The sequence below is a fragment of the Bradyrhizobium sp. WU425 genome (assembly GCF_021052305.1).
Classification (GTDB): Bacteria; Pseudomonadota; Alphaproteobacteria; order Rhizobiales; family Xanthobacteraceae; genus Bradyrhizobium; species Bradyrhizobium canariense_D.
Genome location: NZ_CP088089.1, coordinates 6458769 through 6514749, shown reverse-complemented (window position 1 = coordinate 6514749; position 55981 = coordinate 6458769). Strand labels below are relative to the sequence as shown.

The 55981-nt window shown below is 63.4% G+C and carries 51 protein-coding genes, 1 tRNA gene and 1 pseudogene (2 of these 53 only partly in view); 26 read left to right on the top strand and 27 right to left on the bottom strand.

What is annotated here, in order from left to right:
• A protein-coding gene (locus BcanWU425_RS31410; RefSeq protein ID WP_204513709.1) for an NAD(P)/FAD-dependent oxidoreductase crosses the window boundary here: on the top strand, positions 1-1132 show its 3' portion. The gene continues 155 nt to the left of window position 1, outside the view; 1132 of the gene's 1287 nt are visible here — the last part of the coding sequence; its start codon lies beyond the left edge, outside the window; the stop codon is at positions 1130-1132.
• Between the two features lie 2 nt (positions 1133-1134).
• Here the strand turns inward: BcanWU425_RS31410 and BcanWU425_RS31405 are convergent, their stop codons facing one another.
• The 3 genes from BcanWU425_RS31405 to BcanWU425_RS31395 all read right to left on the bottom strand — a co-directional run bounded on the left by BcanWU425_RS31405 (position 1135) and on the right by BcanWU425_RS31395 (position 3371).
• Entirely contained in the window at positions 1135-2724 is a 1590-nt protein-coding gene (locus tag BcanWU425_RS31405) for a gamma-glutamyltransferase (RefSeq protein ID WP_204513710.1), read from the bottom strand.
• 227 nt (positions 2725-2951) lie between these two features.
• A complete protein-coding gene (locus tag BcanWU425_RS31400) occupies positions 2952-3128 on the bottom strand; it encodes a hypothetical protein (RefSeq protein ID WP_162847226.1) in 177 nt (58 codons plus the stop codon).
• A gap of 9 nt (positions 3129-3137) precedes the next feature.
• The gene (locus tag BcanWU425_RS31395; protein ID WP_007606355.1) at positions 3138-3371 is read right to left on the bottom strand and encodes a DUF6894 family protein; all 234 of its coding nucleotides are present in this window, start codon (positions 3369-3371) and stop codon (positions 3138-3140) included.
• A 206-nt stretch (positions 3372-3577) separates the two neighbouring features.
• Here BcanWU425_RS31395 and BcanWU425_RS31390 point away from each other — a divergent pair, with 206 nt between their 5' ends.
• The 3 genes from BcanWU425_RS31390 to BcanWU425_RS31380 all read left to right on the top strand — a co-directional run bounded on the left by BcanWU425_RS31390 (position 3578) and on the right by BcanWU425_RS31380 (position 7700).
• The gene (locus BcanWU425_RS31390) at positions 3578-5650 is read left to right on the top strand and encodes a PQQ-dependent sugar dehydrogenase (protein ID WP_204513711.1); all 2073 of its coding nucleotides are present in this window, start codon (positions 3578-3580) and stop codon (positions 5648-5650) included.
• On the top strand, positions 5607-6548 hold the full coding sequence (locus BcanWU425_RS31385; RefSeq protein ID WP_204513712.1) for an SMP-30/gluconolactonase/LRE family protein: 942 nt from the start codon (positions 5607-5609) through the stop codon (positions 6546-6548). The genes BcanWU425_RS31390 and BcanWU425_RS31385 overlap by 44 nt, the downstream gene beginning before the upstream one ends.
• 126 nt (positions 6549-6674) lie before the next feature.
• Positions 6675-7700 carry a histone deacetylase family protein gene (locus tag BcanWU425_RS31380; protein ID WP_018455686.1) on the top strand — a complete coding sequence of 342 codons (1026 nt, stop codon included), beginning with the start codon at positions 6675-6677 and terminating at the stop codon, positions 7698-7700.
• Positions 7701-7838: 138 nt separating this feature from the next.
• Here BcanWU425_RS31380 and BcanWU425_RS31375 read toward each other — a convergent pair whose 3' ends face one another.
• From BcanWU425_RS31375 to BcanWU425_RS31360, 4 genes are all read right to left on the bottom strand, one after another.
• Entirely contained in the window at positions 7839-8819 is a 981-nt protein-coding gene (locus BcanWU425_RS31375; RefSeq protein WP_204513713.1) for an LLM class flavin-dependent oxidoreductase, read from the bottom strand.
• Positions 8816-9547, bottom strand: a complete 732-nt coding sequence (locus BcanWU425_RS31370) for a 4'-phosphopantetheinyl transferase family protein (protein ID WP_018455684.1) — start codon at positions 9545-9547, stop codon at positions 8816-8818. Before BcanWU425_RS31370 ends, BcanWU425_RS31375 begins: the two co-directional genes overlap by 4 nt.
• Positions 9548-9792: 245 nt before the next feature.
• Positions 9793-9966 (bottom strand): hypothetical protein, encoded by a 174-nt coding sequence (locus BcanWU425_RS31365; RefSeq protein WP_007600599.1) that lies wholly within the window; start codon positions 9964-9966, stop codon positions 9793-9795.
• 141 nt (positions 9967-10107) lie between these two features.
• Positions 10108-16560: a non-ribosomal peptide synthetase gene (locus BcanWU425_RS31360; protein WP_204513714.1), complete on the bottom strand. Its 6453-nt coding sequence runs from the start codon at positions 16558-16560 to the stop codon at positions 10108-10110.
• A 142-nt stretch (positions 16561-16702) separates the two neighbouring features.
• Here BcanWU425_RS31360 and BcanWU425_RS31355 point away from each other — a divergent pair, with 142 nt between their 5' ends.
• From BcanWU425_RS31355 to BcanWU425_RS31345, 3 genes are all read left to right on the top strand, one after another.
• The gene (locus BcanWU425_RS31355) at positions 16703-20173 is read left to right on the top strand and encodes an ATP-binding protein (RefSeq protein WP_204513715.1); all 3471 of its coding nucleotides are present in this window, start codon (positions 16703-16705) and stop codon (positions 20171-20173) included.
• Positions 20170-20964 carry a protein-L-isoaspartate O-methyltransferase family protein gene (locus tag BcanWU425_RS31350; RefSeq protein ID WP_204513716.1) on the top strand — a complete coding sequence of 265 codons (795 nt, stop codon included), beginning with the start codon at positions 20170-20172 and terminating at the stop codon, positions 20962-20964. Before BcanWU425_RS31355 ends, BcanWU425_RS31350 begins: the two co-directional genes overlap by 4 nt.
• 95 nt (positions 20965-21059) lie before the next feature.
• Complete coding sequence (locus BcanWU425_RS31345; protein WP_204513717.1) at positions 21060-22010, top strand: DUF6492 family protein; 951 nt, start codon at positions 21060-21062, stop codon at positions 22008-22010.
• A gap of 3 nt (positions 22011-22013) precedes the next feature.
• Here BcanWU425_RS31345 and BcanWU425_RS31340 read toward each other — a convergent pair whose 3' ends face one another.
• Entirely contained in the window at positions 22014-23081 is a 1068-nt protein-coding gene (locus tag BcanWU425_RS31340; protein ID WP_204513718.1) for an endo-1,4-beta-xylanase, read from the bottom strand.
• A gap of 305 nt (positions 23082-23386) precedes the next feature.
• Here BcanWU425_RS31340 and BcanWU425_RS31335 point away from each other — a divergent pair, with 305 nt between their 5' ends.
• From BcanWU425_RS31335 to BcanWU425_RS31325, 3 genes are all read left to right on the top strand, one after another.
• The gene (locus BcanWU425_RS31335) at positions 23387-24823 is read left to right on the top strand and encodes a lipopolysaccharide biosynthesis protein (RefSeq protein WP_204513719.1); all 1437 of its coding nucleotides are present in this window, start codon (positions 23387-23389) and stop codon (positions 24821-24823) included.
• A 181-nt stretch (positions 24824-25004) separates the two neighbouring features.
• The gene (locus BcanWU425_RS31330) at positions 25005-26054 is read left to right on the top strand and encodes a fatty acid desaturase (RefSeq protein ID WP_018455677.1); all 1050 of its coding nucleotides are present in this window, start codon (positions 25005-25007) and stop codon (positions 26052-26054) included.
• A 329-nt stretch (positions 26055-26383) separates the two neighbouring features.
• Positions 26384-27940, top strand: coding sequence for a L,D-transpeptidase (locus tag BcanWU425_RS31325; RefSeq protein ID WP_026233000.1), 1557 nt, complete (start codon positions 26384-26386; stop codon positions 27938-27940).
• 24 nt (positions 27941-27964) lie between these two features.
• Here the strand turns inward: BcanWU425_RS31325 and BcanWU425_RS31320 are convergent, their stop codons facing one another.
• From BcanWU425_RS31320 to BcanWU425_RS31310, 3 genes are all read right to left on the bottom strand, one after another.
• Positions 27965-28777 (bottom strand): class I SAM-dependent methyltransferase, encoded by an 813-nt coding sequence (locus BcanWU425_RS31320; RefSeq protein WP_204513720.1) that lies wholly within the window; start codon positions 28775-28777, stop codon positions 27965-27967.
• Positions 28778-28878: 101 nt separating this feature from the next.
• Positions 28879-29415 carry a VOC family protein gene (locus BcanWU425_RS31315; RefSeq protein WP_231188862.1) on the bottom strand — a complete coding sequence of 179 codons (537 nt, stop codon included), beginning with the start codon at positions 29413-29415 and terminating at the stop codon, positions 28879-28881.
• Between the two features lie 25 nt (positions 29416-29440).
• On the bottom strand, positions 29441-30430 hold the full coding sequence (locus BcanWU425_RS31310) for a Bug family tripartite tricarboxylate transporter substrate binding protein (RefSeq protein ID WP_231188860.1): 990 nt from the start codon (positions 30428-30430) through the stop codon (positions 29441-29443).
• A gap of 118 nt (positions 30431-30548) precedes the next feature.
• Between BcanWU425_RS31310 and BcanWU425_RS31305 the strand changes: the two genes are divergently transcribed.
• The 6 genes and pseudogenes from BcanWU425_RS31305 (at position 30549) to BcanWU425_RS31280 (ending at position 35556) form a co-directional block, all read left to right on the top strand.
• On the top strand, positions 30549-31250 hold the full coding sequence (locus BcanWU425_RS31305) for a TetR/AcrR family transcriptional regulator (protein ID WP_085350338.1): 702 nt from the start codon (positions 30549-30551) through the stop codon (positions 31248-31250).
• Positions 31228-31779, top strand: coding sequence for a carboxymuconolactone decarboxylase family protein (locus BcanWU425_RS31300; protein WP_085384392.1), 552 nt, complete (start codon positions 31228-31230; stop codon positions 31777-31779). Before BcanWU425_RS31305 ends, BcanWU425_RS31300 begins: the two co-directional genes overlap by 23 nt.
• A gap of 9 nt (positions 31780-31788) precedes the next feature.
• Complete coding sequence (locus BcanWU425_RS31295; RefSeq protein ID WP_085350339.1) at positions 31789-32637, top strand: SDR family NAD(P)-dependent oxidoreductase; 849 nt, start codon at positions 31789-31791, stop codon at positions 32635-32637.
• A 73-nt stretch (positions 32638-32710) separates the two neighbouring features.
• Entirely contained in the window at positions 32711-33292 is a 582-nt protein-coding gene (locus BcanWU425_RS31290) for a HutD/Ves family protein (protein WP_204513722.1), read from the top strand.
• 149 nt (positions 33293-33441) lie between these two features.
• Entirely contained in the window at positions 33442-34626 is a 1185-nt protein-coding gene (locus tag BcanWU425_RS31285) for an adenylate/guanylate cyclase domain-containing protein (protein ID WP_231188858.1), read from the top strand.
• Positions 34627-34759: 133 nt separating this feature from the next.
• Positions 34760-35556 (top strand): annotated as a pseudogene (locus tag BcanWU425_RS31280) (adenylate/guanylate cyclase domain-containing protein).
• Positions 35557-35571: 15 nt separating this feature from the next.
• Here the strand turns inward: BcanWU425_RS31280 and BcanWU425_RS31275 are convergent.
• The 3 genes from BcanWU425_RS31275 to BcanWU425_RS31265 form a co-directional block, all read right to left on the bottom strand.
• Positions 35572-36315 (bottom strand): enoyl-CoA hydratase-related protein, encoded by a 744-nt coding sequence (locus tag BcanWU425_RS31275; RefSeq protein WP_231188857.1) that lies wholly within the window; start codon positions 36313-36315, stop codon positions 35572-35574.
• A gap of 302 nt (positions 36316-36617) precedes the next feature.
• Positions 36618-37619, bottom strand: coding sequence for an NADP-dependent oxidoreductase (locus BcanWU425_RS31270; RefSeq protein ID WP_204513724.1), 1002 nt, complete (start codon positions 37617-37619; stop codon positions 36618-36620).
• Positions 37620-37666: 47 nt separating this feature from the next.
• The gene (locus BcanWU425_RS31265; RefSeq protein WP_204513725.1) at positions 37667-38524 is read right to left on the bottom strand and encodes an oxidoreductase; all 858 of its coding nucleotides are present in this window, start codon (positions 38522-38524) and stop codon (positions 37667-37669) included.
• Between the two features lie 115 nt (positions 38525-38639).
• Here BcanWU425_RS31265 and BcanWU425_RS31260 point away from each other — a divergent pair, with 115 nt between their 5' ends.
• From BcanWU425_RS31260 to BcanWU425_RS31240, 5 genes are all read left to right on the top strand, one after another.
• Positions 38640-39191 (top strand): TetR/AcrR family transcriptional regulator, encoded by a 552-nt coding sequence (locus BcanWU425_RS31260; RefSeq protein ID WP_204513726.1) that lies wholly within the window; start codon positions 38640-38642, stop codon positions 39189-39191.
• A 119-nt stretch (positions 39192-39310) separates the two neighbouring features.
• Positions 39311-39493 carry a hypothetical protein gene (locus tag BcanWU425_RS31255; RefSeq protein ID WP_018455661.1) on the top strand — a complete coding sequence of 61 codons (183 nt, stop codon included), beginning with the start codon at positions 39311-39313 and terminating at the stop codon, positions 39491-39493.
• A 25-nt stretch (positions 39494-39518) separates the two neighbouring features.
• Positions 39519-40391: an RNA polymerase sigma factor RpoH gene (gene rpoH, locus BcanWU425_RS31250; RefSeq protein WP_204513727.1), complete on the top strand. Its 873-nt coding sequence runs from the start codon at positions 39519-39521 to the stop codon at positions 40389-40391.
• Positions 40392-40756: 365 nt separating this feature from the next.
• On the top strand, positions 40757-41248 hold the full coding sequence (locus tag BcanWU425_RS31245) for an Hsp20/alpha crystallin family protein (protein ID WP_018455659.1): 492 nt from the start codon (positions 40757-40759) through the stop codon (positions 41246-41248).
• A 167-nt stretch (positions 41249-41415) separates the two neighbouring features.
• The gene (locus tag BcanWU425_RS31240) at positions 41416-41706 is read left to right on the top strand and encodes a hypothetical protein (protein ID WP_018455658.1); all 291 of its coding nucleotides are present in this window, start codon (positions 41416-41418) and stop codon (positions 41704-41706) included.
• Positions 41707-41778: 72 nt separating this feature from the next.
• Here the strand turns inward: BcanWU425_RS31240 and BcanWU425_RS31235 are convergent, their stop codons facing one another.
• The 5 genes from BcanWU425_RS31235 to BcanWU425_RS37475 all read right to left on the bottom strand — a co-directional run bounded on the left by BcanWU425_RS31235 (position 41779) and on the right by BcanWU425_RS37475 (position 43431).
• Complete coding sequence (locus BcanWU425_RS31235; RefSeq protein WP_026232997.1) at positions 41779-42075, bottom strand: hypothetical protein; 297 nt, start codon at positions 42073-42075, stop codon at positions 41779-41781.
• Positions 42076-42179: 104 nt separating this feature from the next.
• Positions 42180-42413, bottom strand: coding sequence for a hypothetical protein (locus BcanWU425_RS31230; RefSeq protein WP_204513728.1), 234 nt, complete (start codon positions 42411-42413; stop codon positions 42180-42182).
• A gap of 240 nt (positions 42414-42653) precedes the next feature.
• A complete protein-coding gene (locus tag BcanWU425_RS31225; protein ID WP_018455655.1) occupies positions 42654-42833 on the bottom strand; it encodes a hypothetical protein in 180 nt (59 codons plus the stop codon).
• 120 nt (positions 42834-42953) lie between these two features.
• A complete protein-coding gene (locus BcanWU425_RS31220) occupies positions 42954-43163 on the bottom strand; it encodes a hypothetical protein (protein WP_018455654.1) in 210 nt (69 codons plus the stop codon).
• A gap of 139 nt (positions 43164-43302) precedes the next feature.
• Positions 43303-43431, bottom strand: a complete 129-nt coding sequence (locus BcanWU425_RS37475; protein ID WP_018455653.1) for a hypothetical protein — start codon at positions 43429-43431, stop codon at positions 43303-43305.
• A gap of 261 nt (positions 43432-43692) precedes the next feature.
• Here BcanWU425_RS37475 and BcanWU425_RS31215 point away from each other — a divergent pair, with 261 nt between their 5' ends.
• The 4 genes from BcanWU425_RS31215 to BcanWU425_RS31200 all read left to right on the top strand — a co-directional run bounded on the left by BcanWU425_RS31215 (position 43693) and on the right by BcanWU425_RS31200 (position 46423).
• Entirely contained in the window at positions 43693-44568 is an 876-nt protein-coding gene (locus BcanWU425_RS31215) for an alpha/beta fold hydrolase (RefSeq protein ID WP_231188856.1), read from the top strand.
• 63 nt (positions 44569-44631) lie between these two features.
• Positions 44632-44958, top strand: a complete 327-nt coding sequence (locus tag BcanWU425_RS31210) for an antibiotic biosynthesis monooxygenase family protein (protein WP_085359688.1) — start codon at positions 44632-44634, stop codon at positions 44956-44958.
• Positions 44959-44966: 8 nt separating this feature from the next.
• On the top strand, positions 44967-45854 hold the full coding sequence (locus BcanWU425_RS31205) for a DMT family transporter (protein ID WP_085350351.1): 888 nt from the start codon (positions 44967-44969) through the stop codon (positions 45852-45854).
• Positions 45851-46423, top strand: a complete 573-nt coding sequence (locus tag BcanWU425_RS31200; protein WP_204513730.1) for a CGNR zinc finger domain-containing protein — start codon at positions 45851-45853, stop codon at positions 46421-46423. Before BcanWU425_RS31205 ends, BcanWU425_RS31200 begins: the two co-directional genes overlap by 4 nt.
• Before the next feature lie 34 nt (positions 46424-46457).
• Here the strand turns inward: BcanWU425_RS31200 and BcanWU425_RS31195 are convergent, their stop codons facing one another.
• The 8 genes from BcanWU425_RS31195 to BcanWU425_RS31165 all read right to left on the bottom strand — a co-directional run bounded on the left by BcanWU425_RS31195 (position 46458) and on the right by BcanWU425_RS31165 (position 55632).
• On the bottom strand, positions 46458-48107 hold the full coding sequence (locus BcanWU425_RS31195; RefSeq protein WP_204513731.1) for an amidohydrolase: 1650 nt from the start codon (positions 48105-48107) through the stop codon (positions 46458-46460).
• A 405-nt stretch (positions 48108-48512) separates the two neighbouring features.
• Complete coding sequence (locus tag BcanWU425_RS31190) at positions 48513-51074, bottom strand: DEAD/DEAH box helicase (protein ID WP_204513732.1); 2562 nt, start codon at positions 51072-51074, stop codon at positions 48513-48515.
• Positions 51071-51979, bottom strand: a complete 909-nt coding sequence (locus BcanWU425_RS31185; protein WP_204513733.1) for a HamA C-terminal domain-containing protein — start codon at positions 51977-51979, stop codon at positions 51071-51073. Before BcanWU425_RS31185 ends, BcanWU425_RS31190 begins: the two co-directional genes overlap by 4 nt.
• 108 nt (positions 51980-52087) lie before the next feature.
• The gene (locus tag BcanWU425_RS37760; protein WP_204513734.1) at positions 52088-52405 is read right to left on the bottom strand and encodes a DCL family protein; all 318 of its coding nucleotides are present in this window, start codon (positions 52403-52405) and stop codon (positions 52088-52090) included.
• 320 nt (positions 52406-52725) lie between these two features.
• On the bottom strand, positions 52726-53001 hold the full coding sequence (locus BcanWU425_RS31180) for an HNH endonuclease (protein WP_204513735.1): 276 nt from the start codon (positions 52999-53001) through the stop codon (positions 52726-52728).
• A gap of 194 nt (positions 53002-53195) precedes the next feature.
• Entirely contained in the window at positions 53196-54152 is a 957-nt protein-coding gene (locus BcanWU425_RS31175; protein WP_204513736.1) for a hypothetical protein, read from the bottom strand.
• Between the two features lie 47 nt (positions 54153-54199).
• A tRNA-Ile gene (locus BcanWU425_RS31170) sits at positions 54200-54275 on the bottom strand.
• A gap of 382 nt (positions 54276-54657) precedes the next feature.
• On the bottom strand, positions 54658-55632 hold the full coding sequence (locus BcanWU425_RS31165) for a Bug family tripartite tricarboxylate transporter substrate binding protein (RefSeq protein WP_204513737.1): 975 nt from the start codon (positions 55630-55632) through the stop codon (positions 54658-54660).
• Positions 55633-55738: 106 nt separating this feature from the next.
• On the opposite strand from BcanWU425_RS31165, the gene BcanWU425_RS31160 reads away from it, so the two are divergent.
• Positions 55739-55981: the 5' end (the start) of a TAXI family TRAP transporter solute-binding subunit gene (locus BcanWU425_RS31160; protein ID WP_204513738.1), read on the top strand. It continues 735 nt past the right edge of the window; only the first 243 of its 978 coding nucleotides appear in the window; its start codon is at positions 55739-55741; its stop codon lies beyond the right edge, outside the window.

Here is a 55981-nt window from a genome sequence, read left to right as displayed (position 1 = left end):
GGGTGTCGAGGCACTGGTGCTGGAGGCGCAGGAGCCGGGCTGGGGCGCATCCGGCAATAATGGCGGCCACACCAATCCGGGACTGAAGCACGACCCCGATCAGATCGAGGCCGATTTCGGCGCTGAGCTCGGCCGCCGCATGATCGACTTCTCCTACGGCACCACGAATTTTACGCATGATCTGATCCGCCGTTACCAGATCCCGTGCGAAGCGCGGCAGAACGGTACGTTGCGCGCGGCCTATAACGAGGCCAGCGCGGCCGCCATCGAGAAAACCGCACAACAGTGTATCGCCCGCGGAATGCCGGTGTCGTATCTCAATCGCGAGCAATTGCGCGGGATGACCGGCACGGATCGCTATATCGGCGCCATGCTGGATGCGCGCGGCGGCGATCTGCATCCGCTCAGCTACGCCCGTGGTCTCGCGCGTGCTGCAATCTCGGCAGGCGCGAAGGTGCACGGCGAAACACCCGCACTATCACTCCGTCGCGAGGGCAGCCGCTGGCGCATCGAGATGCCGCGCGCGGTGGTGCATGCCGACAAGGTGCTGCTCGCGACCAACGGTTTTACCGACGATCTCTGGCCGGCGCTTCGCCGCACCATCGTGCCGGTGTTTTCCTCGATCGCGGCCACGGCCCCGCTCTCTGACGACGTGGCCCGTTCGATCATGCCGACGCGTCCCGTCCTTTACGAGAGCGGCCACATCACCGTCTATTACCGCATCGATCAGCAGAACCGCCTCTTGATGGGGGGCCGCGGCCCGATGCGCTGGATCAGTTCGCCGCGCGACGTCGCCTATCTCATGCGATACGCCGAACGGCTATGGCCGCAGCTCAAGGGCGTGGCCTGGACCCATGGCTGGAACAGCCGGCTCGCCATCACCGCGGATCATTACCCGCACGTGCACGAGCCCGCGGACAACATCCTGATCTCGCTCGGCTGCAACGGTCGCGGCGTCGCGCTCTCGACCGCGATGGGCGCGCAGCTCGCGCGGCGTCTGATCGGCGGCGCCAAGGCCGAGCTCGACATGCCCGTCACCGGCATCAAGCCGATCCCGATGCATGCCTTCTGGCCGGTCGGCGTGACGACGGCAGTGATCGCTGGTCGCCTGCGCGACCGGCTGGGGATCTAGGCTCAGCCCTCCGCCACCGCGTCGGCCCAGGGCTGGAAGATCTCGACCGCGCCGGAATTGGTGTCGCCGTCGCGCATCACGACGCTCGGGCAGGCGAACTTCTGCGGCAAGGACTGCACCCGCGCTTCCTCATAGTCGAATCGCGCCGCGAGCGTCTCGCGTGTGTCCGCCGGCAACCTGGTATCGCCGATCACGATCGCGCCTTCGCTGGCGTCGATGCGCGGTTGATGGATTGCGGCATCGAGATCCATGCCAAAATCCATCGCAAACGACACGATCTGCATCACCGACGGGAGGATGCGGCGACCGCCGGAGGCACCGACCGCGAGCCGTCTGCCGTCCTTGGCCTCGGCGATGACGGGCGTGTAGTTGGTGAGACAGCGCTTGCCAGAGGCGAGCGAGTTGGTGGTGCCTGGCTTCGGGTCGAACCACATGATGCCGTTGTTCATGGCGATGCCGGTGTGCGGCGTGACGTATTTCGAGCCGAAGGACGACAGCAGCGTCTGCGTCACCGCCGCGATGTTGCCGTGGCGGTCGACCACGGAGAAGTGCGTGGTGCAGGCGGGCGCCAGATAGTCCGCGCCGAGCGAGCGCTTGCCGTCGGCATCGCCCATATCCTTGAGCCGCTCGCGATAGGCCGATTGCAGCGCGGCGGCATATTCGGCATAGGCGCCCGCATCGGGCGCGCTTCCCGGCTTCAGGTTCTGCTGCAACAGGCGCAGCGCATGCGCCATGGTCGGTCCGGCCGTCAGCTCCGGTGTCGCAAACACCTTGCCGCCGCGATAGGGGATCGCCAGCGGATCGCGCAGATGGGCTCGGAACGCGGCGAGGTCCTCCACCGATAGCGCGCCGCCGTCAGCCTTGATGTCGGACGCGATGCTCCTGGCGAGGTCGCCCTGGTAGAAATCGCGCGGACCGGCGTCGGCGAGGTGCGCCAGTGTCGCCTTCAGCGTGTCCAGCGGCAGCCGCGTCTCGGACTTGATGCCCCACGGCGCGCTCGGCGGGAGGCCGTCCTTCAGGAACGTTGTCGCGCTCGCGGGATAGCGCCGAAGATCGGACGCCGATGCCGCGATCGTCAGCGTGGTCCACCAATCGACCAGCAGGCCTTCGCCGGCGAGGGCGACGGCCGGCGCGACCAGATCGTTCCACGGCAGCCTGGCGTGACGGCGATGCGCCTCCTCCATGCCGGCGACGACGCCGGGCACGGCGATCGAGCCGGGGCCGTGGATGTTGCGGTCGTCCTTCACCCGCTGCCAGGGAAACAGGTCGGAAGCCGCGCCTTCGCCGCTGAGCGGATAGTCGGCGGCGCGCAGGCTTTGCGGCGCGCACATGCCGTAGTCGATCACCTCGTAGAGATTTTCCGCGGCACGGTAGAGCACCATCCCGCCGCCGCCGCCCATGCCGCTGTTCCAGGGCTCCAGCACGTTAAGCGCGAAGGTGGTGGCGACGATCGCGTCCACACAGTCGCCGCCCGCCGCCAGCACTTGCGCCCCCACTTCGGCCGCCCGCCGCGATTGCGCGGCGACGATGCCGCCTTTGGATGTGACGGCGGGCTTGCGGACGGTTTGGGTGTGGCTGAACTGGTGCGGCATGATGATGTCTGTGTGCTGTCTTCGGTTTGGCTTCGTTGCGCTGAGCTCCGCGAAGAATGGCACATCGCCCCCATCGAGAACATCGAAAGGGCGACGCGGCATGGCTGGTGTGTAACAGCGGGGGTGGCGCAGTCGGCAAGACGTAGATGCCAAGACGAGAAAGCCCGGGACAGGCCCGGGCATGACGAGTTATGAGACCGATCAGTGGGAAGCGGAAGCCGCAGGGCTCAGCGCGCGCGATCCAGCCGGCTGGCCTGATACCTGGCGTGCCATTTCGGGCCAGGCCCGCGCATGTAGTGGAGCTCGGGGCGGTAGGGATTTCCCGCGATCCGGATCAGCGTCAGCCATTTGCTGGCGATGAAGTTCAGGGGCTGGCGGAACAGGGTCAGTGACGCGAGCAACATGGCATCACCTCAGTGCGGCTTGCCGAGCATGGCAGTGAAGGGGAGGTCGAAGATCTCCTCGCCGTCGGAGCCGCTGACATGGATTACCCAGTCGCGCCAATCCTCAGCGCCGGGCGTCAGGATCATCGCGTTCATGATCTGGGCGGCACGGTCGCGCGCCTCGGTCAGGTTGGTCACGGCTGTGCCGCTGCGATCGATCAGCGTGCCGTCCAAGTTGGAGCAGTGAAAATAGACCTGGACCATATGCGTCTCCTATTGGGAGCGATTGGGACGGCAAACCGATACCATTCCAAGCCTTCGCGAAACATTCGGGTCGAGCCCGGTAAGGGAATCTACGGAGATTGGTCGGCGCCAAGCCCCCTGCTGGTTTGATCACAAGGGGGTGTTGATCAACTGGACGGCGTTCCCGCGGCATGGAACAACCCTGGACGGAACGTCCGGGAGGCGCCGTGAACCACCTCACATTTTGGCGTGAAAGCCGAAGCCTGCGCGCATGCACGGGCGCCTTGGTGGTCCTCCTGACCCTCGCCTCGGTAGGCTCATCAGAACCGGTCCGCAAGAGCGGCTATGCGATCGGCACGGAGACCTGCGGCAGCGCCGATCTCGCCTTTCCCAGAATCCAGATCGACATGAAGGCGGGATTTTGCGCTGGCCTCGTCGCCAGCGAGGAGGATCGGCTGAAATTCCCGCGCTCGATCATCCAGGTGCCCGGTCGTGACCTGTTCGTGGTCGCCGACATGGCGGGCTGGGGCCATACCGATGGCCGGCTGCTGTTGCTCGACCCGCGGGCACCCCAGGGACAGCGGTTCAAGGAGTTGCTGACTGCAATCGAATATCCGTTCGGCCTCGCGATCGGCCCGGACAAGAAGCTCTATGCCTCGAGCGCGGAGACGATCTTCCGGTTCGATCCGCTCGCCGACAATCCGCGCGACACGGTCGAGACCGTCGTCCGTCACATGCCCGGCCGCCGGATCACATTGCCCGACGGCAAAAAGCTCGACGAGAGCGCGCATCCATTCAAGCAGTTTGTCTTTGATAAGAACGGCCGGCTGTTCGTCAATGTCGGCTCGCACAGCGACGACTGCATCACGCCGGCGCCGATCACGAGACCTTGCGCGGCGGCGGAGGGCGTTTCCGCAATGGCGTCGATCTGGCTGTTCACGCCGCCCCCGGGCGGTATCTTCCCGGCGTTGAAGCCTGGCGAACCCGACCCGCCGCACGGTGTCTATGCGCGCGGCCTGCGCAACTCGATGGCGCTGGCGCTGCATCCGAACTTCCCTGATGCGGGCTATGCCTTCCTGCAAGGCGAGAACGGCCGCGACCTGCCTGACATTTTCAAGCCGAACGAGGAGATCAACGCGATCGAGCAGGGCAGGCATTACGGCTGGCCCTATTGCTACGATTTGTCGACGCCGAGTCTCGAATTCAGGATCGTATTGCGGTCGGGGGTCTTCAAATCGCTGTGCACCGCCAACGCTCTCTACAAGGCGCCGTTCTCGCTGCTGCCGCCGCACGGCGCGCCGCTCGCGATGCTCTATTATCGCGGCGCGAAATTTCCGGAGCTCGAGGGCAAGCTGCTGGTCGGCCTGCATGGCTATCGCCCGACCGGCAGCCGCGTCATCGTCTATGACGTCGACGATCACGGCTTCCCGAAGCCCGCCCCGGCGCCGGTACGCTATCATGTCAGTTGCGCGGCCGATCCGACCCACAGCTTTCAGACCGAGGCCGGCGCCGTCGCCGCCGCGCCGTTCGAGGAGCTGATCGCAGGCTGGCACCGCGTCAACGGCGCGCGGCCGCAAGGTGCGCCGGTCGGCATGACGGTCGCGGAGGACGGCGCAATCTGGCTGGTCGAGGACAAGAACCAGACCGTGATCCGGATCGACCGCGCCGCGGGCGATGCGCCGTCGCCGCTGCCCTGCGACGTGCGTAGCCAGGCGCTGATCGAGCAACTGGCGGTCTTCGTGGCCAGGGACGCGCAGAACAGCGTCCGGCTCACCAATTTGCGCAAGGGCCTCGTCGAAAAGCACTGCGTCGGCTGTCACTCGGATTTCGGCCTGAAGCCGGGCCTATCGGACGCTCAGAAGGACGCGACGGTGCTTCGCTTCATGCTGTCGCAGGATGGCTGGATCTATCCTGGTGATCCCGATTCCGGAAAGTTGCGCACGCGGCTTCGTGGGTTGGGCGCGGAGAAACTGATGCCGCCGGGTGGCGACGGCCTGCCGAAGGCCGAACCCGGTTACACGCGCCTGCTCGACACGGCGGATCTGCTGGTGTCAAGAATGGTTCCAGGCATCCGGATGCGGATCAAGTCCGGCCCGCCGCAGCGCAAGTTCTTTGGCAAAACGAACAAGGAATGCGGCGAAATACCGGCTGCCAAGGTCGTCGTCGTGACACAAAGGAACGCTGTAGACAAACCCGGTTTCAGCCGCTTCTTCCGACCGGCCGATGCCTATCTGAATGGCGAGTGCAGCGACGGCGATGGCTATTACATCCGGCAGGAATTTCTGGTGCCTGTGCAGTAGCGTTGTTCTCGTCCTTGCGACGGCACCGGCCCGAGCGGAAACGAAACTGTTCGAAAGCGTGCAGGTGACGCCATCAGGCGAATACACGTTCGGCATCGAAGGGCCGGCCGCCGATCTCGACGGCAATCTCTTCGTCGTCAATTTCGGCAAGCCCGGCACCATCGGCAAGCTGCCCGTCGGCGGCACGGCGTCCGAGCCGTTCACGGCGCTGCCCGAGGGCAGCGTCGGCAATGCCATCCGCTTCGCGCGCGACGGCACCATGTTCATCGCCGACTACAAGAAGCACAACATCTTCGCGATCCCGAAGGGATCGACCGAGCCCGCCATCTGGTTTCACTCCGACGAGATGAACCAGCCCAACGACATCACCATCGCCCGCGACGGCACGATCTACGCGAGCGATCCGAACTGGAAAGGTCGCGAAGGCCACATCTGGCGCATCGCGAAGGGAGCCGACGGAACGGTGCAGGGACAGCTGATGTCGGCGCCGCGCGCGATGGGCACGACCAACGGCATAGATCTCAGCCCTGATGACAAGACGCTCTATGTCGGGGAATCCAGCAGCGGTCAGATCTGGTCCTATACGGTCGCCGGCAACGAGCTCACCAGTCCAAGACTCGTCAAGGCATTTCAGCCCGACACTGTCGACGGCCTGCGCACCGACATCGCTGGCCGCCTATATGTTGCGCGCATCCTCAAGGGCACGATCACGTTGATGAAGGCCAATGGCGCGGTGGAGCGGGAGATCACGCTGAGAGCCAAGGAGCCGACCAACCTCGCCTTCGGAGGCCACGACGGCAAGACGATCTTCGTCACTCAGCGTCAGGGCGGCTTCCTCGAGTCCTTCCGCACCGACCAGCAGGGCCGCGAGCACTGCCTTCAGCGCGGGCGCTGCTGAGCTTCACGAGGGATCTGCTTCCGGCGCAGGGCGGTGCGACAGGGGCGGCATTCTTCTTGCTTGCATCTCGCCGCCGCGGGGATTTAGACATCTGTGGCACCCTCAAAGCGACCACGGAGTGTTCGAGTGAAAGCCGTCCATACCGAGCTGCATCGCAGCCACGATCCGCAATTCTTCCTGGTTCGCGGTGTGGTCAAGCGCACCACCGAGCAGCCCGAACGTGCCGACCGCCTGCTCAAAGGGCTCAAGGACGGCAAGCATCAACTGGTCGAGCCGACCACATTCGGGCAGGGACCGCGTGCGCGCATCCACAGTCCGGAATATCTGTCGTTCCTGAGCGAGGCCTGGGAGGCCTGGACCGCGCTCGGCGATTCCGGCCCGGAGATGATCGGCAATATCCATCCGGTGCGCCATGCCGCGACTTATCCCACCCATATCACCGGCAAGCTCGGCTGGCACACCGCCGACACCGCGGCGCCGATCGGCCCGGGCACCTGGGCTGCGGCCTGCGCTGCGACCGACGTCGCGGTCACCGCGGCACAGATGGTGATGGACGGCGAGGATGCGACCTATGCGCTCTGCCGGCCGCCCGGCCATCACGCCTATCGCGACATGGCCGGCGGCTTCTGCTTCCTCAACAACAGCGGGATCGCGGCGGCGCATCTGCGGCAGAGGCACGAGCGTGTCGTGATCCTCGACGTCGACGTCCATCACGGCAACGGCACGCAAGGAATCTTCTACGCGCGGCCGGATGTCTACACGGTCTCGATCCATGCCGATCCCGTCGCGTATTATCCTTACGTGTGGGGCTATGCGCATGAGCGCGGCGAAGGTCCCGGCCTTGGCACAAATCTCAACATTCCCCTGGCGATCGGCACCGGCGATGACGGCTACATCCAGGCGATGGACGTCGCGCGCAAGGCGATCGAGTCCTTTGCGCCCGGCGCCCTCGTCATCGCGCTCGGCCTCGACGCCTCCGAGCACGATCCACTCAAGGGTCTCGCCGTCACCACGCCGGGCTTCCGCCGCATCGGACAGGCCATCGCGAAGATGGGCCTGCCGACCGTGTTCGTGCAGGAGGGCGGCTACCTCTCGGACATCCTCGGCGCGAACCTGACCTCGGTGCTGGCCGGCTTCGAAGAGGCGCGCTGATTCTCGCTGAGTAGCCCATCATTCTCCGTCATTGCGAGGGTAGCGAAGCAATCCAGAATCTTTCCGCGGAGGGACTCTGGATTGCTTCGCTACGCTCGCAATGACGATGTGGATGGTTAGGTCGACTTCATCCACAACTCAAAACATCCCGCTTGCCGCGAGCGCCTTGCAGACGTGCTGCATCTCGGTCTCGTCCGCGACCATGTCGAGCATGATCGTGGTCAGCCCCTTCGCGGCAAACTCCTTCAGCTTCGCGCCGATCTCCGCGTAGCTGCCGACGAGGTAGGGGCAGTCGGCCTGGAAGGTCAGGAACGGCAGCAGCCAATAGCCATTTTCCGCGAGCTCGCCGCTCTGGCTCTCGTAGAGGCGCCGTTTCCACACGGAATCGCTGTTCTCCACGGTGAGCGCGAGCAGCTCGCGATCGTCGGCATTATCGCGGAAACGCGCCTTTGCCGCTTGCCGCGCCTCGTCGCGTCCCTCGCGGGCGAAAATTCCAAAATTCATGCCCGGCGCATCGAGGCCGCGGTCGAGATCCGGCGGCAACATCTGCATCTTGATGCAGCCGGTCTCCTTTGCGACGCGCTGTGCCGGCTCGGACTGGCCTGCGACCAGAAATTCCGGCATCAGCTCCGGCGGCAGGCGCGGCCGAAGTTGCAGGTTGCTGGCGCGGTAGAACCGGCCCTCGAAAGTCGTCGGACGCGGGCTTGCCAGCAGCTGGCGCATCAGCGCAACGAATTCGCCGAGCCGGACATAGCGATCGGCGTGCGACTGCTCGTCGCCGAGCCCCTGCAGATCGCTGACCGCCGTCCCCGTGATCATGTTGAGATAGACCTTGCGGCCGTGGAGCTGCGCAAAGGACGAGACGAATTTTGCCGCCGTGAACGGGTGCATGTAGACCGGATTGACCGCGATCAGCGGCGAGGATCGGGTCGTCTCGCCGATGATGTGCTGGGCCATCGCCCAGGGCTCGACGAACACGTCGTTGCCTTCGAATAGCAGGATGCCTTCGAAGCCGTTGCGATCGGCGAACTGCGCCACCCGCATCAGCTCGTCGACATATTTCTTGGGGTCGCGGTTGCGCGAAATCGCGGGAAAGACGCGCAGCCGCCGCGGCGTCATTCAGCCGCCTCCTGTAGCGGCCATCCATTGCGGGTGATGGGAAGGCCGCCGGTGGCGCGGGAGCCGTCCGCGATCGCGAGACGATGCGAGGGCGACGGCGAGATCAGCTGGAATCGCCAGCCTTGCGGATCGTCGGGGATATCGGGCTTGAAGCTGATCTCGATGGCCTCGCGCGATACCTGCATCGCGAAGGCGTCGAGCGGCAAATTGAGGCCGAAACCCCTGGCCTTCAGATAGGCTTCTTTCAGCGTCCAGTAGTCGAAGAAGCGCTCGGTCGCGGCGGGCTCCGGCAGCCTGCGCAGCGTTTCGACCTCTTCCGGCGCGAAGAACCGAAGCGCGGTCGACAGCGGCGCCACCCGACGCGACACGGTCTCGACATCGACGCCGACGGTCTCATGCCCCGACACGACGCAGGCGACGCAGCCGTCGGCGTGCGACAGGCTGAAATGCAGCGTGCTCGATGTCCTGGGTGATGCGACAAACGGCCGCCCGTAACGCCCGGCCGCAAATGACCAGTCGGTCGGTGCGACCTCAGGTGCGACGTGCGAGAGCGCAAGGCGCAACATCGCGTGCGCGAAAATATACTGTCGCTGGTGCCGCTCGAACACGAAGTGGTCGGCTCGTACCCGTTCGTCGACCGAGAGCAGGCGCCGGCACGTATCGATCGCACCTGGCGTGTCAAAATTCTCGATCAATCCGACAAACAGTTCAATTCTGTCGTCTGCCATCAATTGGGCCCATGGCGCCAGGCCGGGGCCAAATCCCCTGCCATGACGGAAGAATCAACTGAGCAAGAATCAACTAAGCGGACCGCTTCTAGCGGTCCACTCGGGCGAATCCTTGTCGATTGCTGGCCGGTTTACGGGCGCAAGCTTGTGCGAGACCCCAACTCGACACGCGAGCGGCCAAATGTGAAAAATGAAGCCCGAAAACTGAAGCCTGAAGATTCGTGCGGCGTCCCGGCCGACGAGTCTTACGTCTTCTTCTTCTTCTTGGACTTCTTGGAGCCGCCCAACATCGAAATGCTGGCGTCGACGTCCTTCAGCGCGGACTGCAGCTTCTTCTTCTCGGCGCCGAGCAACTTCTGCAGGGCCTTGCGGTCCTTGTCGCTCAACGAGGTGCCCTTGGTAAATTTGATGAAACCCATAACGAACTCCCCGGTTGAAAATACTCGTCCAAATCAAAACGCGAGAATAATCTTGCGCGATGGCGCCAAATAATCAAGATGCAACTTGGTCATTCACAGCTTTGACGAGTGACCCCGTATTCGTCCGTGATGTACGGCCGGTCATGCCGCCCTGCGATTGAGCAATCGGCCGAGCGGTGTGTTGGGTTGGGCGAGGGCGGCCGCGAGCAGCGCGAGGAGATCCTCCATCCACTGGCCGACCGTAGCGCCGTCGAGCAGCTCGCTCTTGTAATTGCACGAACCGGTGATCCCCGTCGGCCGCTCCTTGAGCATCAGCGACAGCCATGTCTGGTCGATCGGCAGCACCGGCTGGCCTTCGCGGGCGATGTTGCCGATCGATCCTGTCGTGAGATCAGGCAGATCGAGCGGCTGGCGCAGCGGATTTTGCAGGGTGAAATAGACCTGGAGCAGCGAGGCTGGATTGACCCCCTCCTGCTCCAAATGATCGGCCAGGATGTTGAAAGGCAGCTCCTGGCGCGCATGCGCGTCAAGCACGCTCTGGCGGACCCGGACTACGGCCTGCGCGAACGACAGCTCCGGCGTGATTTTGGTACGAACAATCACCGTGTTCTCGAACGGACCGACGATCCGGTCGGTGTCCGGCTGGCCGCGATTGGCCATGGCGGTGGCGATAGAGATGTCGTCGCGGCCGGTCCGCGCCAGCAGCACGGCTTTCAAGCCGGCCAGCAGGCACATGAACAGCGTGCAATTGTGCTGGCCGGCGAAAGCCGCGAGCCGGCCGATCAGCTCACGCTTGAGACTGACCGGATGGTGCCCCCTGGACGGGCCCGGCCTTGATTCGCCCTCGAAGAGGGGAGGCGCCCCGCGCAAATTCTCGGTCCAGTCGGCCGCCTGACGGCGGGCGGCATCGGTGCCGCACCACCAGCGCTGCCAGCGCGCCACGTCCGCAAAGGCCGGCGGCGGTTTCGGCAGCGGCACCGACCGATAGCCGGCCAGCGCCGCATAACGGTTGGATAATTCCTCGAACATCACGCCGATCGACCAGCCATCGACGACGGCGTGATGCAGCGTCAGCAGCAACACGTGATCGCCATCGTGGAGCCGCAACAGCCGGGCGCGCAGCAGCGGCGCGCGCGTGGTGTCGATCGGGACATAGGTCTCCTGTTCGATCAGGAGATTGATCTTGCGGAGTTCCAGCGCCTTGCGCCGCTTGTTATTGTGGGGCTGACCGTCGCCGATCGTCTCGACGCTCAGGACACGGCCGAGGGCGCCGGGCGCGGCGATGCGGCTGACGGGCTCCCCGCCGCTCCAGCCGAAATGAGTCCGCAGCGATTCGTGCCGGCGCACGATGTCGTCGATCGCCTGCGCCAGGGCGGCCGGATTCAGCGGCCCCTGGAGGCGGAAAGCGAAAGGCAGGTTGAACAGCGGCAGTCCGTGAAGATTCTGCTCGATCCGCAGCATCTGGTCCTGCGCGATCGAGAGCGTGGGTGGGCTGCCTTCGGCCAGGCTCGCGCCAGCCAGCCTTGCAAAACTTGCAGCCGGCTTGCGCGGCTTTGCCGCCACGACCTCGTCGACCCGCCGGGCAAGCTCGTCGATCGTCGGTGCCTCGAAGATGGTCTTGATCGGCAGCGACGCGCCGAGCGCCCGAGCGACCCGCGCCATGACTTGGCCCGCCAGCAGCGAATGGCCGCCGAGGTCGAAAAAATTGTCGGTGACGCCGAGGCTCTCGACCTTCAGCAGGTCGATCCAGATGTCGGACAGCACCTTTTCGGTGAAGCGCCGCGCCGGCACGGCCGCATCCGGTTCGAACGTTTCCTGCTGCGCCGGCGCCAGCAGCGCGGTCCGATCGATTTTGCCATGGGCATTGAGCGGCACCTGATCCAGGAACAAGAACGCGGACGGGATGGCATGGTCCGGCAGCCGGCTCTTCAGGAAATCGCGCAGCTCGCTGGCGCTGCTCCGGCTGCCGGATCTTGCGACGATATGGGCAATCAGCCTGACATCGCCGCTCGCTTCGCGACGCGGCTCGACGATGCCGGCGCGCACACTGGGATGGTCGGCAAGCGCGTTCTCGATCTCCTTGAGCTCGATACGGTAGCCGCGGACCTTGACTTGATGGTCGGCGCGACCGAGGCATTCGATCGTGCCGTCGGCACGGCGGCGGGCGAGGTCGCCGGTCCGGTACAGCCGGCTGCTTGCTTTGCGCGAGAACGGATCGGGCAGGAAGCGCTGCCGGTTCTGCGCGGGATCGTTGACATAGCCGCGGCCCACACCGGCGCCGCCGATGCAGAGCTCGCCGGTCACGCCGACCGGCTGCGGCTGCAGGTTTGCGTCGAGCACGTAGAGCTGCATGTTCGGCAGCGGCGCGCCGACCGGGACATGGCCTATGTCGGTCGCCGGCGCCTTGGTCAGGCGATGCAGCGAGACGTCGTCGGAACATTCCGACGCACCATAGGCGTTGATCAGCGGCACTTTCGGACAGCGGGCGAACCAGGCCTTGCAGAGATCGACGGGCAGCGGTTCGCCCGTCGAGATCAGAAGGCGCAGCCTCGCAAAGGCGCGTCGGATTTGTGCCTCGTCCATGCGATCGAGGATCACGCGCAGCAGCGACGGGACGATCTCGAGCACCGTGATGCCCTCGCGCTCGATCTCGCGCGCGAGCAAAATCGGGTCCTGCACGATCGCGGTCCCGCAGATGTGGACGCGCGCGCCGACCATGGGCCCCGCGAGGAACTGCCACACCGAGATGACAAAACTCTGTGGCGCGGTCTGCGCGATCACGTCCCGGGACGAGAGGTTCAGCTCGGAGATGAGCGACGCCAGATGGTTTGACAGCCCGCGCTGCTCGATCATGACGCCCTTGGGCGCGCCGGAGGACCCGGAGGTGTAGATGAGATAGGCAAGGCTCGACGCCGCGCGCCGCTTTGCGGGGGCCGGCTTGGCCGACGCTGGCGCGATCGCGTCCTCGAGCTCGGCCATTTGGATGCGCTCGACCAGCGGTTCGAGCAGCGCCTCCGCCATGGATGACTGCGCCCGTTCGATCAGCAGCATGCGGGCCCCGCTCGATCCGAGGATGGTTGCGAGCCGTTCCCGCGGCTGGTCGGGATCGAGATTGAGGAAGGCGGCGCCCACGCGTTGTACGGCGATCATCGCGGCGAGCAGGTCGGGCCCGCGATCTGCAAGCAAGGCGACCACGGCCTCGGCGCCGACGCCTTCGAGAGTGAGCCAGCGCGCAGCCGCTTGGCTGCGGCGCGCCAGCTCGCGGTAGCTCAGGGATGTGCGGCCGTCCGACACCGCGATCGCGTTCGGCGTCTTCTTGACCTGGCGATCGAAACCTTCGCTCAAATTGCCGCGCGCGACGAAATTGGCCGGCACGCCCCGGCCCTGCGCCAGCAGCTGCCGGCGTTCGGCCTCGGTCAGGAGTGCCAGGCGGGAGATGCGCTGCTCTGGATCGGCGATGACGGATTTGAGCAGGGTTTTGAACTGAGCGGCCATGCCCTCGATCGTCGCCGCGTCGAACAGATCGGTGGCGTATTCGAAGAAGCCGGTGAAACGGCCGTCGGCCTCGACCAGTTCGAGCGTGATGTCGAATCGCGCCACTTTTGGATCGATCTCGATCCGCCGCGTCGACAGACCGGAAAATCGTGCCGCCTCGATCGAGGCATTCTGGAGGATGAACATGATCCGGAACAGCGGATTGCCGTCCGTCCTTCGTGCGATCTGAAGCGAGCGCAGGACTTCCTCGATCGGGAGATCCTGATTGCGATAGGCATCGAGCGTGACCTGCCGTACCCGGCGCAACATGTCGCCGAAGCTCGGATCGCCGCCAAAATCATTGCGCAGGATCAGGGTGTTGGCGAACAGTCCGATCAGGCGCTCGCTCTCGATCTGATTGCGGTTGGCGATCAGCGATCCGGTCGCGACATCTTCGTGTCCGGTGTGACGGAACAGCAGGCACTGGAACACGGCGAGCAGGGTCATGAAGGGCGTGACGCCCTGGTTCTGGCTCAGCGCGCGCAGGTCGGCCGACAGGGTTTTGGAGAATTCGAGATAGTGACGGGCACCGTGGCCGCTCCAGACCTCCGGCCTTGGGCGGTCGGTTCGCAGCGGCAGCGTGGTGACGCCGTCCAGTTGCACCCGCCAGTAATCGAGCTGCTCCTTGGCCGCCGGCGTCTGCGCCCAGCTCTGCTGCCAGAGCGCAAACTCGCGGTACTGGAAGGCGGGCGAACGCAGTGCCGTCACGTCGTTCTTGCGCGCTGCCGAATAATGGGCGGCGAGTTCTTCCCAGAACAGCCGCTGCGACCAGCCGTCGGTGACGAGGTGGTGGACGTTGACCACCAGCACATGGCTGCTCTTGTCGAACGAGAGCAGCGTGACCTTCAGCGGTGCCTCGTTCGCAAGGTCGAACGGATGTTGCGCGAGCCGGAGCGCTTCGCGCCTGACAACAGCGACCCGCTTGTTCGCGGGGCAGGGCTTGAGCTTGATCCGCTCGAACCGCGGTGGCGATTGCAGCACAAGCTGCACCGGCTCGCCCTCGCGTTCGACGATGACCGACCGCAACGCCTCATGGCGCGCCGATACGGCGGTGAGGCTCGCAGAAAGTGCGGCGACGTCGAGCCCACCCTTGAGGAGCGCGACTTCGACGACGTTATAATTGTAGCGCGTGGGGTCGAGCCGCGAGAGCACGTACATCCGCTGCTGCTGGAACGACAGCGGCGCGTCTGCTTCCCCGGCCTGGCGCCAGGCCGGTAGCATCGTTTCGCGATGGATTGCGGCGGTCTCGATCCGGGCCGCAAGCGCGGCGGCCGTGGCGCAATCAAAAACGTCCTCGAACGAGAAATCGACATTGAAGCGTTCGCGCAGGCGCGAACGCATCTGCGTCACCGCGAGCGAGTCGGCACCGAGCGCAAAGACGTCCTGATCTCCCCCGACCTGCGGCAGCTCCAGCAGATCGGCCCAGATCCCGGCGAGCTCGGTCTCCAGCGCGTTGCGCGGCAGACGGGCCTCCTCCTCGCCGCCGCCCGTTGTTGCGATCAGCTCGGCGAGCGCATTGCGCTTGACCTTGCCGCTCGCGCCTTTCGGCAGGGTTGCGACGCTGCGGATCAGGCTCGGCACTTTGTAGGCCGCGAGCCGTTTCCGGGCGAACTGGCGCAACTGGTCGGAGGTCGCCTCGGAATTCGGCCGCAGCACCACGATTGCGGCGACGTTCTCGCCGAGCTTCGGGTGCGGGACGGCAAACACGCCGGCTTCCAGCACCGCCGGATGGCTGAGCAGAACCTCTTCCACCTCCAGAGGCGAGATCTTCTGCCCGCCGCGGTTGATGACGTCCTTGATGCGACCGACGATGAAGAGATAGCCGTCGGCATCGAGATAGCCGAGATCGCCGGTCCGGAACCAGCCGTTGCGGAAGGCAGCCTGCGTCGCCGCTTCGTCATTATAGTAGCCGCGGCTCATGTTGGGTCCGCGCAGCATGATCTCGCCGTGCTGGCCGCTGGCGAGCGCGCGGCCCGTCTCGTCCATGATTGTGATCTCGGGGCCCGCGGCGCGGCCAACCGATCCGACCTTGCGCAGCTCGAACGGGTTGGCCGCGATCTGCGAGGCCGCCTCCGTCATGCCGTAGGTTTCGAGCACGGGAACGCCGAACGTCGCCTCCAACCCGTCGAGGATCGCAGGCGCAAGCGAGGCCGAGGCGGAGCGGATCACGCGCAGCGACGACGATCGGGCAAGATCCGGGTTGGCTTCCGCCGCCGTCAGCAGCGCGCGATGGATGGTCGGCACTGCCGTGTACCAGGTCGGTCGCAGCTGCCGCATCCAGCCGAAGAAGGAGGCTGCGTCGAAACCCTCGGTACAGACTACGCTGGAGCCCGCGGCCAGCGCCGTCAGCAGGCCGGAAATCAGACCATGGGCGTGAAACAGCGGCAGGACGTTGAGCAGACGATCGTGGGACGCGAGCGAGAGCACGCGGCCGGCATTGTAGGCGGAGAGGCACACATTGCGATGCGTCAGCGGCACCATCTTCGGTCGCGCCGCCGTGCCCGAGGTCAGCAGGATGAACGCGTCGTCGTCGCCGCGCGAGGCGCCGCTGCTGCTCGCCGGTCCGACCGCCGGCCCGACCAACGCGCAGCCGCCGAGATCGTCTTGCGGCCCCGGCACGAAATCGATCACCGCAATATCGAGCGCCTTGGCGACATCGCGGGCCGCCGAGTTCGTGTCGGCCCGGGTGACGAGCGCCGTCAGCTTCAATTCGCTGAAATAGCGTTGCAGCTCGTCCGCCGTCAGATCGGGATTGACGGGAACGCAAGCGCAGCTCGAGGCTACCGCGATCAGGGCCAGTGCGCTGTCGGCACCGCGCGGCAACGCAACCGCGATGCGGTCGGTAGGAGCGATGCCGAGCCCGCGCAGCGTGCGGACGAGATCCTGCGTCCGCGCGCCAATCCCGCCGTAGTTGAGGACCGGCTGGCCGGTGGCGAGGAGGGCGGGGGCCACCGGCATCTTGCGTGCATGGAAATCGAGAAGACCGCCGATATCCTCGAATATCTTCGCTTCGGCCGTCGTGCTCGCTTCCCGCGGGGCTGGGCGTGTGGCGTCCGACAATTCCGTTCCCTTTTGATCCGATTGGGCTATTCTTCCAAGAAGTTAGGAAAGGCGTCCAGTCTGAGGTGAAGTTTTGGCCCCAAAATCTGTGGTTGCGGGGCCCTAAGCCCTTCGACGGAGTGATTGGTCGGGCGGAATCACCATGCTGGAGAATGAGCCGGGCACGGGAGCGGAAGGCGGGCTGAAGCGCTGGCTCGAGGGTATCGGTCTTAGCCACTATACCGATCTCTTCGCGCAGCACCGTCTCGATCTCGACGTCATGGCGGACCTGACCGAATCCGATCTGATCGAGCTCGGATTGCCGCTCGGCGATCGGAAGCGGCTCCAGCGCGCCATGACCGCGTTGTTCCGGGCCGAAACCGCGGAGAAGCCCGACGCGACGGCTCGCCCGCAAATCCGGACGGAGGTCGGCGCCGAGCGGCGTCAGCTCACCACCATGTTCTGCGACATGGTGGATTCCACCTCGCTCTCGGTGCAGTTCGATCCGGAAGACGTGCGCGACATGATCGCGAGCTTCCGCGAAACCTGTGTCCGCGTCGTGAAGCATTACGAAGGTTTTGCTGCCCGCTTCGTCGGAGACGGTATTTTGGTCTATTTCGGCTATCCGACCGCACATGAGGACGACGCCGAGCGCGCCGTGCGTGCGGGGCTGGAAATCGTCCGGGTGCTGTCGACCGCTCGCGCGATCGAGCCGCGTGGCGCGCTCAGCCACTCACCCGCCGTCCGCATCGGCATCGCAACCGGTCTCGTCGTGGTTGGCGACCTCGTCGGACAGGGCACCGAAGAGCGCGACTCCGCGGTCGGAGAAACCGTCAATCTCGCCGCGCGCCTGCAGGGCCTGGCGCCGCCCAACGGTGTGGTGATTTCCACGTCGACCCAGTCGCTGCTGAAGGGGAAGTTCGACTACCGCGATCTCGGCGTCCACGTGCTCAAGGGAATCTCGGAGAAAGCCCAGGCCTGGCACGTGATGCGCGCCTCGCGGGTGGAGACCCGCTTCGCCGCCGCCATGGGCACGCGGCTGACCCCGCTCGTCAACCGGGAGGAGGAGATTGCGCTGCTGATGGGGCGCTGGCAGCAGGCCAAGGAGGGCGAGGGCCAGGTCGTGGTCAAGTTCGGCGAGCCCGGCATCGGCAAGTCGCGCATCATCCAGGAGATCTTCGACCGGATCGCGGGCGATCGCCATGGACAGGTCTCGTTCCAGTGCTCGCCCTATTACACCTCCACGGCGTTCTATCCGTTCGCCGAGCAGCTCAAATTCTCTCTCGGTCTCGATCGCGAGGATGCGTCCGTTCAGTCGCTGGCGAGCCTGGAGACCGCGATCGCCGCCGCTCATGGCGACATCGAGCAGGTTGCGCCGCTGTTTGCCGTGCTGTTGTCCATTCCGACCGGCGACCGCTATCCGCCGCTCGAGCTGTCGCCGCAGCAGCAAAAGGATGCGACCGTCGCGGCGCTGGTCAATCATTTCCTCGGCCTTGCGCGCGAGCAGCCGCTGGTGATCGCATTCGAGGATCTGCACTGGATCGACCCGACGTCCCGTGAGGTGATCGATCTCCTGGTCGACCGGGCACAGAACCGGGCAATCCTGGTCATCATCACCGCGCGCACCGAATTCCAGCCGAGCTGGAACGCCCATTCGCATATCACGACCCTGGTGCTGAACCGGTTGAGCCGGCAGTTGCGCGCGACGCTGGTCGAGCGCGTGGCGGGACGCGAGCTTCCCAAGGAGGTCATCGAGGAGATCATCGTCAAGACCGACGGCGTGCCGCTGTTCCTGGAGGAGCTGACCAAGACGGTTCTCGAATCCAACCTCCTGACCGAACGGCACGGGCGCTACGTGCTGTCGGGTCCGTGGCGGCAGCTTGCGATCCCGGCGACGCTGACGGACTCGCTGATGGCGCGGCTGGACCGGATGGGGCCGTTCAAGCGGATCGCGCAAATCGGTGCCACCATCGGCCGCGAATTCTCCTACGAGACTCTGCACGCGGTCGCCAACACACCCGCCGAACAGATCGAGGCCGCGCTCAATCATTTGGAGGAGGCCGGACTGATCATGCGCCGCGGCCATCCGCCCGACGCGCTCTACTCCTTCAAGCACGTGATGATTCAGAACGCCGCGCATGCGAGCTTGCTGCACAGCGAGCGGCGCAAGCTGCATTCCCGGATCGCCCAGGTGCTGGCCGAGATGTATCCCGAGAAGACCGAGCGCGAACCGGAACTGCTCGCCCATCATATGACCGAATCCGGCCAGAGCGAGAGCGCCGCCAGCTTCTGGCTTAAGGCCGGTAAGCAGGCGGCCAAGAGTGGCGCCAATCTAGAGGCGATCGGGCATCTGGGCCGCGGCCTCGGCGTCGTGCAGGCCAATGCGCGCATGCAGGGCGCCGATGAGATGGAGCTCGAATTGCGCATCGCGCTCGGCAACGCGCTGATCGCCGCCAAGGGCTATGCCGTGCAGGAGGTCGAGGAGAACTACGTCCGCGCCCTCGAACTCGGCCAGCAGCTCGACGACGACGAAAAGGCCTTCGCCGCCACGCGCGGGCTCTGGGTCTGTCATTTCATCCGCGCCGATCTGACCCGCGCGCACGATCTCAGCGTCGAGCTGTTGAAGTTCGCCAAGCGCGAGCGGCTGAACGAGGGGACGCAACCGGCGCAGCAGACCGGCTATCTGATCGAGGCGCATCGCTCGATCGCGATGACTATGCTCTATCGCGGGCGCTTTGCCGCGTCCCAGCATCATCTGCACCGCTGCATCAACCTCTACAGCCCCGACCTGCACTCCGATCTGATGGAGCGGCACGGCACCGATCCCGGTGTCGTCTCGCTGTCCTATCTCGGCTACCTCCTGTGGTTCCTCGGCCGGCCCGACGCGGCGCGCCAGCACAGCGAACAGGCGATCGCGAACGCCGAGAATATCCGCCACCCATTCACGCTCGCCTTCGCGCTCGTGTTCGGCGCCTATCTCTGCCAGCATTTGCGCGATGTTGAGGGCACGCGCGACCATGCCAACCGCGCCATGATCATCGCCACGGAGCACAATTTCCTGCACTGGAAGCAGCAGGCGGCGATCCTGCGCGGCTGGGCGCTGGCGCAGCTCGGCGAGGCCGACGAAGGCCTCAGCCAGATGCGGTTCGGCCTCGACGAATACGAAGCGATGGATTCCTGGCTCGCCGGCTGCTGGTTCCGCTGCCTGCTCGCGGAGGCCTACGCCAAGGTCGGAATGCGCGATGCCGCCTTGCGCGCGCTGGACGGTGCGCTCGCGACCGCAAGACGGACCGGCGACCACTCCTACCTCGCCGAAGTCTACCGCCTGCAAGGCGAGATCACCCTGTCGGATGAGAATCCGGCCTCGGTGCAGGAGGCCGAGGACCTGTTCAACCTGTCGCTGGAGATCGCGCGTAAGCAGGGCGCTCTGTCCTGGGAGCTTCGCACCGCCGTCAGCCTCGCGCGCCTGTCGCACCAAGCCGGCAAGCGCGAGCACGCTCGTCTCCTGCTCGTACCGATTGTGGCCAAGTTCAGCGAGGGCTTTTCCACGCCGGACCTGAAACAGGCGATGCAACTGATCGACGAGCTCGGCGTGGACGCGCTTGTTCGTAAACAGGCCGATTCCGTGAGATGAGCGATCTTGCCGCCGCGCGTGCGCGTTACGTGGAGCTGATCTCAAAACGCGAGCGGATCTCTTCAACGCGCCTGCTCGAAGCCCTCGGCACTGTTCCGCGCGAAAACTTTCTGGCGAAGGGGCCGTGGCGCATCAAGACCGAGGCGGCGCGCAACTATCGGCTGACGCCGGATGCTGATCCCGTTCATCTCCAGGACAATGTGCTGGTCGCGATCGATGCGCGCCGCAAGCTTGATACCGGACTTCCGAGCCTGTGGGCGCATTTCATCGATTTGCTCGACGTCGGGGAAAAAGACCGTGTGGTCCAGATCGGCTGCGGGCTCGGCTATTTCTCAGCCGTGCTGTCGAAGATCGTGGGGCCCAAGGGCAGGGTGCAGGCAATCGAATGCGACGAGCGGCTTGCGGCGCGCGCCGCAACCTATCTTGGCGCCTATCGCAACGTCGCGGTCGTCCATGGCGACGGATGCGAGGACATCGGCGAACCCGCCGACGTGATCATCGTTCATGCCGGCTTCTCGCAGCCGCATCCGCTCTGGCTTCGGTCGCTTCGTCCGCGCGGCCGGCTTCTGGTGCCGCTGACCCAGCGGGACCGCGAAGGCGCCGCCCTCAAGATCACCCGCAAGGGCAGGGGGTTCGAAGCCGAGGCGGTGCAGCAGATCCGGATATTTCCCGGCCAAGGCCGCGGTCTGACCGCGCTCGACGACCGCGTCGCCGACTGGTGGCAGCGCGCCTCCGCGCTGGCGCCGCTGCGCTTTCGCGGCATCGCGCAGGGGTTGCCGTCGGATGGCTAATGCTTCGTTTCATTTTACCTTGATTGCGAATGTAAGTATCCAACGCGTCTCGGCGCCGCTATGACTGCGGCCTGATCGCCATACGAGCGCGCGCCATGCATTCCGTTGCCCTGCTGACCGCCAGCTACGCCAAGGATATCGAGCGCTTTTCGCTGCTCAGCGAGAGCATCGACACCTGGTTGACGGGCTACACACGGCATTATGTTCTCGTTAACGATGAGGATCTGCCGCTGTTCGCGCGGTTCGCTTCCGACAAACGCGTCATCGTTCCGGCCTCGCGCTATTTGCCGAAATGGCTGTGGGCGTTGCCGCCGGCTCTGCAGTTCATCAGCAAACGGCGCGTCTGGCTGTCGCTGCTGTCGTCACCTGTTCATGGCTGGCACATTCAGCAGATCCTCAAGATCGCCGGCGTCCTCAACGCGCCAGAGCAGCGCGTTTGCATCCTGGATTCGGACAATCTGTTCTTCCGCGAATTCGACGTCGGTGAGTATGCCGGCGCCGAGAAGACCCCGCTGTTCGTCACGCGCAACGGGATCGACGCCGCCCACCCCTTGCATGTCCTGTGGCTCCGCACCGTCGATCGGCTCCTTGGCATCAAGGACCGGTCCTTCCCCGCGGACGACTATGTCGGCAACGCGCTGGTCTGGGACAAGGACACCGCGCGCGCGATGACCGATTCGATCAAGTCGGCAACGGGATTGAACTGGGTTCTGGCACTGTGCCGGAAGAAGAAGTTCTCGGAATATCTCATGTACGGCCATTTCGTCGCGAACGCGCCCGCGCATCTGGCCACTCATCGGGTCACCGAGGACAGCATCGCGGTCTCGCATTGGGACGACACCCGCCTCGACCGTCCCGCCATCGAAGCGATGATGCGCGCCGCTTCGCCCGACCAGGTCGCGCTGTGCATCCAGTCCTATTCGTCGACCTCGATCGACGACATCCGCGACGTGTTCCGCCTCAGCTCGCGCGACCGTCGCGGTCCGAGTCTTTCGCCCGAGCACATGGGCGACGAGGCTCAGTTCGAAGTGCCGAAAGCTCGCTAGACCTTACACGTCTCTCGTGAACTTGCTGATCACGTTCATGAACGGCTTCGGCTTGAACTCGCCGTCGAGCGGCAAAGGACGGTTCGGCTGCTTGTCGGCGCGGGCAAAGGTGCCGTTGATCCAGCTGTAGCGGTCCGAGAGGCCCCAGGTCAGGATCGAGCGCACCGGTCCGCTGGTCGAGATCGCGGTCAAGAGATCATCGACGCGCTTGGCGACGATGGCATCGCGCTCCGCCGGCGTCCCCGTCAGCTTCTGGTCGTCGACATCGAGCTCGGTGACGAGCACCTCGAGGCCCCAGGCGCGCAGCTCGGTGACGAATTCGGCAAGCCCATGGGTGTCGATCTCGAGCTCGGCATGCAGATGCGCTTGCAGTCCCACGGCGTGCAACGGCACGCCCTGGTCGAGCAGCTCCATGATGAGATGGCGGTAGGCAGCGCGCTTCGCGACGAACGTGTCCTTGGCCGACTCGATGTCGTATTCGTTGATCGCGAGCTTGACGAAGGGATCGGCCGCGGCCGCCGTGCGGAACGCCAGCGGAATCCAGCGGTTGCCCAGATGCTGCGTCCAGAACGACTCGCGTCGGTCTTTCGGGCTGTGCGGATTGTCCGGGATCGGCTCGTTGACGACGTCCCACGACGTCAGCTTGTCCTTGTAATAGGAGACGACGGTGCCGATGTGGTCGACATAGGCGCGCTCGACGCCCTTGGTATCCTTGATCTGCTTGGTCCAGTCCGGAATGTCGTGATACCAGGCGAGCGCGTGGCCGCGCATCGTCAGGTCGTTCTGCCGGGCGAAATCCAGGATCGCGTCGGCGCGTTCGAAGGCAAAGGTGTGCGCGTCCGGACGCAGCATCGGCCATTTCAGCTCGAGCACCGGCACGACTTGTGTGCAGTAGGTGCTGATGGCTTCGCCGAGCCTGGGATCCGCTTGCAGATCCCAGAGCGTGGCCGCGGCACCAAATCCTTGATAGCGCTGGGCGAGTTTCGCCGCCGGCGCTGCGGACGCCGATGCGGCTGCCGCGAGTGCTGCGGCGCTGCCGAGGAGAAATTCGCGTCTGTCGAGCCTGGTCACGGCATTCCTTATCGGAGCCAACGCGCCACCGTACCAAGCGACGCCTTGCAACGCCGGGGATTTCCCTCGTTGGGTTAACTTTGCCAGTGCGAAATCACGGTTCCTTTCGGTGGCCGTGGCGCCGTCAGGGAAGGGCAAATTTAACGCTAACCCGCGAAAGCGGCTTCAAAACCGGATTCGCCGCCCGATCTCCAGACTTATGTGACACTCTTGAGAGATGTTGCGGCGCAATTCGTTCGCCCCGCCATGGTCCAATTGATGAACGGCCGTCACACTCGCAACAATGTTGTCGGTCCCGTGCTCGCATGCTGAACCGCCATTTCTCGATTTATCTCGTCGCCTACATCCTGCCTGCGGCGGTGGGTTTCTTCGCCGTCACGGCCTACACGCGACTGCTGACGCCGGCGGAGTACGGCGTTTATGTCGTCGGCATCAGCCTGGCCGGCATTCTAGGCGCGATCTTCTTCGCCTGGATCAAGCTGTCGGTGTCGCGCTATCAGGCGATGTCGGCCGAGGTGGATTTCCGCGGCACTGCAATGGTCGCCTTCGCGCTCACCGTTGCCGTCCTCTGCGCCACCACGCCGCTGGTTTTCCTGTTCCGCAATGATCTCAGCGTTGGGCTGCTGCTTGCCAGCATGTTCGTCGCGATCATGGCGAATGCCGTCGATGTCGGCCAGGAGTTCGAGCGCGCAAAACTGCGCCCTTACAGGTTCGCGGCGATCTCGATCGTGCGCAGCGTGTCGAGCGTCGGTTTCGGCCTGCTCGGCATCTGGCTCGGCTGGGGTGGACTGGGACTGCTCGCCGCATTCGGCCTGGGTTCGCTCGCCGGGATCATCCTGAACCTTCTCGGTGACCGCACCAGGATCGCGCGCTTTCAGCGCAGCCAGTTCGTGCAGCTCGCGCGCTACGGCCTGCCGCTGACGCTGGCCGGATTGTCGGTTGCGGTCTACTCGGCCTGCGACCGCCTCATCGTGGCTTATTTGCTCGGCAAGGACGCCGCCGGAATCTTTGGCGTCGCCGCCGATCTGCCGCGACAGTTCATGGTCATGATCGCCTCCAGCGTCGCCGCGGCGACCGTGCCGTTGGTGTTCCGGTCATTGTCGGACAAGAACATCGAGACGACGCGGGAGCGGCTGACCGAGAGCCTCGAACTTCTGCTCGTCGTAGTTGCGCCCGTCGCGGTCTGGCTCGCGCTCGCAGCCGACCAGGTCGCCGGCACGCTCGTCGGCGTCGACTTCCGCGCCGGCGTGTCGGTATTGCTGCCGACCCTGGTGCTCGCGCGCTTGTTCGGCATCGCCAATCAGTTCTATGTGCAGATCAGCTTCCAGCTTGCCGAGCGACCGTTCATGCTGGCGGCGCAGTCGTTCCTGACGCTGGTCGTCAGCGTGGCGTTGATGTTCATGCTGGTGGCCGGCCATGGTCTCTACGGCGCGGCGCTGGCGACCCTTGCAACCGAAGCGATCGGTTTCCTCGTTGCCGTCGTGCTGATGCATCGCGCCCATCCGGTCCCGTTCGACCTCCACCGCCTCGCCGGCGTTGCGGTCTCCGCCGCGGCGATGGCGGCTGCGATCCTCGTGGCACGATCCCAGGTCAATGGCATCGGCCTCGTCCCGCTCATGCTCGTGAGCCTCGCCGGCGGGCTCGCTTATGCCGCTGCCGCGTGGTTGCTGAACATCGCAAACGTCCGGACGCTGTCGCTGCGTTTCCTGCGAACCTTCAACCGCAAGGCGCTGGGCGTTTAAGCCGCGATGCCTGACGAGGCTCGGCCTCAGCGTCTGAAGCTCTGAAAGCGCCGCCTGGCCTGGCGATGGCTCGGTTCCGACCGGAAGCGCACAGCCGCCCGGGTCTAGGGCGGAGGGCGATTTTGTTGCGTCCGTGGCCATAACTGTGCTTCTTGGGCGGCATGTCGGGAGCAGAGCAGATATGACCCAAGGAACGCCGGAAATCCGCGCATCGGCGCAGTTGCTTGCCCGCTATCGCGAGCCTGACAATACGCGGGGTGTCCTCGAACTGGCGATCACGGCGATCCCGTTCGTCGTCATCTGGGCTCTGATCTGGGTCGCTCTTGACCAGGGCTATTGGTTTGCCCTCCTGCTCGAGGTGCCCGCGGCGGGTTTGCTGGTCCGCCTCTTCATGATCCAACACGATTGCGGACACGGCTCGTTCTTCCGCGGCCGCGTTGCCAACGATTGGGTCGGCCGTGCCATCGGCGTGATGACACTGACGCCATACGGCTACTGGCGGCATAACCATGCGGGCCATCACGCGAATTCCGGCAATCTCGACCACAGGGGCTTGGGCGACATCGATACGTTGACCACGCGCGAATTTCTCGGGCGGTCGCGATGGCGCCGGACGCTGTATCGCTTGTATCGACATCCCCTCGTGATGTTTGGCGCCGGTCCCTCGTATTTGTTCATCTTGAAGCACCGATTGCCGGTCGGGATGATGCGTCGCGGCTGGAAACCCTGGCTGAGCACGATGGGCACGAACATCGCCCTCGCGGTTCTCGCCGTCACGATGATCTGGCTGGTCGGCTATGGGCCGTTGCTGCTTGTGCATCTGCCGATCGTTGTCCTGGCGGCGTCGATCGGTGTGTGGCTGTTCTACGTCCAGCACCAGTTCGAGCACACGCACTGGGCCCACGACGAGACCTGGAACTTTCACGACGCCGCGCTGCACGGCAGCTCTCACTACCAATTGCCGGGTGTCTTGCGATGGTTCACGGCAAATATTGGCGTCCACCACATCCATCATTTGTCCAGTCGAATTCCCTGCTATCGCTTGCAGGACGTATTGCGCGACCATCCGCAGTTCGCTGGTGTCGGGCGGATCACGCTGCTCCAGAGTTTGCGGACCGTGCGGCTGACCTTGTGGGACGAGGAACGGCAGCGGCTCGTCTCCTTTGGAGAGGCAGCCTTGTTTGGCAAGGCAGCCTTGTTTGAAAAGGCAGCCTTGACTCCAGTGGCTTAGCTTTACGCCGCCCCGCGCGGCCGCCGACCGGCGTGAATTCGCGCGATCGGAACGCGATGGGCGTCTAGCGGCCGTTCAACGTGGCTTCGCCGTCCGACGCCGGGCGCTGGCAGCCGTGTCACCGATCCCCGGTCATTCTGTCGCAGCGATAGACCGCCAGCTTCGGCCGCGCGGCGCCCTTCCGCCTGCGTTAACCGTCGTATATGAGATTTATCGCCGGAACGTGCCGAATGTCGCCACAGACGGAACGTAAGGCGGCGGCGATTTCTTAATTCAAAGATCGCAATCTGATCAATGACCGGCGGACTGGCATTTCGACCGAGGATGGCATGAGAAACTTGATGACAACGGCGCAATCCACCGTGGCGATGCGGCGTTGGGGGCCCCCCGGAATTGTGACCCTGGCGGCAATGCTCGCCTTTGCGGCCGTGGCTCCGGCCAATGCGGCCAAGCAGGCGCGTCAGCCGGCCGAGGCGGTGGCACCGCGCGAGGCTGGCGAACCGATCATGGCGATCGTGTCGATCAAGAGCCAGCAGGTCACCTTCTACGACGCCGAGGGCTGGATTTTTCGCGCGCCGGTGTCCACCGGCACGACGGGACGCGAGACGCCGGCCGGCGTCTTCGCCATCATCGAGAAGGACAAGGACCACCACTCGACCATGTATGACGACGCCTGGATGCCGAACATGCAGCGCATCACCTGGAACGGCATCGCGCTGCATGGCGGGCCGCTGCCCGGCTACGCCGCTTCGCATGGCTGCGTGCGGATGCCGTTCGGCTTTGCGGAGGGCCTGTTCGACAAGACCAACATCGGGATGCGGGTGATCATCTCGCCGAACGACGCGGCTCCGATCGACATCGTTCATCCCGCACTGTTCATGCCGAAGCGGGACGCCATTGCGGCGGCGCCGGGCCAAATTGGCAGGCTCTCCGGCGAGGCCGAGGAGGCCACAAGGGCGGCCGACGAGGCCAAGAAGGCCGCGACGGCGGCCGCGAAAGAGGCGGCATCGCTGCCGGCCTCGTTGCGCAAGCTGGAACAGCAGAAGACCCGCGCCGACGCCGAGCTCGCCTTCGCCGACAGGCAGCTCGCGGCCGCCAAGACCGATCAGGCCCGCGCCAAGGCCGAGGAGCTGAAGCAGAAGGCCGCCACCAAGGCCGCCGACGCGGCGACGCAGCTCGATGCCGCCAAGAGCGCCGCACAACCGAAGCGCGACGCGGTGGCTGCCACGAAAGAGGCCGCCAAGGCGGCAGCGGCCAGGAAGGCCGATGCCGTGAAGGCCGCGACCGACGCAAAGCTCGCACTCGAGCCGGTCTCGGTCTACATCAGCCGCGCGACGCAGAAGCTCTACGTGCGGCGGAACACGCACAAGCCGGCACCGGACGGCGGCGGCGAGGTGTTCGACACCAGCATCGAGGTTCCCGTCGCGATCCGCAATCCGGATCAGCCGCTCGGCACGCATATCTTCACCGCGATGGCGAAGACCGACACAGGCCTGCGCTGGAGCGTGGTCACGATCGAAGACAGCGACAACGCCAGGAACGCACTCGACCGCATCACCATCCCACAGGAGGTGCTCGATCGCATCGCGCCGACCGCGTTGCCGCGCTCCTCGATCATCATCTCGGACGAGCCGCTGAGCAGCGAGACCAACTACCGCACCGAGTTCGTCGCAGTGCTGAGCAACCAGCCCCAGGGCGGTTTCATCACGCGCAAGCCGACCGCGCCTCCGATGGCCATGGCGAGCGATGACGGCTGGGACAATGGCGGCAACGGTTTCGGCTTCTTCTTCCAGCGCGATCCGAATCCGCAGCCCGTCAATCCGCGCCGGCGCGGCCAGTATCAATATTATCAGCCGGCACAGCCGATGCAGCGGGGCTTCTGGTAGGAGCGGGCGGATCGAAGCTCGCCACTATCGCCGCGCCTCGATCACGATAGCCTGGATCTTGCCCTCGATCGGTCCGGACCCATGGCGCGTTCGGATCGTCTCGGCAACGATGTCGGTCGCAGCCTGAAGCTTGCTGGCATCGCGCGCCTCGATCTCGCTGCGCAGCGGCGTGCCCTGGCAGAGCGCGATCGCGACGTGCTCGGGCGACGGGGCCCGGCTTATTTCAGCTCGCGTTTCGATCGATATGTCACGGAAGCCTGCGCGTTCGAGGTCGGTTCTGATGACGGCCTTGTCGTGATAGCCGTGCGGCGTCCGGGCCATGAAACGAGGCGGGTCGTCGGGAAACAGCTTTTCGAGCGCGACGGTCGCTTCATGCGTCAGCACATTGTCCTCGATGCGATCCCAGACGTTGAACACGAACGTGCCATTGCCGTTGAGGACGCGCTTCACTTCCCCGTAGGCCTTCACGCGGTCCGGAAAGAACATGGCGCCGAACTGGCAGCAGACCACGTCGAAGGCTGCATCGTCGAAGGGCAGGGCCGAGCCGTCGGCCTGGCGCCACGAGATTCGATCGTCGTCTGCCTGACGCTGCGCCGCGACGGCGAGCATCGGCTCGTTGAGGTCGGTGGCGACATAACGGACACCGCGCGGCAGCGCCGCCGCCACCGCGCGCGTCACGGCGCCGGTGCCTGCCGCGATCTCGAGCAGCACGGAGGGAGACCGGGCCGCGACACGTCTTGCGATGTCGTCGGCGTAAACGGCGAAGATCATCGGCACCAGATATTCGTCGTAAAGCTTCGGGATCGAGCCGGCGAAAACCTTGTCGGTGTTGGACATGCTTGCCTCGCTGAAGTTCGGAGACGAGGCTCACGTTACCATGGATTGCCGTCTACCGCGCCAGCAGCGCGGTGAACCCGGCCGGTTCCTGCCGGCCAGCGTCATCGGCCCCCTCCGACCTCGTGGATCGGCCGCGTGCCGTCCCAGCTCAAAGCCGCCTGCCGGACCTTCTCGAAGAACGGCCCCTTGGTGCCGCTGATGTCGGAGATCTCGATCACGGTGCCTGGATGGGCCTGGGTGTCGAAATAGGCAAAGCGCCCCTTGTCGCCGCCGATCTGGCCCTCGTGGCCGATCCTGTAGCCGAGCCCGAGCGCCCTGTCGTAGAGCGCCTGGTAGTCGTGGCTCCAGTAGGACATGTGCTGAAGGCCTTCGTGGCCGGACTCGAGGAACTCCCTGTACAGCGAGGGCGCGTCGTTGCGCTGCTGGATCAGCTCGATCTGGAGATCGCCGGAATTGGCCAGCGCGATGCTCATCTCGACGGCGGAGTTTTCGCCGCGATGGCAAAACCAGTCGGTCTTGACGCGGTCCATGTAGTACCAGGGACCGACGCCCATCACCTCGATCCAGTGCTTCATCGCGGAGTGGATGTCCCGCACCACATAACCGTTCTGGCGTACCGCGCCGAAGATGCGGCTCATGCCCGCGCTCCTCTTGTCAGCTTGATCACTTCAGTTCAATGCCCGCGTCCTTGGCAACCTGCTTCCAGGCCGCGATGTCGCTGGCGTTGATGTCACGCTGCTCGTCGCCCGGCACGAATTGCGGCGTGATGCCAAGCCCCAGCAGCTTCTCCTTCACGTCGGCATCGGCGAGCGCGTCCTTCAGCGCCGCGGACAGCTTTCTTGCGATCGGTTCGGCAAGCCCCGCAGGCGCATACATCGCCCAGGACAGGCTGCGGTCGAACGGCACGCCTTGTTCCTTGTAGCTTGCGACATCCGGCAGGCTCGGCGAGCGTTCGCCGCAGGCGGCCAGCGCCTTGATCGAGCCGTCCTTCACCAGCGGCGTCGCGGTCGCCATGTCGAGTGTCGCCAGCGAGATGTGGCCGCCGAGCAGATCGCCGGCCAGTTTGGCGATGCCGTTGAACGGCACGTGGTCCATCTTGATTCCGGTCTGCTGCATCAGGATTTCCGCGCAGAACTGTCCGGTCGAGCCGACGCCCCAGCTTCCGTACTGGATCGGCTCGCCCTTCCTGGCCAGCGCGATCAGGCCCTTGATGTCGTTGGCGGCAAAATCCTTGGTCGCCACCAGCATGATCGAGGACGTGCCGATGCGCCCGATCGTGGTGAAATCCTTGATCGAATCGTAAGGCAGTTTCGGATAGATCGCCGGCGCCAGCACATGCGTGGTCATGCCGCCTACGGTGATGGTGTAGCCGTCATTCGCCGACGCCGCGACCATCTGGGTGCCGAGCGTGCCGGCAGCCCCGGTGTGGTTCTCGATATAGACGCTCTGTCCGAGCGTCTTGCCCATCCTGTCGCCGAGCAGTCGTCCGATCACGTCGCCGCCGCCACCGGCCGCATAAGGCAGCAGCATCCTGATCTTGTGCGTGGGATAGGCGGCCGGATCCTCGGCCCGCGCAGGCAGCATTGCCGAGAACGTTATGACCAATGACAAAGTTGCGGCGCGCAGCAGACGAAAATGGACGAAGCGCGCCATGACCTGATCTCCCCAGATTGCTCTCCGCTTCTTTTGAGAGCGGAGTTGAAGCGCAAGACCGAACGAGCGACCGTGCCGGCGGTTGACTAGCGAACGATCGTTCGTTAGTCAAGCCCGCATGGCTGTCCACACCACCAGCGCGGCGGAAGCGGCTGCGCCCACGACCCGCGCGCGCATTCTCGCCGAGGCGCTCGATCTGTTCGCGCAGAGCGGCTATGGCGGCGCCTCGATGCGCGAGCTCGCGCGTCGCGTCGGCATTCGCGAGAGCAGCCTCTACAATCACTTCGCCGGCAAGGCCGCGATCCTCGAGGCGATCGTCAGCGAGCACGGCCCGGCCAGCTCGGCGAGCCGGCTGGAAGAGCCGCGCTACAAGCAGCTCGCGCGCCAGCCCGCCGCGTTCTGCCGCCAGTTTGCACTGGATCTCGTCGAGCAATGGTCCGATCCGCGCGAGCACCAGTTCCAGAAAGTGATCACCGCCGAGCGCAACCGCGTGCCCGGCATCCGCGCCAAATTCGCCGATCATTTCTATGCGCGCGAGCAGAGCATGATGACGGATTATTTCCGCGGCTTTGCGCTCGCCGGTCTCGTCTCGACGCCGGACCCACGCGAGACCGCGCGGCTGTTCGCGGCCGGGCTGATCTACATCCGTCTCGAGCATTACGTGATGGGCGCGGCACCGTCGCCGCGGCCGAAGGTGATCGAGGCGATCGACTGCTATCTCGCCTTCTTCCTGTCGCTGATCGCGGCGGATGGCGGGACACAGGACAAAAAGAAACGAAAAGCCAAGGGAGAGACTCGTGGCAAGGCTGCCCCTGATTGATCCGGAGACGACGAGCGGCGACATCCGCGCCTCGTTCGACCGCATGCCGGTCAAGCTGAATATTTTCCGCATGATGGCCCATGCCGAGGCCAACATGATCCCGGCGATGCGGCTCGGCAATTCGATCCTGCACAAGCAGAAGCTCAGTGCGGTCCATCGCGAGCTCCTGATCCTTCAGGCCGCCCAGCTCGAAGGCGGTGCCTATGAATGGCGCCAGCACGTGCCGATCGCGCTCGGAATCGGCTGCACGCAAGCACAGATCGATGCGGTCGAGCGGGCCGACTACGATGCCGCCGGCCTGAGCGAGGCCGAGCGCGCGCTGCTGAAATTCGGCCGCGAAGTGGTCGAGCACGTTCGCGTTCCCGAGCTGATCTTCGCCGCCATGCGCGCGCATTTCAGCGACCAGGAGATCGTCGAATCCATCGTCGCGCTCGGCTTCTACATGATGATGGCGCGTGTCACCGAGGCGACCGAGACCGATCTCGACCCGGCAGCCGGCATGAAGGTCTACGACAGCGGCAAGAGATAGGCGGCGCGCATGCGTGAGAATTCCGAGACCAGGCCGGAGCGCTATGTTCTCCCGCCGAGCGCGGAATCGCTGGGCGAAGCGCCGGGCAGGGGACGCCTTGAGAGGCGTCGCATCCTGATCGTCGGCGGTGGCCAGCGTGTGTTCGACGCCGCCACCGATCCGATCGGCAACGGCCGCGCCATGAGCATTCTTTGCGCGCGCGAGGGCGCGAAGGTCGCAGTCGCCGATCTCAACCACACCTCCGCGCAGCAGACCGTCAAGCACATCACCGACGAAGGCGGCGAGGGCTTTGCCATCACGGCCGATGTCACCTCTGAATCCGACGTCCAGCGCATGATCGAGGAAGCACATCGCGCCATGGGCGGGCTCGACGGCATGGTCCTCAACATCGGCACCTTCGGCAAGGTCGGCCTCGACGCCGTCAGCCCCGAGGAGTGGAATGCGATCTACGACGTCAACGTTCGCGGTCCGATGCTGTGCTGCCGCGCGGGCCTGCCGAAATTCGGCAACGGCGGATCGATCGTCTTCATCTCCTCCATCGCCGCTCTGAAGGCCGGCTCGCAGATGGCGGTGTATGATTCCTCGAAAGCCGCGCTCGGCGGCCTCATGCGCAACATCGCCCATCTCGGATCGCGCCGCGGCATCCGCGCCAACCTCGTCTATCCCGGTCTCGTCGACACGCCGAACGGTCGCGAGGCCGGCGCCGGCCGCCCCTCGCGCGGCAAGGGTCACGTCCCGTTCGGCCGCCAGGCCACCGCCTGGGAAATCGCCTATGCCGTGCTGTTCTTCCTCTCGGACGAGAGCGTCTACGTCACCGCGCAAACGCTCGCGGTCGATAGCGGCCTGAGCGGGATGTGACGTCGATCCGTAACAGGCTGCGGCTCGACGCGACAGTTTCGCAGGGCCTGCTCATCTGATAAGCCTCAAAGGCATGAAAACCACACTGCTGAAATCCGAAGACTACGCCCGCTCGCCCTGGAAGAACGGCGGCGGCATCTTCACCGATATTGCGGATGCCCATCGCGCTGAATCCGTGAAGGATTGGGACAGCCTGCTCTGGCGCTTCGCGACCACGCCGATTGTGGCGCCGGGGCCATTCTCCCATATGCCCGGCATCGACCGCCTGCAGATGGTGGTCGGCGGACGCGGGCTGGTGCTGAAGTCGCCCACCGAGGAATTCGACGAGCGCGAGCCGTTCACGACGGTGCGCTTCACCGGCGAGCTCGAGATCGTGACCCGGCTCGAGGAAGGGCGAGTCGAGGTGGTGAATTTGATGGGCCGGCGCGGTGCGGTCGCGCTTGAGCTCGAAGCGCTTAAGGAGCACGGTGAGCGGCGATTGTCCGCCGGCACGCATCTAATTTATGCGGCGCGCGGCGACTGCACTATCCGTCTCGAAGGCACGGATTTTTCGATTTCGCACGAAAACACCTTGAAAGTCGAACTGACGGGGGCATCGACGCTTGCGCTCGTCTCGGGGCTGGCCGTGCTGGGCTCTATCCAGATCGTCGGCTGAACGGCGTTCCAGCCCACCAGAGCGATGCGCACAATCCGTGCAACTGGCTAGGTTGACGCCGTCGCGCCGGAGCACGATATCTGCCCTGATGCAGCCGCCGCCCAAAAGCCAAAGCACGATATGGGCGGCCACGATATGAACGGGCAGATATGACCGCGCCAGAGAACAAATCCGCCACGCTGTCCGACGGCGTCGTCGACTGGTTGATCAACGGCACGCGCGACCAGCGCTTTATCGACAATATCTTTGCCGAGATGTGCATCCGGCTTCAGCAGGCCGGCATTCCGCTGGCGCGCTCAACCCTTCACGTGCTGATCCAGCACCCGCAATGGCTGGGCGCCCGCTTCATGTGGGCCGAGGGCATGCGCGAGGCAGAGATTGCACGGGTCGACCATGACGTCCGCGAGCGGTCTGAATATATCGGCAGTCCCGCCAACGAAATGTTCGACGGCGCGACCGAGTTGCGCGAAAATCTCGAGCAGGACCCAGCGCTCGGCCGCAAGCACGCGCTCTACCGCGAGATGCGCGCGCAGGGCCTCACCGACTATGTGGCTTGGCCGCTCTATCATACGCTCGGCAAGCGCCATCTCGTCACCTTCGCGACCAACCGGCCCGGCGGCTTCGACGACACCCATGTCGCTGCCCTCAAGAACTTGTTGCCTGTGCTGGCGCTGGTCAGCGAGATCCGCGTTAAGAATCGATTGGCGCGAACGCTGCTCGAGACCTATGTCGGCTCCCATGCCGGCGAGCTCATCCTGGCCGGCGCCACGCGGCGCGGTACCGGTACGACGGTGCGCGCCGCGATCATGATCTGCGATCTGCGCGACTTCACCAAGATTTCCGACAATTGGCCGCGCGACGACGTCATCGATCTGCTCAACGATTATTTCGACGCGATGTCGGAGCCGATCGCGCGGCATGGCGGCGAGATCCTGAAATTCATCGGTGACGGCCTGCTCGCCATCTTTCCGCTGAGCGAGCCCAAGGCCTGCGCAAACCTGCTGCATGCCGTGACCGAAGCCAGGCAGGCCATGATCGCGTTGAACGCGCGCAACGACGGCACCGGCCGAGCGCCGCTGAACTACGGCATCGGCGTCCATGTCGGCGACGTCATGTACGGCAATATCGGATCGTCCACCCGGCTCGACTTCACCGTGATCGGTCCCGCCGTCAACATGGCCTCACGCCTCGAAGCCTTGACCAAGCAATTGGGAAAGAAAGTGTTGCTGTCACGCGACTTTGCCGAGCTGGTCGAGCGAGAGTTCGAGCTGGAGCATGTCGGAAAATATGAGGTGCGCGGCTTCAGCGATCCGATCGAGCTTTTTGCGTTTTGAAGATGACGGAGGCCCCCGGCTAAGCAGCGGGCGATCATCGAGTCCTGTTGCCAACGCAGGATTGTGTGACTACGCTCGGTGCGAAGCGCAACCAAGCGTTTCGTCCAAGCGTGTCATCGATCGGCCGCAGTACATGCCAAAATTCCTCCGCATCGGAATCCATCAGTCGAACGTATCGGGTTACACGTCGAAGGCGTGGTGTGTCCGGCGCGTTGGCACGGCGATCCTCCTGAAATGGGGCGCCGTGGAAGTCCAGGGCGCGGGTGACGGACGAAAGGTCTACTGGACGCGTCTGCCGCAGCAGAGACAATTCGCTGCGGCAGCGCGCAGCGTGCCCAGGATTACGCCAAGGCCGCGATCGCGCGGCGCCGCAATCATCGCTATGAACCGCTGACCGGCGCGATCGTGCTCCGGCGCCGACCGGCCGCAGGCAACACCGAGCTCAAGCGGGCGCTTGCCACGATCCTGATCGTCGATATCGTCGGCTCCACCGCAAAAGCCGCAAAGCTCGGCGATGTCCGCTGGACCAAGATCATGGGCCATTATTACGCGGCGGTCCGCAAGGAGCTGAAGAGCTCGCGCGGCAAGGAAGTCACGACGACGGGCGACGGCGTGCTGGCGACGTTCAAGACGCCGGCCGCCGGAATCAATTGCGCGACCGCGATCCAGAAGCCCGTGCGTACGCTCGGCCTCGAGATCAGGGTCGGCCTGCATGCCGGCGAATACACCGTGAGCGGCACTGAGGCGGTCGGCCTGGCCTTCCACATCGGCACCCGCGTCGCCGCAAAGGCGAGCGCCGGCGAGGTGCTGGTGTCGAGCGCGGTGAAGGAGCTGATGGCGTCGCAGTCGGCGATCAACCTGAAAGATCACGGCATTCACCGGCTCAAGGGCGTGCCGGAAAAATGGAGACTCTATAGAGTGGAGGGGTGAGAGTGGGTGAAGCTCTCACCGTCCTTCGTAAACGGGTGGACGCTTCTGTGCCTCGGCATCCCGCCCTTCCTGGAAGTCCCTGGTCGTGAGCAGCGCACGATATTGGTCGCCAAGTTGGGCAAGCGCGGCCTCGGGGTCTTCGAGCGCAAGGTGCGAGGACGCAATCGAGGTCTTGATGCCGAGGGGAGCGCATGCGGCGATCTTCTCGGCGATCTCGACGGCCTTCGCGCGAGCGGCGTCGCGGTTTGTTGCCACCTCCTGAACCGTTCCCATCCGGAGCGCTTCGTTCGCATCCCAATGATCGCGCGTCAGAATGAACCGCATGGCATTTCCCCAGCCGGCTTCTCGTGGGAAGCGAACGGTTGAGCCGCCGCCGGGAAAGCGGCCGTGCGTGTTCTCGTCCTGGCCGAAATCCGTGTCTTCCGATGCTATGCGGATGTCCGCAACGAGGAAGATTTCGTGCGCCATATTCCAGGTATCGCCATGCACCGCGACAATCAGCGGCTTGGTGAGCGCCGGTTTGGTCCGCCCGAGAGGGTCGATGAAGCCGGGTCCCTCCATCATCGTCTTTCCCGATTGAGCAAATGCCTTGTAGGCGTCGACATCGACACCTCTGGAGAAGCGTTCGCCGTAGCCGAACAGAACCGCTGCACGCAGCGAGGGATCTCGATCGTACTGGTAGTAGGCTCTCGCCAGGCTCTCTGTCGCCTCCGGGTCCAGCCGATTGTCGATGCCAGGCCGGTTGATGCCGATCAGCACGATGTGGCCTTTGCGCTCGATGGTGATCTTCGTCCGCTCACCGTACGGAATGTCCGCCATCGGCGCGGACTCGTCAGATTGTGACATCATGGATTCTGTCTTCCCGTGCTGATGAGAGCGCTGCAGCGATGATGTGGTATCATGCAGAAGATTGCATCAGGCCCGACATGGGCGATCGTGCGTATCGGAAAACGCATCTGCGTTTTCGAAACGACGATGAACGAGGGTGTGGGCTCAAGAGCGTGCCGGAGCGGTGGCGGGGTGGGGACTGAGGCGATTGCGCGCGGGGCGGATCCACGCCCTCATCTCATCTGGACGACGATTTTCCCCCTGGCTCGTCCCTTTTCGAGATAGGCCAGCGCGTCTTTCGCCTGTTCGAACGGAAAGACCTTGTCGATCACCGGCCGGATACGCTCCGCCTTGAGAAGCTCGCCGATCTCGGCGAGTTGCCTGCCGTCCGGGTGCACGAACACGAACGAATACTCCGCGCCGATCTTGCCGGCGCGGCGAATGATCTTGCGGCTCAGCCATCCGAACAGGAACACCATGACGACGTTCATCCCGCGGTCGCGCGCGAACGCGGCGTCCGGCGGCCCGACCAGCGAGGCAATCCTGCTCCCCCGCTTCAGGATCCGAAGCGATGTCTCGACCGCATCGCCCCTGAGCGTGCCCAGCACCGCGTCGTAGTCCCGCAGCACTTCCTCGAATTGCTGGGTCTTGTAGTCGATCACCTCGTCAGCCCCGAGGCTGCGCACCAGATCGATATTTCCAGTGCTGGTCGTCGTCCCCACTTTGGCGCCGAAATATTTCGCGAGCTGGATCGCGAACGTGCCGATCCCGCCGGCGCCGGCGGGGATGAAGACTTTCTGGCCGGGTTTGAGACGTATGCGCTCCCTAAGAGCTTGCCACGATGTCAGGCCGACCATCGGGATCGAGGCCGCGTGCACGAAGTCCAGGTTCGGCGGCTTGAGCGCGGCGGCATCCTCCGGCACGGTCGCGAATTCGGCGAGAGCGCCTGTGCTGAGATCAAAGATGCTGGCGAAGACGGCGTCGCCCGGCTTGAAGCGGGTCACGCGGCTTCCGACCTCGACGACGACGCCCGCCAGGTCGCTGCCCAGCGTGGCCGGCAGTTCAAACTTCAGGATCGGCTTGAACGTTCCCTTCGGAATCATGTTGTCGATCGGGTTCAACCCCGCGGCATGAACCTGGACCAGGATTTCGTTCGGCTTCGGCGTCGGCCGCGGGATATCGGCCAACGCGATCTGGTCCGGCTTGCCGTAGCGCTTGAACACGAGGGCTCTCATTTTTTCTCTCGGTCCGAAGGTTCTTCGCACTGGCAAGATTGCGGCCCTCAGAAAGCCCGCGCGGTGCGGGCGGGCTGCAGCGCCGCCGTCGCATCCAGCCGCAAATCCTTTCGGATTCCGGCATCCACCAGGGCTGCGGGCGCGAACCGGCGCAGAAATCGCAGGCGCTTCGCAAGGCTGCCGGCCGCGTATTTGAGTTGCGGGCGCACCGCGCTCGCGGCCTTCAGCACGGCATCGGCCACGACGCCGGGCTGTTCGGCCGTCGCCATCACCTCGTTCACCCGCTTGGTCACGCCGGCGCGCGCCTCGCGATATTCGTCGAGCGTGGCGTCGGGCTCCATGAAGTTCGCGTCGAACGGCGTCTTGGTGTAGGCGGGCTCGACTACGGAGACCCGGATGCCCCGCGTGCGCAGTTCATGGTCGAGCGATTCCGAATAGCCTGCCACGGCGTGCTTGGTCGCGGCATAGAGCGCGCCGTAAGGCATCGGCAGAAAGCCGAGCACTGAGCCGATATTGATGATGCGGCCGCTTCCATGGCGCCGCATGTGCGGCACGACGGCGCGCGTCATCCGGATCAGGCCGAAGAAGTTCGTCTCGAAAATCGCGCGCGCCTGCTCCATCGAGCTCTCTTCCGCGCCGGCAGGGGCAACGCCGAAGCCGGCGTTGTTGACGAGCAGGTCGATGCGACCCTCGCGCCGGATCACTTCGCCGACAGCGGCTTCCACCGATGCATCGCTGGTGACGTCGAGAGCCAGCATCTCGAACGCCTGCTTGCCCGCCTGCGCGCCCCGCCTGCTGGTGCCGAACACCTTGTAGCCGGCGTTCGCGAGTCGCTCCGCCGTCGCCTGGCCGATGCCTGAGGAGGCGCCGGTCACTAGCGCGATCTTCGGTGTAATCCTGTTCATAATGCCTCTCCGACGCCACTACCGGGCCTGAAATCGTTTGATTACGATCGTAACTATTGATATACATGACGATCGTAATTATAAAAGTCAAGCCCCGCCTCTAAGGATCGGTCCCATGCGCGTCTCAAAGGAACAGGCCGCCAAAAATCGCGAGCATATTCTCGAGACTGCCTCGCGCCTGCTGCGGGAGCGCGGCATCGCCGGCGTCGGTGTCGACGCACTCGCCGAGGCGGCCGGGATGACGCACGGCAGCCTCTACAGCCAGTTCGGCTCCAAGGAGCGGCTGGTCGAGGAGGCGGTGGCCCATGCGATCGACGCCAAGGGTCAGGAATTCCCCGAGGCCTTCGAGCTCGAGGACTATGTTTCGCACTATCTCTCGCCGGGGCATCGCGACGATCCCGCCGCCGGCTGCCCCTTCGCTGCGCTCGCCTGTGAAGTGTCACGTCAAAGCAGCGGCCTAAAGCAGCGTTTCACCGCCGGCGTGCGCGGCGTGATCGGCTTGCTGAGCAGCCGAATGGCCACCGATCTGAAGCCACGCCAGCGCGAGGACAAGGCGCTCGCCGCCGCCGCCTCCATGGTGGGAGCCCTCGTGCTTGCCCGCGCCGTGGACGATCCCAAGCTGTCGGACGATATTCTTCGCGCGACGAGGAATTCGCTGGCGGGGTGAGGCCGCGTCCCGGCGGGCCGCCGAAGTCCGGAACAAAATTCCGGTGACGACGTTCGACGTCGCGGACAGCCAAAAGCGATGGCTGCCGATCTTCGACATCGACATACTTTCGAACGCGCATGGATGACTACAGCGATCTGGTGCTCGGCATGTTGGCCCTGGCCGTCGCTGCCCTCCTGTTGGTGGCGGGCGAGCTCTATCTCGTGACCCGGCCAGAGCCGCCGCAAACTCACGCGCCGGCCCCACCGGTCGTTACATCGTCGGCCGAAACCATTTTTTGTCATGTCGATTTTGGAGCGTAAGCAGACCAACTCGAAGAGGTGGGCAATGGGAAGCACTGCAACTGTTCCGATGCTGTCGTCTGAGGGCGGATTGACACATTACCTGGCGGAAATTCGCAAGTTTCCGATGCTGCGGCCCGATCAGGAAATCGCCTACGCCAAGCGATGGCGCGAGCACGGCGACCGCGAGGCAGCCTATCATCTCGTCACAAGCCATCTGCGGCTCGTTGCCAGGATTGCGATGGGATATCGCGGCTACGGCCTGCCGGTTGCGGACATCATTTCCGAAGGAAACGTCGGCCTGATGCACGCCGTCAAGCGCTTCGAGCCGGAGCGCGGCTTTCGGCTCGCGACCTACGCGATGTGGTGGATCAAGGCGTCGATCCAGGAATACATCCTGCGGTCCTGGTCGCTGGTCAGGATTGCCAACAGCGGGGCGCAGAAGAAGCTGTTCTTCAAGCTTCGCCGGACCAAGGCGGAAATTTCCGCCCTGGAGGATGGTGATCTCCGCCCCGAGCACGCCAGCCGGATCGCGCGGCGGCTCGGCGTGCAGGAGAACGACGTCATCGAGATGAACCGGCGCCTCGGCGGCGACCTGTCGCTCAATGCCTTGGTGCGCGACGCCGACGGCGGCGAAGTCCAGGACTGGCTCGTCGACCCCGCGTCCAGTCCTGAAGCCGCGTACGCCGAGCAGGAAGAAACCAGACGGAGGCGTGAAGCCCTCGCCGGCGCCATGGGCGTCCTCAAGCCGCGCGAGCGCGACATTCTCGAGGCACGCTGGCTCTCCGAGCCGCCGCTGAGGCTTGAGCAACTCGCCGCACGATATGGCGTTTCACGCGAGCGGGTGCGGCAGATCGAAATGCGCGCGTTCGAAAAGGTTCGGGCTGCTATCGGCGGACGCCTGGCAGCCGGCTCTTGAAACCAAATCGGCGCCTCCTAATTCTTTTGGCAGCCGCATGCGAGTGCGGTGCCGGACGCCAAAGCAGGGTCCGGCAAGGCCATCGGGGCTCGCCCCGGTGATGCTCTTAATCCATGTTGCTCACAGGAGGATGTGGTTATGAGAACCGACGATATGTCTCCCCTCTGGCGTTCGACCATCGGTTTCGACCGCCGTTCCGCCGCGTCGCATCGCGATCGATGCTGCCGGCAATGCCGACCCGAAATCGAGCACAAGCAGGCGGCCTGACGAGTTGATCGTCCGGGCTTTGCAGCGCGTGCGTGGCCCTCGCCGCGCGCCGAGCTGCGCCAATCGACAATCAAGACAGGAGATAAGGAGAAACGACAATGGCACTACGCGATCTCATTCCGTGGAACAACGGCTCACGCAACATGGCCGTTCAACGCGGCGAAGCCGGCAACCCGCTGCTTGCGCTTCATCGTGAGATGAACCGGCTGTTCGACGACGCCTTCCGCAGCTTTGATCTCAGTCCGTTCGGCTCCTCGACCGCAATGGGCTGGCCGAACGTCGAACTCGACGAGAGCGACAAGGAAGTAAAGGTCGTCGCCGAGCTTCCCGGTCTCGAACAGAAGGACGTCAACGTCGAGCTTGCAAACGGCGTGCTGACGATCAGCGGCGAGAAGAAGAGCGAAACGGAAGACAAGGAGCGTCTCTTCAGCGAGCGTTACTATGGCCGTTTCGAGCGGCGCATTCCGGTCGATGACGTCGACCAGGACAATGTCGCGGCTTCCTTCAACAACGGCGTTCTCACCGTCACCCTGCCGAAGTCACCGGCGGCACAACAGAAGGTGAGGCGCATCGCGATCAAAGGCAAGTAAGCACCATGTGTAAGCATGGCCGTGGGCGGGAGCCGCCGCTCCCGCCCGCGTCCGGCCGGCGGCCGCATTTGCGTCCGTCGGCTCGCTGCAAAATTTTCCGGAACGCTCGGAAACTTCAATTCCGGTCTGGCGTTTTGCGGTCGGTTTCCAAGTTCTGGGAGTCGCACATGAAGAAACTTGCTTTAGTCCTGACGATGATCTCGGCCCTGTTCGTGGCGGCGGCCTCGCCGGCGGAAGCCCATGGCTGGCGCGGCGGCTGGCACGGCCATTGGGGCGGTCCCGGCATCGGCTTCGGTCTTGTTGCCGGTGCGCTTGCGGCGGGGCTGGCGGCCGATGCCTATTATGGCCCGCGCTTCTATGGCCCGCCCTACGGCTATTATGGACCGCGCGTCGTGCGGCGGGCCTATTATGTGCCTTACGCCTACGCTCCACCGCCCTATTGGGATCCCTGGTGGTGACGAGACAAGGCCCGGACCATCATCCGGGCCTTTTGCGTGAGGGTCATCCACTGGATGCGCGTCGCGCCGCGTCTATTTGCGGTTCGCTCCCGTCGAGCCTGAGCCCGGCATGGCCTGCTGACCGCCCTGGGTTTGCCTGGTGTCGTTGTCGCCTGGCCGGGTCGTGGAGGACTTGGCCGGTGCGTTCGCGCCGCCGCCATTGTTGTCCGATGACGTGTTGAGGCCGGAGGCTCCCGCTCCCGTCGTGCCGCCGGTGCCTGAGGAGTCGATGCTCGACCCGGTCCTGGACGCACCCGCGCCGCCTTGCGCGAATGCGGAAGAGGGGAATGCGAGAGCCGCAACGAGCCCTGCGAGAACCAGTTTTTTCATGTCCGCTCCTGTGCTTGACCTCGTCACATGCCATGCGAGGCAAAGATCTCGGCACGCACCTGTTCCTGGGCGGGAGCGGAAATCCCGCGACAAGCGACGATGAGTCATCCCGAGCTCATCGCGCGCGGAGCGATCCGTTCCTGCGCTTGCGGCGTCAACTCGTAGCGGTCGCCCGTTTTCACCAGCCAGCCCGCCTCGATCATGCGTCGCGTCATGCCCGCGCTGCACAGCGGGTGGCTGCCGCCGGGATGAAACAGCGCGCCCTCGCGTTCGATCAGGTAGCCGTAGAGCCGCGCCTGTCGAAGCGGGTTTTGCATCCCTGGTGTGGGCGCCTCCATGGTCTCTCGCGCAGTCCTCCAAGACGGCCTGAGATGCCGGGCCGATCCCCCGTCAGGCGGCCCCGGCCTGTGGCCCGGGGGCGGGGCTTCGAGCCGAGGCCGCCATTGCCGGAATCGCAAGGACCCGGCGCGGCCCAATACGCAACGGCCCCAGGTCGTTCCAACGACGTCGTTCCTGCGAGCTCGGTCCTACAAACTATCCGTTGCTCTTTCCGGATGGGTGGCGGCAAGGCGATGGCCCTAGGCCGACCAACGATCCTGCTCTTCCTGGTGGGCATGCTCGTTCAGCCGTTCGGCGATCTGATCCGCGATCTTCTCCGACTCGGCCGAGGCCACCGGCTCGCCCTTGTGGGTCCTGAGCTTGTCCTTGTCGGCTTCGATGGGGAAATCGTCGGGCTTCAGTCCGGCATCTTTGGTCATGGCGCGCCTCATTGTGTCTCACATCCGGAAAACACGGGCGAGGGCCGTTCGTTGCTGGAACAATGAAGGCGCAATCGAAAGCCACAGCCTGGCGCAAGCGCCGCGCGGCCCGCGCTTTGCTCAGGCCCCGCCGACGGCCCGGATCACGGTCCCGCTGCCGCCGCACGTCGCGCAGGGCGCGCCGTCGATCCGCCCCTTGCCATGGCAATCCGGACACACATCTTCGCCGGTGCCCATCGTCCCCGGTGCGGCTTCATCCCCGGGGTTGAGCGCCGCCGAACCCGTCGGCGGTGTCCCGGTCTTTACGCCCTCCGTGTCGGTCTTGGTCATCTGCACCTCCCTCTAAAAGACCGCAACGCGTCTTGCCGCAGGAAGTGCCAATCGTGATGTCAGATGCGGTGCACGTCAGTCGCGAGCCTGCGCAACCTGGGAAAGTACGCCGTCCGCATTGGAGGCCATCACCTCATCATCACCGCACGCCCGTGCCTTTGCAGCGCTGGCACTTCACCACCTTGTCGCCCTTCTTGAGCAGGCCTTTGCCTTCGCAGTTCTTGCATTTCTGCTTCTTCTTGATGTTGGGGCCTTTTTCATTGGTCATGGACGGCTCCTGCCGCGAAAGAGCGGTTGATTGAGCATTGTATGGGCGGGTTCTCGGCGAGAACACGCAGCGTTTCTGGTGGGCAGCCCAGCGGAACAGCCGAACGGTGCCAGATAAGCCCTACGCTCATGTCGGCTGCGGCACCACCCGCACAACGATGGCGCGTGATCGCGCCGATTGTTCGTCGCCACACGGCTCCCTAGCCTCGGAACGTTCACCGCCTAAATGCATTTAGGTGGTGTAAAGACGATGGAGGCCCGAATGGCGAGCGGGCTCACGCACCGGCGCTTGGCGTTGAACGGGATGTCGATCTTCTATCGCGAAGCGGGACGCGCCGGCGCGCCGGTCCTGCTGCTGCCGCACGGCTATCCCTGTTCCTCCTTCCAGTTCCGCCGGCTGATGCCGGCGCTCGCCGACCGGTGGCGGACGATCGCGTTCGACTGGCCGGGCTTTGGTTACAGCGGCACGCCCGACCCGTCGGAATTCGCCTATGATTTCGACGCCTATGCAGACGTGCTGGCCGGCCTCGCCGATGCGCTCGGCCTCGGACGATACGCCTTGTGGCTCCACGATTACGGCTCCCAGATCGGGCTAAGGCACGCGATCGCTCACCCCGAGCGGATCGCCGCGCTCATCATCCAGAACGGCGATATCTATGAGGATGTGCTGGGCCCGAAATACGCGACCATCAAGGCCTGGTGGGCCGACAAGACGCCGGCGAGGCACCGGCCGCTCGAGGAGGCCGTGAGCGAGGATGGCTTCCGTGCGGAGTTCGTTGGCGAAGTGACGGACGACGTCGCTGCCCGGGTGCCGCCCGACCTCTGGAAGCTTCATTGGCCACTCATGGACACGCCAGTGCGCCGACAGGTCTGCGTCGGGCTGATGGAGAAGCTGGAGGAGAATCTCGGCTGGTTCGCGCGCTATCAGGCGTATCTGCGCGAGCACCGTCCTCCAACGCTCGTGGTGTGGGGCCCCGAAGACGGATACATGCCGGCCGAGTCCGCCCGCGCCTATCGCCGCGACTTGCCCGATGTCGATCTGCACCTGCTCGACGGCGCCGGACACTGGCTGCTCGAGACGCATTTCGATGAGGCGCTGCCCCTGGTCCGCGCCTTCCTTGCGCGTGTCAATGCCTGATCGTCCCACGGCGCGGCCTTCGCCGCGCTGGTGTCCCTTCGCCGCCTAAAGGAGGAAGCAAGCATGCCAACCAATCCTTCCATCGCACGAATCTGGCGTGGTCGTACCCGGCGGGACATCGCCGACAGCTACGAGCAATATCTGCGCGCTGAAGGCATTCCGCCGCTCGAGAAGACGGCGCTCGGCGTCCAGCTGCTGCGCGAGGACCTTGACGAGGAGACATGGTTCACGACCATCTCTTACTGGTCCGACATGCAGGCAATGACTGCCTTCACCAAGGCCGAGCCGACCAAGGTGCATCACCTCGACCGCGATCCCGAACTCCTGATCGAACTCCCTCAAAGGGTGGAAATCCACCGCGTTCTGGTCGATCGGTACGGCATGCGCTGAGCACGACGGTGCGCAACTTTGTCCTGTTCGCCGCAATGTCGTTGATCTGGGGGCTGACCTGGGCCGCCATCAAGGTCGGGCTCGGCGATCTGCCCCCGCTGCTGCTCGCCGCCGCGCGATACCTGCTGGCGGCCGCACTGCTGGCCATCGGAGTGCGTGGCGCCGGCGCCGCATTCGCCGAAGGCCGCGCACGGCCAACGATCGTTTCAGCTCTGCTGGTCAACACCGGCACCTACGGCTTGCTGTTCTGGGGGATGCAGCACGTGCCATCAGGGCTGTCGGGGCTGGTCAACCTTACCCTGATTCCGGTCCTGCTGTTTGCCCTCGCCGCGTTGACCGGCGAGGAGAGGCCGACCTGGCATCATGCCGTCGTGCTCGCGATCGGTTGTGTCGGTGTCATCGGGCTGTTCTGGGCGCGGCTCGGGGCCGGGTCCGATGCGAGCGGCCTTGGGCTCGCGGCGATCGTCGCCGCGACCGTGAGCTATTGCGTCGGCAGCGTGGTCGCGCGTCCGTTGGTCGGTCCGGTGAAGCCCCTGGCGCTGACGATGGTGCAGGCGGCGATCGGCGGCGCCGCCCTGCTCGGCCTTTCGCTGGTGCTGGAACCCGTATCGAGAGACACGCTCGACGCTTTCCTCACTCCGGCGGCAATCGGCAGCCTGTTGTTCCTGTTGCTGCTCGGAACGATCGTGGCTTATACGATCTATCTCGTGCTGCTGCGTGAATGGGGTACGATGCGCGCAGGTCTGTATGCCTTTGTCTCTCCGATCATCGCGCTTGGCACCGGTGCGTGGTTGTTCGGCGAGGCGATCGGCTGGCTCGAGATCGGCGGCGCTGCCCTCATGCTGGTGGCCGCCGCGATGGCGCTGCTCCGGCCTTGGGAAGAACGTCCGACGTGAAGCGTTTGCGCAGCATCGCCGATCGACCGCCGCCGCTTCACCGCGTAGCGGGGAATCTGGCGCTCGATTTCGCCAACACGATCAGCTGGCGCGGCACGGACCAAGAGGCCGATCACTTGCGCGACGCCGAGGGAATGCTGGCCTGGGCAAGGGATGCTGGACTGGTGGGCGTCGATTTTTCGCTTAATGCAAGGCAGCGGGCGTTGCTGGTCTACGATGGCCGGCGCCTGCGCAACGCGATCGACCAGGTAGGCGCTGCGATCGCGGACGGCGATGAACCGCCGGCGCTGGGCATGGCGGTGATCCACGATGTTGCGGCCCGTACCTTCACGGCCGCATTGCTGACCGGTTCGCCGGCCACCATCGAATTCACGCACGGGGACCGGATCCTTGGTCCGCTTGCCTGGGCTGCGGTCGACCTGCTGCGCGGCGACGAACTCGACCGATTGAAACGATGTCCACAGCACGACTGCCACTGGCTGTTCATCGATCGCACCAAGAACAGATCCCGTCGCTGGTGCGAAATGGCCACCTGCGGAAACCGCGCAAAGATGCAATCGCGCCGGTAAGCCGACAGCTGCCTTGAACAACAAGCCTCCAGCTCTATCTTGCGCCCGCGAAAGCATCCGCTGCGTAGACGACCTTGCCGCCCACGACCGTCAGCAGAGACGCCGTGGCGCCAATCTGCTCGACGGGGACGGACAGGAAATCCCGATCGAGAATCGCGAAGTCGGCGAGCTTGCCGGTCTCCAGCGTGCCGCGCCGCGTCTCGTCGAAGCAGAACCACGCGCTTCCCACGGTGTAGAGGCGCAAGGCATCTTCGCGGCTGGGTGTTTCGTCCGGGCCGCGCGTCGAGAGTCCGCCGACGGTCTTGCCGTCGAGCATCCATTGCAGCGCCACGAACGGATTGTAGGATGCGACCCGATGCGCATCCGTGCCGGCCCCGACATGGACTCCCATGCGCAACGCCGTGACGAGGGGTGGCATGCTGCGGGCGGCTTCGCCGACCTGCGCCACGATACGGTCACCTCCGAGATACATCGCGTCCTGCATGGTCCAGCCGATACCAAGGGCTTTCATGCGCGCCAGCGTTTGGGGCGAGGTGTTGTCGAGATGGGCGATGGACCAGCGCAACGGCGCGAGCGGCGTCTCCTTGTTGACCTCGTCATAGAGGTCCAGGAGGTGATGGACGGATTTGTCTTCCTGCCAGTGGATGGTGACGGTCAGCCCTTGTTTGGCCGCCCAGCGAATGATCTCGCGGAACTTGTCCTTGGCGGCCGCGTCAGGCGCATTGTTGTTGTACATGGCGCCGGTGATCCGCTCGCCTAGTCCGTTGAACCGCAGCATGTCGTCGCCGAATCCCATCGGCAGGAACGGCGTGAGAGTCTTGTACTCGTCGAATTCCGCGCCGACATTCTGGGCGAACAGGCTGAAGGCAACGCGAACCGACAATGATTTGTCACGCCAGAGCTTTTGCAAGGCCGCGTAGTGGCTGGGATAGATGCTGAAGCCGCCGGGATCCACGATCCCGGTCACGCCGAGACGATTGAGCTCCGTGAAGAACTGCCGGGTCCCGGCGACATTCTCCTCGAAATTCGGCCTCGGCAGCCGATCGAACAGCGCGGAGATACTGACGATGGAGCCGTTGAGCCACCCCGTGGCGTCGCCCGATGCGGCGCGTTCGGTCGTGATCCCGGCCGGCAACTGATCCGCGGACATCCCGAGGGCTTGCTGCGCTTTGGGCGTCATCAGCACCGCCGAATAGAACAGCTGGATGTAAGCCGGATTGTCGGGAACGGCCGCCATCACCTCGGCGAGCGTTGGCCGCCGCTTCTCAGTAAACTGCAATTCGCTCCAGCCGCCGGCCACGATGATCCAGGATGCCGGGCGCGCTTGTGCCGCCTGGCGCAAGCGTTCCATGGCCTCAGGGATAGTCTTTGCGCCGATCCAGTTGACCTCGGTTGCGTAGGTGAGGCCGGCGCGCACGGCGTGAATATGGGAATCGATCAATCCCGGAATGATGGTGCGCCCGCCTGCGTCGACGCGGCGCGTCGCGGGCCCAACCAGGCCTTCCATGGCATCGTTGCCGCCAATCGCGACGATCTTGCCGTCGCGGACTGCGAGAGCCTGCGCGATCGTCGATGCGGGATCCAGCGTCACGAGCTTTGCGTTCGTGACAATGAGGTCGGCCTTTTGTGCGTAAGCCAAACCGGCCCAGCACGAGATCACCAAAATCGCCAGAAGCTTTCGCATTGTCAGTCCTGACATGAGAGAGGCTGAAGGGGCGCCACGCGTCCGCCGCCGCATGCGCTCGCGGACATCGCGCGTCGCAACGGGGAGTGTCGCGATCCTGACCATGTCTGGCACCAACAAAATTAGCCGGTCCACCGGAAAATGCGGCTAAAGGCCGAACTATTTGATCTTACAGCCCGCATTCGCCAATTGGGCTTCGGCGCGGCAGGCTTCGCTCGTTTCGCTCGCCATTGTGGCTCCGGCTTGCCTAGCCGAAGATAGCGGAGCGAGCGAAGGTTGGCGGGCCCGGCAGGACTCGACCCTGCAACCAGACCGTTATGGGCGGCCGTGCTCACCGGTTAGAAAATCTATAGGTTGCACTTTTCTATGCTGTTCGTTGCATCCATGCATTTTAATCCCAGTGAGTTAAGCCGCTGATTGTGAACCAAGCACCAATTCTATTTCTCGTTGGACATGGGTTGAAAAACCATAGAAATCCAAATTCTGTCCTGCCAGCCAATTTCGCGCATCGACTACGCCGAGAGATTTGTTGGGGGATAGGCTGTTTAGGCGTTTTGCGGTCATACGAGAAAGGCCAAGGGCGACAAGGCTGATCATCGTCTTATCCGAAGCACCGACCTCTAGATAAAGCGAAAGGGAAGGAATGCTTCCAGCGAGCTCGCCCAAGCCGGCGTTCGAAAGCACATGCGCCAAAATTGCATTATAGCAGCCAAACGCCCTTACATAATTGAAGCGCAATTCCTTCTCGACCAAGTCGAGCGTTGCCCGAATATGTGTGCTTATAGACGCTGTCTGAAAACGAGCACGATCATCGATCAATTCAGGGATTGGAGTTCCCTGCATCCATTTTAGAAGCATGACTGCGAAGAACCGATTTTGCTTCTCGCTGTTTGCTTTCGGCAAAATGGTCCGATGGAGGAGGTCGAGCACTTTTACGTAGGACTCGAAGGCGCCGCCTTCGCGGGGGTGAGCCGGTAACAATCCACGCGCGACATCGCGAGATCCAGCGTCGACTGCTGAAGTTAAGTAACTATACAACTCCTGCTGACGATGCGCCGAAATCGTAGGAGACAACCTCAAAATATTGGCAGGTAAAGAAATCCGCTCTGCGGCCATCGACAATGCGTTTTCCAGTTGCTGCCGTGACGTCGGACTAGGCGACGGGTAAGAACGATCGAGGGTGCTCGCTATGCGTCCACTCTTGTAGTCACTCAGCAATCGAACAAAGGCAGTTTCTAACTCGGACCTTGCGCTGATTTGAGCTGCAGAGTCATCATCGATTACAGCAGTAAGATCGGACCCGCGAAGATGTATTGCCTGTTGCATTGCTGGAACGATGGGGGATAGACGCGGGCCCGACAGCGGCTGCTCCTTCCAATGTTGATAGTTAAGGAGATAGATATTTCCCTGAAATTCCTTTCGAAGACGGCCCGCACGTCCAGCTAAATTCCAAAAATCAATCGATTCGAGTGGTGTGCTCTTCTTCCGCTGTGGCGTATGCATAAAAATGTTCTGCGCGGGCATGTTCACACCAGCGAGCAGCGTGCTTGTGCAGACCAGATATCGGAGTTCTCCAGCAGAAAAGCCCTGTTCGATCGCGTTTCTTAGGACCGTGGGAATGTTTCCGTAGTGAAACCCGACACCATTCAAAGCCGTGGCGGCTAGAACGTATTTCGAGTGCACTGCCTCCTTCGCCAAGTTCGACAGCTCCTGAAGTGCTGGCGAAACGGCTCGATCGGTAAGCTCCCCTGCGCGTAATGTGCTGATCTGAAGAGCAATCTTCTCTGCATCCGCTTGGCCATCCGCATAAACGATAGACTGTTTTTCCGATCCAAATCTGTGAGACAAATGGACGAGACAGTCGGTTCTTGATGCAAGAGTTTGCTCCAGTCGGGCTTTGCCAATCTCATTGCGATTTGCACCTTCTCTGGCATAAAGGGCAACGTCACCAAGCTTCACACCGGTCACCTCAACTTCGATAAAGTTCTGAGATACCGTGGCTTCGTTGGTGAATTGGGGATGAATGTCCGATCTGCCGGTCATGCGTCCGAATATTTCAAGGTTTGAAACGGTCGGGCTCGCAAACAGTAGTTGGGTGTTGCCCTTTCGGGCAACCAGTTCATCGATTACGCCTTGGAGGAGTATTCCCCTGTCGCCGTCCTGTACGGAATGTGCCTCGTCAATCACGAGGAAATCGACCTCGCAATGAGGGTCGTTATTCAACAGGATTTGGAGCCGTTCTTGGGTAAAAACAAAAACGACCTTAGGCGGGAGCTTCTCATCGGACTCCGGAGGAACAGTTATCACCTCTACATCCTGTACCGATGCATCGGTTAGTGCTGCCTTAAGGTCTGCTTGCACTTGCGAAATGAGCGCCCGAGTAGGGACAACATAGCAGGCTCGAAAGCCTGGTCGTGAAGCATAAGCATTTGAGATGAAGGCTTGCAAAATGAAGGATTTGCCAGTCGATGTTGGCGCGGAAATCGCGATTGATGCTCCGTTACTAAGGCCGTCCCATAGCCTCTTCTGAAAATCCGTTAGCGAAAGCAAGCTTTTTGCAACCTGCACCTCGTTGCCGCGTCGCCTCACCAATTCTTCCTGAGCTATTGCCCAAGGTGTTGAAGCTAGTGCGTTGCCGATGGGAGAGTTTGTTGACACACTTGGAAAGTTGCCAAGCCTAACGAGAACGGCGCGGACAGCCGCGTCCAAGCCATCGATACTGCCGGCAAATAGTTCATGCACGTAAGTTGCGAGGCGATACGCCGTCAGGCGTTGAGAAGAGTCCGATGAACAGGCAAGTATCGCGGCTGCTTCGACGTACCGGCTCGCCTTGCTTCCCTCGATTGAAACTATCGGTCCTGTAGGTTCGATCCCAGCGGATTTTGCTATCCAGAGCCGCTCGAGAATCTCCATTCCTTCAGATAGTCGTGGACTGGACCAAACCCTGTCAATCAATGCATCTATCATTTCGCCCAACCGATCCTTTGCTGCCAGTCAACACGCAACTGAGCGACCGACATCACAGGTAGGAAGAAGATCTCTAATTTGTGGTGGGTGATATTCTTGGCGGCGAGCAAAGAGTGGAGAGAAGTTGAGGCCGCGTTCAACTGCTCTTCAAGCTCTTTTGCAAAGAATGCTTCGATCTTGTCGATGTCTACTGTGGCAAGCTTTTTGAAGGCCCCAAAGTCAAAACCAATTAAGCAAGTCGATGCATAAATCTTTTGATCGTACATATCGCTGAGGGGATCTAGATACTCGACTATCTTGGCTTGCGCATCTGCCAGCAATCCCGTTGTGCCGATAAACCGGCGAACTAGCCTGATGTCCTCTTTCAACTTGGAATGTTCGAGTGCGCTGGAGATCGAATTGACGGCATCGCTCAAAGCACTTCCGATGGTCTTGTGAATTTTTGCTTCGCCCCAGAAGAAGATCAACTTGTTAGAATTCGCGTCGAACTTGACGTGTATTCCGTCCGAACTATGTACCGGCATCGATGATGTAGTTTTCATCGACATCTTTGCCAGTAACTGCGGTGCTTCGAGAACCCATTCTGTCAGAAGATAGAGTAAGAGTTCACCGCACTCGCCGTTCCGATTTGTTGATTTCTGCGCCTTTATGAAAAGCTCGGCGGCGGAATCGCGCAGCTCGATATAAGCGAGTAGCTTCTCTTGCTCACTAGCGTTGCGTACTTTGTCATGCACAGAGTCAATTTCGGATCGGCTCAACGCAAAATTACAGATGTAAAGCGAAATGTGCTCCAGTAACTCTCCTAACCGAGGTTTAGCGCCTTGGAATGGTAGGTAGTGCCCCCGGATCGTAATGTTGCCGTTGCTGTAACTCTTGGGCTGCAGGGAACGCATCAACTTCGACAACGACGAAAAATTTCCCTGCAATGAGGATACTATGTCAGCGGTGCTGATATCGTTCGTCTTTGACACAATCGACCTGTAATATCCGGATCAGTTCAAGATGATGCTGTGCTAATCCATGTGGATGCTGGACGCTGCAGTTACGCAGACCTTGTACGAAAAATCGACACGCGATCCGTCACGTCTTACGACCGCAAAACACCTGGTGTTAAAATCCGCTCGCATCACCTCGAAATGGTGTATTCCATTGCCGACCTTCTCGCCCGAGTCGGGGTGTAGCTTCAAAAGTTCAATTAGGAACGCAGCGTCAGAATCTGACACCCAATGTTCGGGGGCGTACTTTGAGAGAACCTCCTTGCAAAACAGCAGGGCCTTTTGCTGCGTTGGAAACGCGAGGTTGCCGATCTGCAGCGGTTTAGCTTTCCCCATGAGGAATACTATCGCCGCAACTGATGCGTGCAAGAAGGTTTAGAGAATTGGGCGCAAGATTCTTGCAACGCTTTATAGTGCACCGCAAACCCCCAGAGGTGATTGGCCATTCTGAACTCGCAACAGCGGGCAATCTCGGGCATCGCCACAGCGGGAGGCTTATACCAAAGGTCGTTCGGCAGGCAGCACGCGCCGGCTGGTCGGCTCAATAGGCATCGGCAAGGCGACCGCCGTTGTTCTTCGCGCTCCCTTACGCTTTTCGGCGACAATCGAGGCTAGTCTCTTCTTGGTATCGTCTCCAATGTTATCTCTCCAATCTGCTAAAACAGAACTGATAGCCCTCGTTCTCTGCGCCAAATGCGATACTCATCGATGTCTTTAGCGTGCTTCTCTTGATTGCAGGGCATGCACGCCAAAACAAAATTGCTGAACTCGTGCTGGCCACCTTTGGCAATAGGAATTTTGTGGTCGATGTGAAAGTCGTTGCCGACCGCTTCCTTGCAATAGAAGCAAACATAGCCACCATCTCTTCGCGCCAGTCGAGCGCCGTAGTGCGTCCGATCAGCTTGGGTCAACCTTGTATCGCTGCGAAGCATGGTTCGCTCGTATGCACGACTACTATGAACCTCATTGTACTCTCTGACGGCTTGGCGCATGCAGGCCCGACATTTCCAGCGAAACCCACCCTGCGGGTTATGCCCGAAATTGTCTTTGCTCAGCTCGTATGTTCGCCGACAGTATCTGCAGGTTCGCTCCGCCATTTGCGATCACCGGTCTGATCTAGCCTTGGTCAAAATGGTATGTCATCATCCATGTCGTTCGAAGCACGGCGTCGCGGAGCTAGCTTTTTCTCCCCTTCCGGTGCTCGCGGTGGCGCGATTACCTTAGGCGGTTCGGCGGGAATGAGTCGCTTGCGGGCCTCGTCGTCGGCGTTCTTGGCTTCGCCGACCAGCTTGAAGATGCTGGCAACCAGCCTTTGTGCAGCCTCGCCGGTCGACCAGAGTCCGCCCGGTGCGCTCGCCAAAGCGATAACCATCAACGTCACCGTCATCAAAGGTAGGCGGCGCTTTTCTAGTTCGGATTCAAAGGCGTCCAATTGATCGAGTAATTTGCCTCGCTTATCCTCGTCGAGATCGGACTTTTCGATCGCATCGCGCAAGTGATGCAAGTAGGTTCGGATCTTCGTCTTTAGGTCCGAAGAGACAGAGACCGAGTCGCGCTTAGTCCGCGCGCTATTCTCCAGGACAAGTTGGGTCACAAAGAAATCGACATCCGATTGAAACTGACGAAAGGTCTGATCATCATACTCTTGGTTGCGAGGCATCATGATGGAAGCTAGCGGCTCAATCTCGAACTTCTTGGCAGCGGCCACTACGATGTTCATGAACCCGTGGCGGGCATCGGTGATTTGCTGCCAAGATCGCTGGTCTTCGTGTGAGGAAAGAGCATCGATCCGCTCGCTCAGCCTCGTCTGAGTAATTCGAACGAATTGAGCGAACGCCTCATGCGCGTCATCATCCGGCAGGGCCTCAAGCTCGTCCGCTCTAATGAATTCATGCAACTGCATATTGATTTCCCCCAACCAAAGGTAGCGCACGCTGGCGGGATTCAAAAGGCGGTAAGACTCATTACGGCGACAGTGCACTCGATTCAGGGCGCCCCGGGGGCGCATCGATGAGCATGTCTTGCAGCCCACCTTCGCCCTTGGGGCTTCGGCGCGGCAGCCCTCGCTCGCTTCGCTTGCCATTCGTGGCTCCGGCTTGCCTAACCGAAGCTCGCGAAGCGAGCGAAGGCTGGTGGGCCCGGCAGGACTCGAACCTGCAACCAGACCGTTATGAGCGGCCGGCTCTAACCATTGAGCTACAGGCCCCGCCGCGAGACGGCCCGCGGGACGCGCGGCCGGCAACGGTGCGCGGTTCGTTTACAGGGGCGGAGGCGAGGGTGCAATGCTGGCGCCGGCGGTTGCAAACGTTGGCGCGGCAAGGCCCGAGATTTTTGAATAACCGAAATCGGCGATGATGCCCTTATAGTCCTGTTTTGCCCGACGGCGCAAGCCCACCTCGCCGAGCCTTCGCCCCCCGACCCTGGCAATCGCGCCAGGGTGCCTCGCTTTTCGATTCCATAACCCCTTGTGATCGCTCGATGTTTCTACTGTGCATGGGGTTGTTTTCGCGCATTTTGTTGGGAGGGGGCTTCCGATCCCCTCCGATGTCGCGTTGGCGCGCTGCCGGCGCGCGGCAGTTCCGCAGGCGCTAGTCCACCGACACGCCGGCGAACTCCACCACCTTGCGCCACTTCTCGGTCTCGCCGGTGACCAGCTTGCCGAACTCGGCCGGCGTCATCGGCTTGGGGATGCCGCCGGTCTCGGTGAGGCGCGCGACCAGCTTCGGGTCCTTCAGCGCCTCGTTGACGGCCTTGTTGAGGATCTCGATCACGTCCTGCGGCGTGCCCTTCGGCGCGGAGATGCCGTAGAAGCCGACCGATTCGAAGCCCGGCACCGTCTCGGCGATCGCGGGTACATCAGGCACGCTCGGCCAGCGCTGCGGCGAGGTCACGCCGAGCGCGCGGACATTGCCGCCCTTGGCCTGCTCCATCGCGGAGGGGAGGTTGTCGAAGATCAGCTGCACCTTGTTGGAGATGATGTCGGGGAACGCGATCGCAGATCCCCGATAGGGCACGTGCACCATGTCGCACTTGCTCATCACCTTGAACAGCTCCGCCGACATGTGCACCGAGGTGCCGTTGCCGGACGAGGCAAAGGAGATCTTGCCGGGATTGGCCTTGCAGTAGTCGATGAACTCCTGAACCGTCTTCGCCGGGAACGCGTTGGAGACGACCAGCATGTTGGTGAGCTGCATGATGCTGGCCACCGGCACGGTGTCGCGCAGGAAGTCGAACGGCAGCTTCTTGTAGAGCGAGGTCGAGATCGCGTTGTTGGGCGCGACGAACAGCAGCGTGTAGCCGTCCGGCGGTGAAGTGATCGCAGCAGCGGCCGCGATGTTGCCGCCCGAGCCGGTGCGGTTCTCGACGATGAATTGCTGGCCGAAGCGGTCGGTCAGCCACTGCGCCATGATCCGCGCCACGATGTCGACCGGGCCGCCGGCGGAGAAGCCGATGATCCAGTGCACGGGACGGTCGGGATAAGCGGCGGAGGCGGGAGGTGCGGCGCCCAACAGCGTTGAAAGGAAAACCAGCCCGAAAACACTGTTACGCAAAATTCGCAACATGACGCCTCCCATGTTCTATTGTCGTTGGGCTGCATGCTTTCACAAAATCGGGGCGCTGCCTACATCGCCGCAAGTCGATGTTGACGCGCCCCCGCCGGGACCGACCATGAGATTCGCTTTTGTTTTCCTGCTCGGCGCGGCGCTGCTTTCAAGCCCCGCTGCCGCTCAAACCGGAGGCAACGCCATTCCGACCAACACACCCAGCCTGACGATCAGCTTGGGCACCGCGACGCCCGGCGGCGGTTTTCCGCTCTATGGCAACGCCTTTGCGCAAGCCATGAACGCAGCCGATCCGCAAACCATCATTGCTCCGCGCAACACCAAGGGCAGCAACGAGAACATTCCGCTC

What these genes read in the sequence shown, in the direction of transcription:
- BcanWU425_RS31405 (WP_204513710.1), bottom strand. Translation starts at nt 2,724, where the DNA reads ATGCCGCACCAGTTCAGCCACACCCAAACCGTCCGCAAGCCCGCCGTC.
- BcanWU425_RS31400 (WP_162847226.1), bottom strand. Translation starts at nt 3,128, where the DNA reads ATGTTGCTCGCGTCACTGACCCTGTTCCGCCAGCCCCTGAACTTCATC.
- BcanWU425_RS31395 (WP_007606355.1), bottom strand. Translation starts at nt 3,371, where the DNA reads ATGGTCCAGGTCTATTTTCACTGCTCCAACTTGGACGGCACGCTGATC.
- BcanWU425_RS31385 (WP_204513712.1), top strand. Translation starts at nt 5,607, where the DNA reads ATGGCTATTACATCCGGCAGGAATTTCTGGTGCCTGTGCAGTAGCGTT.
- BcanWU425_RS31375 (WP_204513713.1), bottom strand. Translation starts at nt 8,819, where the DNA reads ATGACGCCGCGGCGGCTGCGCGTCTTTCCCGCGATTTCGCGCAACCGC.
- BcanWU425_RS31370 (WP_018455684.1), bottom strand. Translation starts at nt 9,547, where the DNA reads ATGGCAGACGACAGAATTGAACTGTTTGTCGGATTGATCGAGAATTTT.
- BcanWU425_RS31365 (WP_007600599.1), bottom strand. Translation starts at nt 9,966, where the DNA reads ATGGGTTTCATCAAATTTACCAAGGGCACCTCGTTGAGCGACAAGGAC.
- BcanWU425_RS31355 (WP_204513715.1), top strand. Translation starts at nt 16,703, where the DNA reads ATGCTGGAGAATGAGCCGGGCACGGGAGCGGAAGGCGGGCTGAAGCGC.
- BcanWU425_RS31350 (WP_204513716.1), top strand. Translation starts at nt 20,170, where the DNA reads ATGAGCGATCTTGCCGCCGCGCGTGCGCGTTACGTGGAGCTGATCTCA.
- BcanWU425_RS31345 (WP_204513717.1), top strand. Translation starts at nt 21,060, where the DNA reads ATGCATTCCGTTGCCCTGCTGACCGCCAGCTACGCCAAGGATATCGAG.
- BcanWU425_RS31335 (WP_204513719.1), top strand. Translation starts at nt 23,387, where the DNA reads ATGCTGAACCGCCATTTCTCGATTTATCTCGTCGCCTACATCCTGCCT.
- BcanWU425_RS31330 (WP_018455677.1), top strand. Translation starts at nt 25,005, where the DNA reads ATGACCCAAGGAACGCCGGAAATCCGCGCATCGGCGCAGTTGCTTGCC.
- BcanWU425_RS31325 (WP_026233000.1), top strand. Translation starts at nt 26,384, where the DNA reads ATGAGAAACTTGATGACAACGGCGCAATCCACCGTGGCGATGCGGCGT.
- BcanWU425_RS31320 (WP_204513720.1), bottom strand. Translation starts at nt 28,777, where the DNA reads ATGTCCAACACCGACAAGGTTTTCGCCGGCTCGATCCCGAAGCTTTAC.
- BcanWU425_RS31315 (WP_231188862.1), bottom strand. Translation starts at nt 29,415, where the DNA reads ATGAGCCGCATCTTCGGCGCGGTACGCCAGAACGGTTATGTGGTGCGG.
- BcanWU425_RS31310 (WP_231188860.1), bottom strand. Translation starts at nt 30,430, where the DNA reads ATGGCGCGCTTCGTCCATTTTCGTCTGCTGCGCGCCGCAACTTTGTCA.
- BcanWU425_RS31305 (WP_085350338.1), top strand. Translation starts at nt 30,549, where the DNA reads ATGGCTGTCCACACCACCAGCGCGGCGGAAGCGGCTGCGCCCACGACC.
- BcanWU425_RS31295 (WP_085350339.1), top strand. Translation starts at nt 31,789, where the DNA reads ATGCGTGAGAATTCCGAGACCAGGCCGGAGCGCTATGTTCTCCCGCCG.
- BcanWU425_RS31290 (WP_204513722.1), top strand. Translation starts at nt 32,711, where the DNA reads ATGAAAACCACACTGCTGAAATCCGAAGACTACGCCCGCTCGCCCTGG.
- BcanWU425_RS31285 (WP_231188858.1), top strand. Translation starts at nt 33,442, where the DNA reads ATGACCGCGCCAGAGAACAAATCCGCCACGCTGTCCGACGGCGTCGTC.
- BcanWU425_RS31270 (WP_204513724.1), bottom strand. Translation starts at nt 37,619, where the DNA reads ATGAGAGCCCTCGTGTTCAAGCGCTACGGCAAGCCGGACCAGATCGCG.
- BcanWU425_RS31265 (WP_204513725.1), bottom strand. Translation starts at nt 38,524, where the DNA reads ATGAACAGGATTACACCGAAGATCGCGCTAGTGACCGGCGCCTCCTCA.
- BcanWU425_RS31260 (WP_204513726.1), top strand. Translation starts at nt 38,640, where the DNA reads ATGCGCGTCTCAAAGGAACAGGCCGCCAAAAATCGCGAGCATATTCTC.
- BcanWU425_RS31255 (WP_018455661.1), top strand. Translation starts at nt 39,311, where the DNA reads ATGGATGACTACAGCGATCTGGTGCTCGGCATGTTGGCCCTGGCCGTC.
- rpoH (WP_204513727.1), top strand. Translation starts at nt 39,519, where the DNA reads ATGGGAAGCACTGCAACTGTTCCGATGCTGTCGTCTGAGGGCGGATTG.
- BcanWU425_RS31245 (WP_018455659.1), top strand. Translation starts at nt 40,757, where the DNA reads ATGGCACTACGCGATCTCATTCCGTGGAACAACGGCTCACGCAACATG.
- BcanWU425_RS31240 (WP_018455658.1), top strand. Translation starts at nt 41,416, where the DNA reads ATGAAGAAACTTGCTTTAGTCCTGACGATGATCTCGGCCCTGTTCGTG.
- BcanWU425_RS31235 (WP_026232997.1), bottom strand. Translation starts at nt 42,075, where the DNA reads ATGAAAAAACTGGTTCTCGCAGGGCTCGTTGCGGCTCTCGCATTCCCC.
- BcanWU425_RS31230 (WP_204513728.1), bottom strand. Translation starts at nt 42,413, where the DNA reads ATGGAGGCGCCCACACCAGGGATGCAAAACCCGCTTCGACAGGCGCGG.
- BcanWU425_RS31225 (WP_018455655.1), bottom strand. Translation starts at nt 42,833, where the DNA reads ATGACCAAAGATGCCGGACTGAAGCCCGACGATTTCCCCATCGAAGCC.
- BcanWU425_RS31220 (WP_018455654.1), bottom strand. Translation starts at nt 43,163, where the DNA reads ATGACCAAGACCGACACGGAGGGCGTAAAGACCGGGACACCGCCGACG.
- BcanWU425_RS37475 (WP_018455653.1), bottom strand. Translation starts at nt 43,431, where the DNA reads ATGACCAATGAAAAAGGCCCCAACATCAAGAAGAAGCAGAAATGCAAG.
- BcanWU425_RS31215 (WP_231188856.1), top strand. Translation starts at nt 43,693, where the DNA reads ATGGCGAGCGGGCTCACGCACCGGCGCTTGGCGTTGAACGGGATGTCG.
- BcanWU425_RS31210 (WP_085359688.1), top strand. Translation starts at nt 44,632, where the DNA reads ATGCCAACCAATCCTTCCATCGCACGAATCTGGCGTGGTCGTACCCGG.
- BcanWU425_RS31195 (WP_204513731.1), bottom strand. Translation starts at nt 48,107, where the DNA reads ATGCGAAAGCTTCTGGCGATTTTGGTGATCTCGTGCTGGGCCGGTTTG.
- BcanWU425_RS31190 (WP_204513732.1), bottom strand. Translation starts at nt 51,074, where the DNA reads ATGATAGATGCATTGATTGACAGGGTTTGGTCCAGTCCACGACTATCT.
- BcanWU425_RS37760 (WP_204513734.1), bottom strand. Translation starts at nt 52,405, where the DNA reads ATGGGGAAAGCTAAACCGCTGCAGATCGGCAACCTCGCGTTTCCAACG.
- BcanWU425_RS31180 (WP_204513735.1), bottom strand. Translation starts at nt 53,001, where the DNA reads ATGCTTCGCAGCGATACAAGGTTGACCCAAGCTGATCGGACGCACTAC.
- BcanWU425_RS31175 (WP_204513736.1), bottom strand. Translation starts at nt 54,152, where the DNA reads ATGGCAAGCGAAGCGAGCGAGGGCTGCCGCGCCGAAGCCCCAAGGGCG.
- BcanWU425_RS31165 (WP_204513737.1), bottom strand. Translation starts at nt 55,632, where the DNA reads ATGTTGCGAATTTTGCGTAACAGTGTTTTCGGGCTGGTTTTCCTTTCA.